48 protein-coding genes and 3 tRNA genes (2 of these 51 running past the window's edge) are annotated in these 57,671 nt (G+C 70.0%); 28 read left to right on the top strand and 23 right to left on the bottom strand.

Features of this window, described 5'->3' with window-relative positions:
- Both KLO01_RS06685 and KLO01_RS06680 read right to left on the bottom strand, forming a co-directional pair.
- A protein-coding gene (locus tag KLO01_RS06685; protein ID WP_147063422.1) for a DUF6603 domain-containing protein crosses the window boundary here: on the bottom strand, nt 1–3,018 show its start. Its footprint begins 7,002 nt before the window's first position; 3,018 of the gene's 10,020 nt are visible here — the first part of the coding sequence; its start codon is at nt 3,016–3,018; its stop codon lies beyond the left edge, outside the window.
- A gap of 6 nt (nt 3,019–3,024) precedes the next feature.
- A complete protein-coding gene (locus KLO01_RS06680; RefSeq protein WP_147063420.1) occupies nt 3,025–3,654 on the bottom strand; it encodes a hypothetical protein in 630 nt (209 codons plus the stop codon).
- A gap of 322 nt (nt 3,655–3,976) precedes the next feature.
- Here KLO01_RS06680 and KLO01_RS06675 point away from each other — a divergent pair, with 322 nt between their 5' ends.
- Nucleotides 3,977–4,774, top strand: coding sequence for a hypothetical protein (locus tag KLO01_RS06675; RefSeq protein WP_147063418.1), 798 nt, complete (start codon nt 3,977–3,979; stop codon nt 4,772–4,774).
- A 48-nt stretch (nt 4,775–4,822) separates the two neighbouring features.
- A complete protein-coding gene (locus tag KLO01_RS06670) occupies nt 4,823–5,062 on the top strand; it encodes a hypothetical protein (protein WP_147063416.1) in 240 nt (79 codons plus the stop codon).
- Nucleotides 5,063–5,134: 72 nt separating this feature from the next.
- On the opposite strand, the gene KLO01_RS06665 is transcribed toward KLO01_RS06670, so the two are convergent.
- A complete protein-coding gene (locus KLO01_RS06665; protein WP_186827944.1) occupies nt 5,135–6,790 on the bottom strand; it encodes a serine/threonine-protein kinase in 1,656 nt (551 codons plus the stop codon).
- A 171-nt stretch (nt 6,791–6,961) separates the two neighbouring features.
- A tRNA-Leu gene (locus tag KLO01_RS06660) sits at nt 6,962–7,044 on the bottom strand.
- A gap of 183 nt (nt 7,045–7,227) precedes the next feature.
- Here KLO01_RS06660 and KLO01_RS06655 point away from each other — a divergent pair.
- From KLO01_RS06655 to KLO01_RS06645, 3 genes are read left to right on the top strand one after another with little or no spacing between them, the layout of a single operon-like run.
- Entirely contained in the window at nt 7,228–8,019 is a 792-nt protein-coding gene (locus tag KLO01_RS06655; protein WP_186827943.1) for a LamB/YcsF family protein, read from the top strand.
- A 7-nt stretch (nt 8,020–8,026) separates the two neighbouring features.
- A complete protein-coding gene (locus tag KLO01_RS06650; protein WP_307725656.1) occupies nt 8,027–8,677 on the top strand; it encodes a 5-oxoprolinase subunit B family protein in 651 nt (216 codons plus the stop codon).
- Nucleotides 8,674–9,537, top strand: a complete 864-nt coding sequence (locus tag KLO01_RS06645; protein WP_147063410.1) for a 5-oxoprolinase subunit C family protein — start codon at nt 8,674–8,676, stop codon at nt 9,535–9,537. Before KLO01_RS06650 ends, KLO01_RS06645 begins: the two co-directional genes overlap by 4 nt.
- On the opposite strand, the gene KLO01_RS06640 is transcribed toward KLO01_RS06645, so the two are convergent.
- From KLO01_RS06640 to KLO01_RS06630, 3 genes are read right to left on the bottom strand one after another with little or no spacing between them, the layout of a single operon-like run.
- Entirely contained in the window at nt 9,467–10,765 is a 1,299-nt protein-coding gene (locus KLO01_RS06640) for a glycosyltransferase (RefSeq protein WP_147063408.1), read from the bottom strand. The two genes, KLO01_RS06645 and KLO01_RS06640, sit on opposite strands and share 71 nt — an antisense overlap.
- Nucleotides 10,762–11,871 (bottom strand): NYN domain-containing protein, encoded by a 1,110-nt coding sequence (locus KLO01_RS06635; protein WP_147063406.1) that lies wholly within the window; start codon nt 11,869–11,871, stop codon nt 10,762–10,764. Before KLO01_RS06635 ends, KLO01_RS06640 begins: the two co-directional genes overlap by 4 nt.
- Entirely contained in the window at nt 11,868–12,494 is a 627-nt protein-coding gene (locus tag KLO01_RS06630; RefSeq protein ID WP_147063404.1) for a MerR family transcriptional regulator, read from the bottom strand. The genes KLO01_RS06635 and KLO01_RS06630 overlap by 4 nt, the downstream gene beginning before the upstream one ends.
- A 103-nt stretch (nt 12,495–12,597) precedes the next feature.
- Here KLO01_RS06630 and KLO01_RS06625 point away from each other — a divergent pair, with 103 nt between their 5' ends.
- The 9 genes from KLO01_RS06625 (at nt 12,598) to pknB (ending at nt 24,185) form a co-directional block, all read left to right on the top strand.
- Nucleotides 12,598–13,137, top strand: a complete 540-nt coding sequence (locus tag KLO01_RS06625; RefSeq protein ID WP_147063402.1) for a DUF4188 domain-containing protein — start codon at nt 12,598–12,600, stop codon at nt 13,135–13,137.
- A 64-nt stretch (nt 13,138–13,201) separates the two neighbouring features.
- Nucleotides 13,202–15,703 carry a phosphoketolase family protein gene (locus tag KLO01_RS06620; RefSeq protein WP_147063400.1) on the top strand — a complete coding sequence of 834 codons (2,502 nt, stop codon included), beginning with the start codon at nt 13,202–13,204 and terminating at the stop codon, nt 15,701–15,703.
- A gap of 126 nt (nt 15,704–15,829) precedes the next feature.
- Nucleotides 15,830–16,426 carry a DoxX family protein gene (locus tag KLO01_RS06615; protein ID WP_222611940.1) on the top strand — a complete coding sequence of 199 codons (597 nt, stop codon included), beginning with the start codon at nt 15,830–15,832 and terminating at the stop codon, nt 16,424–16,426.
- Between the two features lie 191 nt (nt 16,427–16,617).
- On the top strand, nt 16,618–17,520 hold the full coding sequence (locus tag KLO01_RS06610) for an FHA domain-containing protein (RefSeq protein WP_147063399.1): 903 nt from the start codon (nt 16,618–16,620) through the stop codon (nt 17,518–17,520).
- A 12-nt stretch (nt 17,521–17,532) separates the two neighbouring features.
- Nucleotides 17,533–18,075, top strand: coding sequence for an FHA domain-containing protein FhaB/FipA (locus tag KLO01_RS06605; protein WP_147063397.1), 543 nt, complete (start codon nt 17,533–17,535; stop codon nt 18,073–18,075).
- Nucleotides 18,076–18,078: 3 nt separating this feature from the next.
- The gene (locus tag KLO01_RS06600) at nt 18,079–19,473 is read left to right on the top strand and encodes a PP2C family protein-serine/threonine phosphatase (protein WP_147063395.1); all 1,395 of its coding nucleotides are present in this window, start codon (nt 18,079–18,081) and stop codon (nt 19,471–19,473) included.
- A complete protein-coding gene (locus KLO01_RS06595) occupies nt 19,470–20,852 on the top strand; it encodes an FtsW/RodA/SpoVE family cell cycle protein (protein WP_147063393.1) in 1,383 nt (460 codons plus the stop codon). Before KLO01_RS06600 ends, KLO01_RS06595 begins: the two co-directional genes overlap by 4 nt.
- Nucleotides 20,849–22,306 (top strand): peptidoglycan D,D-transpeptidase FtsI family protein, encoded by a 1,458-nt coding sequence (locus KLO01_RS06590; protein WP_147063391.1) that lies wholly within the window; start codon nt 20,849–20,851, stop codon nt 22,304–22,306. The genes KLO01_RS06595 and KLO01_RS06590 overlap by 4 nt, the downstream gene beginning before the upstream one ends.
- A 7-nt stretch (nt 22,307–22,313) precedes the next feature.
- Nucleotides 22,314–24,185 carry a Stk1 family PASTA domain-containing Ser/Thr kinase gene (gene pknB / locus KLO01_RS06585; RefSeq protein WP_147063389.1) on the top strand — a complete coding sequence of 624 codons (1,872 nt, stop codon included), beginning with the start codon at nt 22,314–22,316 and terminating at the stop codon, nt 24,183–24,185.
- A gap of 125 nt (nt 24,186–24,310) precedes the next feature.
- On the opposite strand, the gene KLO01_RS06580 is transcribed toward pknB, so the two are convergent.
- From KLO01_RS06580 to KLO01_RS06565, 4 genes are read right to left on the bottom strand one after another with little or no spacing between them, the layout of a single operon-like run.
- A complete protein-coding gene (locus KLO01_RS06580) occupies nt 24,311–24,973 on the bottom strand; it encodes an aminodeoxychorismate/anthranilate synthase component II (RefSeq protein WP_147063387.1) in 663 nt (220 codons plus the stop codon).
- Nucleotides 24,966–25,208, bottom strand: coding sequence for a hypothetical protein (locus tag KLO01_RS06575; protein WP_147063385.1), 243 nt, complete (start codon nt 25,206–25,208; stop codon nt 24,966–24,968). Before KLO01_RS06575 ends, KLO01_RS06580 begins: the two co-directional genes overlap by 8 nt.
- On the bottom strand, nt 25,208–25,903 hold the full coding sequence (locus tag KLO01_RS06570; protein ID WP_246136092.1) for a class E sortase: 696 nt from the start codon (nt 25,901–25,903) through the stop codon (nt 25,208–25,210). The genes KLO01_RS06575 and KLO01_RS06570 overlap by 1 nt, the downstream gene beginning before the upstream one ends.
- Nucleotides 25,900–26,676, bottom strand: coding sequence for a DUF881 domain-containing protein (locus KLO01_RS06565; RefSeq protein WP_246136091.1), 777 nt, complete (start codon nt 26,674–26,676; stop codon nt 25,900–25,902). Before KLO01_RS06565 ends, KLO01_RS06570 begins: the two co-directional genes overlap by 4 nt.
- A gap of 49 nt (nt 26,677–26,725) precedes the next feature.
- On the opposite strand from KLO01_RS06565, the gene KLO01_RS06560 reads away from it, so the two are divergent.
- Nucleotides 26,726–26,980, top strand: coding sequence for a cell division protein CrgA (locus KLO01_RS06560; RefSeq protein ID WP_147063382.1), 255 nt, complete (start codon nt 26,726–26,728; stop codon nt 26,978–26,980).
- A gap of 368 nt (nt 26,981–27,348) precedes the next feature.
- Here the strand turns inward: KLO01_RS06560 and KLO01_RS06555 are convergent, their stop codons facing one another.
- Nucleotides 27,349–28,278, bottom strand: coding sequence for a rhomboid family intramembrane serine protease (locus tag KLO01_RS06555; RefSeq protein WP_186827942.1), 930 nt, complete (start codon nt 28,276–28,278; stop codon nt 27,349–27,351).
- A gap of 62 nt (nt 28,279–28,340) precedes the next feature.
- Nucleotides 28,341–28,859 (bottom strand): peptidylprolyl isomerase, encoded by a 519-nt coding sequence (locus KLO01_RS06550; RefSeq protein ID WP_147063380.1) that lies wholly within the window; start codon nt 28,857–28,859, stop codon nt 28,341–28,343.
- Between the two features lie 155 nt (nt 28,860–29,014).
- Here KLO01_RS06550 and KLO01_RS06545 point away from each other — a divergent pair, with 155 nt between their 5' ends.
- The 3 genes from KLO01_RS06545 to KLO01_RS06535 all read left to right on the top strand — a co-directional run bounded on the left by KLO01_RS06545 (nt 29,015) and on the right by KLO01_RS06535 (nt 34,441).
- The gene (locus tag KLO01_RS06545) at nt 29,015–29,881 is read left to right on the top strand and encodes a hypothetical protein (protein ID WP_147063378.1); all 867 of its coding nucleotides are present in this window, start codon (nt 29,015–29,017) and stop codon (nt 29,879–29,881) included.
- A gap of 112 nt (nt 29,882–29,993) precedes the next feature.
- Nucleotides 29,994–31,112: a PLP-dependent cysteine synthase family protein gene (locus tag KLO01_RS06540; protein WP_275938371.1), complete on the top strand. Its 1,119-nt coding sequence runs from the start codon at nt 29,994–29,996 to the stop codon at nt 31,110–31,112.
- 287 nt (nt 31,113–31,399) lie between these two features.
- The gene (locus KLO01_RS06535; protein WP_147063376.1) at nt 31,400–34,441 is read left to right on the top strand and encodes a carboxypeptidase regulatory-like domain-containing protein; all 3,042 of its coding nucleotides are present in this window, start codon (nt 31,400–31,402) and stop codon (nt 34,439–34,441) included.
- A gap of 89 nt (nt 34,442–34,530) precedes the next feature.
- On the opposite strand, the gene KLO01_RS06530 is transcribed toward KLO01_RS06535, so the two are convergent.
- On the bottom strand, nt 34,531–35,397 hold the full coding sequence (locus KLO01_RS06530) for a LysR family transcriptional regulator ArgP (protein WP_147063374.1): 867 nt from the start codon (nt 35,395–35,397) through the stop codon (nt 34,531–34,533).
- Between the two features lie 86 nt (nt 35,398–35,483).
- Between KLO01_RS06530 and KLO01_RS06525 the strand changes: the two genes are divergently transcribed.
- The 7 genes from KLO01_RS06525 to KLO01_RS06490 all read left to right on the top strand — a co-directional run bounded on the left by KLO01_RS06525 (nt 35,484) and on the right by KLO01_RS06490 (nt 40,101).
- Entirely contained in the window at nt 35,484–36,095 is a 612-nt protein-coding gene (locus tag KLO01_RS06525; protein ID WP_147063372.1) for a LysE/ArgO family amino acid transporter, read from the top strand.
- A gap of 125 nt (nt 36,096–36,220) precedes the next feature.
- Nucleotides 36,221–36,604, top strand: coding sequence for a PPOX class F420-dependent oxidoreductase (locus tag KLO01_RS06520; RefSeq protein ID WP_147063703.1), 384 nt, complete (start codon nt 36,221–36,223; stop codon nt 36,602–36,604).
- Nucleotides 36,605–36,681: 77 nt separating this feature from the next.
- Nucleotides 36,682–36,870, top strand: coding sequence for a hypothetical protein (locus KLO01_RS06515; RefSeq protein ID WP_147063370.1), 189 nt, complete (start codon nt 36,682–36,684; stop codon nt 36,868–36,870).
- A 27-nt stretch (nt 36,871–36,897) separates the two neighbouring features.
- A complete protein-coding gene (locus KLO01_RS17285) occupies nt 36,898–37,506 on the top strand; it encodes a hypothetical protein (RefSeq protein WP_222611939.1) in 609 nt (202 codons plus the stop codon).
- A 160-nt stretch (nt 37,507–37,666) separates the two neighbouring features.
- Complete coding sequence (locus tag KLO01_RS06500) at nt 37,667–38,269, top strand: hypothetical protein (protein WP_147063367.1); 603 nt, start codon at nt 37,667–37,669, stop codon at nt 38,267–38,269.
- Nucleotides 38,270–38,380: 111 nt separating this feature from the next.
- Complete coding sequence (locus KLO01_RS06495) at nt 38,381–38,743, top strand: YciI family protein (RefSeq protein WP_246136090.1); 363 nt, start codon at nt 38,381–38,383, stop codon at nt 38,741–38,743.
- 23 nt (nt 38,744–38,766) lie between these two features.
- Nucleotides 38,767–40,101 carry an RNA polymerase sigma factor gene (locus KLO01_RS06490; RefSeq protein WP_147063362.1) on the top strand — a complete coding sequence of 445 codons (1,335 nt, stop codon included), beginning with the start codon at nt 38,767–38,769 and terminating at the stop codon, nt 40,099–40,101.
- On the opposite strand, the gene KLO01_RS06485 is transcribed toward KLO01_RS06490, so the two are convergent.
- The gene (locus KLO01_RS06485) at nt 40,062–40,646 is read right to left on the bottom strand and encodes a dihydrofolate reductase family protein (RefSeq protein WP_147063360.1); all 585 of its coding nucleotides are present in this window, start codon (nt 40,644–40,646) and stop codon (nt 40,062–40,064) included. The genes KLO01_RS06490 and KLO01_RS06485 overlap by 40 nt on opposite strands.
- 56 nt (nt 40,647–40,702) lie before the next feature.
- Between KLO01_RS06485 and KLO01_RS17565 the strand changes: the two genes are divergently transcribed.
- From KLO01_RS17565 to KLO01_RS06470, 3 genes are all read left to right on the top strand, one after another.
- Nucleotides 40,703–41,158, top strand: coding sequence for a very short patch repair endonuclease (locus KLO01_RS17565; RefSeq protein ID WP_222611938.1), 456 nt, complete (start codon nt 40,703–40,705; stop codon nt 41,156–41,158).
- A gap of 87 nt (nt 41,159–41,245) precedes the next feature.
- Nucleotides 41,246–42,739, top strand: coding sequence for a DNA (cytosine-5-)-methyltransferase (gene dcm / locus KLO01_RS06475; protein WP_246136089.1), 1,494 nt, complete (start codon nt 41,246–41,248; stop codon nt 42,737–42,739).
- A gap of 62 nt (nt 42,740–42,801) precedes the next feature.
- Complete coding sequence (locus KLO01_RS06470; RefSeq protein ID WP_147063358.1) at nt 42,802–44,304, top strand: hypothetical protein; 1,503 nt, start codon at nt 42,802–42,804, stop codon at nt 44,302–44,304.
- Here KLO01_RS06470 and KLO01_RS06465 read toward each other — a convergent pair.
- The 8 genes from KLO01_RS06465 to gyrA form a co-directional block, all read right to left on the bottom strand.
- On the bottom strand, nt 44,301–45,383 hold the full coding sequence (locus tag KLO01_RS06465) for a PD-(D/E)XK nuclease family protein (RefSeq protein WP_147063355.1): 1,083 nt from the start codon (nt 45,381–45,383) through the stop codon (nt 44,301–44,303). The genes KLO01_RS06470 and KLO01_RS06465 overlap by 4 nt on opposite strands.
- Nucleotides 45,383–50,725, bottom strand: coding sequence for a DEAD/DEAH box helicase (locus KLO01_RS06460; RefSeq protein WP_147063353.1), 5,343 nt, complete (start codon nt 50,723–50,725; stop codon nt 45,383–45,385). The genes KLO01_RS06465 and KLO01_RS06460 overlap by 1 nt, the downstream gene beginning before the upstream one ends.
- A gap of 11 nt (nt 50,726–50,736) precedes the next feature.
- Nucleotides 50,737–53,790: a hypothetical protein gene (locus tag KLO01_RS06455; RefSeq protein WP_147063351.1), complete on the bottom strand. Its 3,054-nt coding sequence runs from the start codon at nt 53,788–53,790 to the stop codon at nt 50,737–50,739.
- Between the two features lie 442 nt (nt 53,791–54,232).
- Nucleotides 54,233–54,308, bottom strand: a tRNA-Ala gene (locus KLO01_RS06450).
- A 28-nt stretch (nt 54,309–54,336) separates the two neighbouring features.
- Entirely contained in the window at nt 54,337–54,477 is a 141-nt protein-coding gene (locus KLO01_RS17100) for a DLW-39 family protein (RefSeq protein WP_186827941.1), read from the bottom strand.
- 31 nt (nt 54,478–54,508) lie between these two features.
- A tRNA-Ile gene (locus tag KLO01_RS06445) sits at nt 54,509–54,585 on the bottom strand.
- 222 nt (nt 54,586–54,807) lie between these two features.
- Nucleotides 54,808–55,314 (bottom strand): DUF3566 domain-containing protein, encoded by a 507-nt coding sequence (locus KLO01_RS06440; protein WP_147063349.1) that lies wholly within the window; start codon nt 55,312–55,314, stop codon nt 54,808–54,810.
- Nucleotides 55,311–57,671, bottom strand: partial view of a DNA gyrase subunit A gene (gene gyrA, locus KLO01_RS06435; protein WP_147063699.1) — the 3' portion only. It continues 345 nt past the right edge of the window; 2,361 of the gene's 2,706 nt are visible here — the last part of the coding sequence; its start codon lies off the right edge, out of view — the gene reads right to left on this strand; its stop codon occupies nt 55,311–55,313. Before gyrA ends, KLO01_RS06440 begins: the two co-directional genes overlap by 4 nt.

The following is a 57,671-nucleotide window of genomic DNA, read 5'->3' as shown; positions in this document are numbered from 1 at the left end:
GACATCGGGCACGAGAACGAACCACGGCCCGTCGCCGGTGGCCGGGACGGCCGCGGGGCTGGGACCGGTGGCGTCGATCCGTTGGGGTGCCGGGACGAGATCGAGCCAGTCCTGGTCGTGGACGCCGACGCAGCCGACGTGCACGACGGCGGCCGGCACTCCGTCCTGACCGGGCGCGACCGGCAGGCCCGCGCCGCTGCGCACGGAGGCGACGAGGCCGGCATACGTGAGGCCGGCCGCAGTCCTGACGCGCACCCCCGCGTCACCCGCGAGCACCTCGTGCCCGTCGACCTCGACGGTCGCGGGTGCGGCGACGAGGCCGTCGGTGCCCGACCAGCGGGTGACGAGTCCGGTCAGACCGGTGGCGAGACCCGTGCGCCCGTGCAGCAGGTCGGCGAGCTCGGGCACACTCGGCGCGACCGAGAGGAGGACGCTCGCGGTCGTCGCCGCGCTCGGGATGCTCGTGCCGGTGAGCAGGTCGAGGGCCTCGGCGGGGCCGCGGCGGGCCGTCTCGGGCCGGCAGCCGGGGACGGTCCACACCGCGAGCCCGGGAGCGCCGGCCGCGCCACCGACAGGGAGCCGCCACGGACGCTCGGGGCGGCCGTCGCCGAGAGGTGCGCCCAGGGACCCGGCGGAGAGGAGCCAGGCGAGCGGGCGCAGCGCCGAGCCGAGCATGCGGCAGTCGAGGGTGAGGTCGAGCAGCCACTGCTCGATCGCCCCCGCGGGGTCGGTGAGGAGCACGTCGAGGGCCAGCCGCGCGCGTACCGTCGGCGGGGCACCGAAGCGGGCTTCGGCCTCGCCCCACCCGACGAGGTCCGCGAGCGCGTCGAGGACGTCGCTGCCGACCCTGCGGAGCAGGTGGCCGAGGACCCGCTCGAGGGCGGCCCAGTCCGGTGCCCAGTCGGGGCTCCAGCTGCCGTGCTCGTCGAGGTGGGGCAGCGGGACGGGCAGCCGGTCGGGGGCGCGGGACCCGAGGCCACTGACGAGGAGCGCGACTCCCTCACCGCTCGGTGCGACCCGCACCCCCGAGCGCGGTGTCCACGTGACGTCGACCCCGAGCCGGGGGGCCTCGATGGCGAGGTCGTCCCCGATCCGCAGGACCGCCGGGTCGGTGCCGCGGGGGCCGATCCCGGCACGTCCGACGACGTCCTCGAGGAAGGACGCCGCACCGGTCGAGAGGTCGAGGCTGAGTAGCGAGAGCCGGGCGGACGCGTCGACCCGGAGGTCGTCGAGGACGTCGAGGTCGGCCACCGCGGAGACGGCGACCCGCAACCTCGTGCCGTCACGCCAGAGGTCGAGCCCCACGGTGTCGTCGTCGCCGAGGACGATCCGCCACGGGTCGTCCACGCGGCCGGTCCCGGGGACGATCGGGCCGGCGGAGCCGAGCAGGAGGTGCCGCACGGCGCCGAGGGCCTGCGTCATCGCGTCCTGGTCGTCGGTGATGGCGAGCCAGTAGTCGCGCATCGTCGCGACCGGGTCGCGCACGAGGTCGAGGATGTCCGGGCTGTCGATCGTCCCCGGTGGGTCGACCCCGAGGAGGACCTTGAGGAGGCCACCGGCGTCACCGAGCGCGTCGAGGGCGTCGGAGAGGACGCCGTCGAGCACGTCGTCGGCCGCGTCGAGGGCCGCGTCAGGGCTGGAGAGGTCGAGCACGTCGCGGTGCGGCTGTCCGGGGAGGTCGACGTCGTGGAGCGTGAGGACGAAGGCCGGACGCCTCGCCTCGTCGAGGCGCAGGCCGACGTGCACCGACCCGAGTCGCGGTTGTCCGGCACCTCCCGCGAAGAGCCGGGTGCCACCGGCGTCGGCGCCGAACACGGCCTCGGCCCGCAGCGCCGGGATCGCCGTGGCCGCACCCGTCCCGGTGTCGGCGACGAGCAGGTCGACGTGGGCGAGGGCCTGCGCACCCGACCGGGTGCCGAGTGCCAGCTCGACCCACGGCGTGAGGGTCGGGTGCCCACCGGTGCCGGCGGCGACGACGAGCCCGACGGTGACGGTGCACGGGCCGACCGTGAGGGTCACCGCGTTGCGGGCTGCGTCGGGGGTCCCACCGGTGAGGGCGGCGAGCTCGGCGAGCCACGCGTCGAGGTGGGTCTCGGTCTCGAGGATGTCCTCGAGCCAGTCGACGAGGGCCGGCAGTCCGCGCTGGACGATGTCCTCGAGCGGCAGCGGCGGCAGGTCGGCCACCCCGTCGCGCAGGCCGAGCATGCCCGCGAGAGCCCAGACCCTGGCGAGCGCCGGGCTGCTCGTCGGGAGGGCGGCGACCTGCGCGCGCACCAGACCGGCGATGAACTGCATCAGGTCCGGCCCGACGGTGGCGAGGTCGTCCAGGGTCAACGTCTGCGTCGTCGGGGACGCCGCACCCGGCAGCTGGAGGTCGGTGAGCGAGAGCCGGAACTCGACGGGTTCGTTGCCGGTCGGGATCCCGATCGACGCGGAGAGCCCTCGCAGGAACGACTCGCCGGGCACGGGGGGTGCGTCGGTGAAGGTCGCCTCCACCTCGACGCCGATCCGCCCGCCCTCCCGGCCGAGGAGCAGCCAGCTCGGGTTCGGCCCGTCGGCCGGGCGGGTGTCGCTGCCTCTGGCGACGTGGGCGATCGGGACGTGGAGCCGGGTCGTCACGCGGGGCGCGGCGGACGGGTCACCGGCGAGCCCCGTTCGGTGCTCGACCCCCACCCCGATGCGCACCGTCCCTGCAGTGGCGGACCCGGTCGGTTCGAGGACGGCATACACCGTGACCGCAGGGTCCACGTTGGCGAACAGCGGCACCCATCGGGACGTCGCGTCGTCGTGACCGGTGGGCGGCCCGAGGACCTCGTCGACGAACTCGATGAGGGCGTCCCGCTGGTCGTCGTCGGAGAGGAGGGTCGCGAACCCGTTGGCGTTGGTGTGCGGCGGCGCCGCGCCGCCGACCGGGTCGCCGAACCAGTCGGGGTTGCTGTCACCGTTCGTCCCGCGGGTGAGACCGATGGCGCGCGTGAGTGACCCGAACCCCCCGAGGTCGTCCTCACCGAACGCCATGACTGCTCACCCCCTCATCGCCGCCGTCCGTGACATGGGCTGCACGAGCAGGACGCCCTTCTCCGCGGCGATCCCGCCCGGGATGAGGGCCCGCGCCCGGGTGTCACGACCGAGCTGGGCGCACACCCGGCGGGTCAGCTCGACGAGCGACTCCCACGCGAAGGCGGTGATGGCGTCCGACCACGCGTCGGTGACGACCGGTGGCCCGGACAGACGGGTGAAGGTCGACATGACCAGACCGGTCGGGGCCTCGACGGTGCCCACCGCGAACGGCACCGACACCGCGGTGGGCTCCCGCAGCTGGTCGCAGTCGACCCGGACGCCGACGGTGACCAGGCCGTGGTCGCAGTCGAGGGTCGTCGCCGACGTGTCGACCTCGAGCTCGGCCGCTCCCTGCTGCCAGACGAGGACCGGCGTCGTGTCCTTCGGCAGGTCGGCGACGAGACGCACGACGTCGACGAGGAGCCGCTGGGCGTCGCGGACCGGGATCCGGACCTGGTCCTTGCTCGTCTGACCGGGTGGCACGCGCTTGGTCAGCGGCGTGAACCACGTCGCCCTGTCGAGCACCGTGACGAGGCGTGGCAGGTCCGCGTTGTCGGCGAGGCTGCTCGCCGCGACTCGCGATTTCCCTGCCATGACCGGCCTCCGACAAAGAGGGCACCGGACGTCTGTGTCGTGTCACCGCTGCGGAGGTCGAGGTCGTCGACGCGCGGTGGAGAACCGGCTGTGGCATCCGACTCAATGACACGAGTGTGGTGACCCCTCAGGGGCCCCGACATGGCCAATCCGGGCTAGTCACTGCCGACGTGTGCCGTCATCCGGATCGAGACGAGCAGGGTGGTCGGCCCCGGCAGTCGCGGTCTTTTCGCCGTTCGGCAGCGGGACCGCGGTCGCGTCCAGCAGGATGACCCGCGGGTCCCGGGACGTCGGGTCGGATCGGGAGAGGGAGGGCAGTCTCGTGCGTCGAGTCGTCCGGGGCGTCATGGGAGTCCTCGTCGGAGCGGCCCTGCTCGCCGGGTGCGGCCCGGATGCGGGCACGACCTCGGGTTCCGCCGGCACACCGTCGTCGAGCACCACCCCCGGCCCCACCGCCGGCGAGAGCGCGACCACGTCACCGCCACCCACCGGCATGGTCGACGTCCAGCTCGCCCTCGACCGGATCGCCGAGGCGCAGTCGTGCGAGGCGCTGACGGCGACAGAGGAGGTCAACGCACGCGAATACGGTTCTCCCGAACAGGTCGCGGCCGTCCAGCCCGCCGACCTCGCCCGTCGCGAGGCCCTGCACTGCGAGGTCTGGACCGACCCCGTCACGGGCCTGCCGGCGCTGCGCGAGGCCGCCGACACCCAGGACACCCCGGACTCCGAGGTCCGGCTGTCGGCGGTCCAGCCCCTCAAGCCCGTCGCCGTCAGCACTCACGACAAGCCGACGATCGGCCCCTTCGACTGCGTGCCGGTGCCCGACCAGAACACGGCTCAGTGCTCGGCCACCAACATGGTCACCTTCACCCTCTACGAGTCGATCGTCGACGGCGCCACGATGGAGGCGCGCTTCCCTGACCTCCTGTCGTCGGCCACCGCCACGTCCACGCCGGCGGTGCTGTGCAACGGTCCGACGTACGGCGACGCCGGGGGCGGCATGGCGTGCTTCGAGAAGGTCGGCCCCGACGTCTACGTCATGGGCTTCACGACGTACCTGCCGTCGCTGGGTGCCGACACGGTCGCCTACCTGACCCACGACGTCGCGCTGGGGCAGTAGCCCGCCCGCACACCTCCGTGGGGGCCGAGCCGCCGCCAGGTTGAGGCGATGCCAGAGTTCCTCGAGAGCGACCGCGTCACCCTGACCCTCGCCGAGGGCGTGCCCACAGTCGAGCTGACCGATGTCGAGGTCTCCGGCGCGCAGTGGTGGTCCTTGCTCAACAAGGCCACCATGCTCGTGGTCGACGGACCCGGCGACGAGGGCTTCTCGTGCGGCGGACGGAGCGCGACGGTGCCGACCTCGCGCCCGACGGCTGGGACGAGGCGGTCACCTCACACGGGTCCGTGACCGTGCTCGCGTCGGGGACCCGGATCGACGCCGCCGTCATCGACGGATGAGGACGCCGTCAGCCGTCAGCCGTCAGCCGCGTCGGCTGCTCAGCACCTCGGAGGCCGCGATCTTGAGGACGCCGCCCTCGTCGACGAGCCGGTAGCGGGTGCTCTCGACGACGGTGCGACCGTCCTTGTAGGAGTAGGTGATCGTGGCGGTGACCCGGTCCGGTGAGGTGGCGCGGACGTTGCTCACCGTGACGTCGCGGACGGGTGACCAGAAGCGCTCGAAGCCCTGGCGACCGCCGCTGGGGCTGCGCTGGTAGCCCGCGGTCAACAGCGGCCAGGCCGAGTCCGTGTCGCCGGGGAGCAACCCGTAGTACGTGGTGATCGCCGTGCCGAGCCGGGCCGACGAGCTCGACGGGGTCGAGGCGCTCGGCGACGGCGTCGTGGCACTGGGGGTGGGCGTGGCCGACGGCGATGAGGTCGTGGGCGTGGCCGAGGGCGTTGGGGTCGTGGGAGTGGCGGAGGGCGTCGGTGACGCGCTCCCCGGGGTGGTCTGGGTCGTGGCGCCCGAGTCCGCCGTGGACGGGTCGCCACCGTTGTCGTCGTTCAGTGCGGACACGAGCCCCCACACCAGCCCTGCCACGACCATGGCGGCGACGAGCAGGAGCAGTGGCGAGAGCCGTCGACGGCGTCCCGTCTCCGCGACGTCACCCGCCGGGGTAGGCGCCGGGGGCTGTTCCCGGGCCCGGTCGTGCTGCGGGAGCAGGTCGTCGAGGAGGTCCGGCTCACGCTCCACCGGCTCACGCTCCACCGGCTCACGCTCCACCGGCGCGGGGTCGGCCTCCGCCGCGTGGTCGGCCACCGCTGGGGCGCCGGCCACCGCGGCCATGGGTGCCGTCGTGTGCACCTCATGGGCCCCGTCGTCAGCGCGGAGGTCTGCCAGCGTGACCGCGACGGCCTCCATCGAGGGGCGGTCGCCCGGCTCCGAGGCCAGCATCTCGAGCAGGAACGGCGTGAGGCTCCCCGCCCGGGTCGGCGGTGAGACGTTCGCCGCGGCCACCTTGTGCAGCAGGGCGAGCGAGTTGCCGTCCGAGCCGAAGGGAGGCGAACCCTCGAGAGCGGCATACAGGGTCGAGCCGAGCGAGAAGACGTCCGCCGGGAACGACGCGTCCTCCCCGCGAGCCACCTCCGGCGCAAGGTACGCAGGGGTGCCGTGGATCATCCCGGTGCGCGTGAGCGTGGCATCGCCCATCGCGTGTGAGATGCCGAAGTCGCTGATGTGCGCGCCACCGTCGGGCGTGATGAGGATGTTGCCCGGCTTGACGTCGCGGTGGACGATGCCCAGCGCGTGGGCCGCCGTGAGTGCGGAGGCGACCTCGGCACCGACCGTCGCGACCCGGGCCAGGGGCAGCGGTCCGCTGTCGCGGATCACCGTCGACAGCGGGGTCGACGGCAGCAGCTGCATGATGAGGCACGGCTGGCCGTCGTGCTCCACGGCATCGAAGACCGGCACGGCGTGGGCGTGGTGCAGCCGAGCGGTGATGCGCGCCTCGCGCATGGCGCGGTCCTTGGCCTCCTCGGCCTCGGCCTGCGGGACGCCGCGAAGCGCGTGCAGCTGCTTGACGGCCACCGCCCGCTCCAGACGCTCGTCCCAGGCCTCCCACACGACGCCCATCCCCCCGGCCGCGATGACCTTGACGAGACGGTAGCGCCCGGCGATCAGGGCATCCTGGTCGTTCACGCGCAGCCTCCTCCTGTGGTCATCGATCGAGCCTAAGGGCCGCTTCGCCCGTGCGACGCCGGGGGACGGACCCGATGTCGCCCCGTGCACCCTGAGTGCAGCGGAGAAGCAGAAGGCCCCGAACCGACGGGGTTCGGGGCCTTCCGGGATGTCCGCGGACATCTCCACACGTGCGCAAGGGGGGATTTGAACCCCCACGCCCTTTCGGACACTGCGACCTGAACGCAGCGCGTCTGCCGTTCCGCCACTTGCGCGTGAGCCGTCCCAGTGTGCCGCACGCACCCCACGTCCTCCAAACCGGATCCGGTATGCCGTCGGCCCACCACCGTGGGACCGCCGTTGCGTCACGTGGTGGAGCGAAGACACTCCTCCACCCGACACACCTCCTCAGCGGCGACGGACGACGACCGGCCTCGCGTCACGGGCAGACTGGCCCCATGACGGGAGCCACGACCGGCGCCAGCACCACGAGGCGGGTCGACCTCAATGCGGACCTCGGCGAGTCGCTCGGCACGTGGCGGCTCGGCGACGACGACGCGATGCTCGACGTCGTCACGAGCGCCAACGTCGCGTGCGGCTTCCACGCCGGCGACAGCCTCACCCTCCAGCGGACCTGCGCCCGCGCTGTCGAGCGGAGCGTCGTCATCGGCGCCCAGGTGGGCTACCGCGACCTCGTCGGCTTCGGGCGGCGCTTCGTCGACATGGACCCCGACGAGCTCACCGCCGACGTCATCTACCAGGTCGGCGCCCTCGAGATGCTGGCCCGGGTGGCCGGCGGCCACGTCGCCTACGTCAAGCCGCACGGCGCCCTCTACAACGCCATCGCGCACCACGAGGAGCAGGCGGAGGCCGTCGTCCGGGCGGTCGTCGCCATCGACCCGGACCTGCCCGTCCTCGGCCTGCCCGGCTCGGTGTTCCTGCGCCGTGCCGAGGCCGCCGGTCTGCGCACGGTGGTCGAGGCGTTCGCCGACCGTGCCTACACACCCGAGGGCACGCTCGTGCCCCGCGGCGCACCCGGTGCCGTCCTCCACGACCCCACGGAGGTCGCAGCCCGGATGGTCCGGCTCGTGACCGAGCAGCGGGTCACCGCCGTGGACGGCACCGACATCGAGGTGCAGGCCGAGTCGATCTGCACCCACGGCGACTCGCCGGGCGCCGTCGAGATGGCGCGCGCGGTCCGGGCGGCCCTCACCGGCGCCGGCGTCGAGATCGCACCCTTCACGGCCTGAGCCCGCCGTGCCCGTCGACGTCCGCCTCCTCCCCATGGGCGAGTGCGCCTGGCTCGTCGAGACCGACGACCTCGAGTCGGTGCTCGCGCTCGAGTCCACCCTCGGAGGGCTCGTCGAGGACGGCGACGGCCCGTGGGGCGAGGTGGACGACCTCGTCCCCGCCGCCCGCACCCTCCTCGTCGTCGCCCGGGCCACCACCGACCTCACCGCCCTCGCGCACGCGATCCGCGCCGCCGCAACCGACGCCGACGCCACGACCCCGCGGCCTGCCTCCCGCGTCGTCGAGGTGCCCGTCCGCTACGACGGCCCCGACCTCGACGCCGTCGCGGCCCAGACCGGGCTGACTGCCGCCGAGGTCGTCTCCGCCCACACCGGCACCCCGTGGCGGGTCGCGTTCGGCGGCTTCGCACCCGGCTTCGCCTACCTCGTCGGCGGCGACCCACGGCTCGTCGTGCCCCGACACACCGAGCCCCGCACCCGCGTCCCGGCAGGTGCGGTGGGGCTCGCGGGTGAGTTCAGCGGCATCTATCCGCGCGAGTCGCCGGGCGGCTGGCAGCTCCTCGGCACGACCGACCTCGTCCTCTGGGACCCCGACCGCGACCCTCCCGCGCTCCTCACCCCGGGCACCACCGTCCGCTTCGTCGAGGTCCCGAGATGACACCGGCCGTCGAGGTCCTCGACCCCGGACCGCTCACCCTCGTCGAGGACCTGGGCCGCGTCGGCCACCTCGCCGTCGGCGTCGGGCGGGCCGGTGCCGCGGACGTCGGGTCCTACCTCCTCGGCAACCGCCTGCTCGGCAACGCCACGGGGACGCCCTCGCTCGAGGTCACCTTCGGCGGCCTGCGCCTGCGCGCGGTCGGCGAGCTCCTCGTGTGCCTCACCGGGGCGCCCGCTCCGGCCGAGCTCGACGGGCGGGCCGCGCCCCACAACGCCCTCGTCCGGGTCCGGGACGGCCAGGTCCTCTCTCTCGGTATGCCGTCCGCAGGCCTGCGCACCTACGTCGCGGTCCGCGGTGGGTTCGACGTCCCGCCCGTGCTCGGGTCGGCGTCGAGCGACACGATGTCCGGGCTCGGCCCGGCACCCCTCGCCGCCGGTCAGGTGCTCGAGGTGGGCACCCGCACCGAGTCCTTCCCGGTGCTCGACGCCGCCGGCGTCGCCGACCCGCGCAGCGGCACCGTCGTCCTCGACGTCACCCCCGGGCCGCGCCACGACTGGTTCGCCGACCCCGCGGCGCTCGCGAGCACGACGTGGACGACCTCCTCGCGCAGCGACCGGCGGGGGATCCGCCTGGACGGCACCCCCGTCGAGCGTCTCCTCGACCGGCGCGACGCCGAGCTCGCGAGCGAGGCTCTGGTGCGTGGCGCCATCCAGGTCCCACCGGGCGGGCTGCCGGTGCTCTGCCTCAACGACTCCCCGGTCACCGGCGGCTACCCGGTCATCGGCGTCGTCACTGCGGCGTGCGTCGACCGGGCCGCGCAGCTCCAGCCGGGCCAACCGGTCCGCTTCGCCTGGCGCTGAGCAGCTCGACCGCGCGGGCCACCCCGTCCTCACGCCGAATCTCCGCTCCCACCACCGCCGCTCGCGACCTGCGCTCGCCGCGGGCGAACCCACGCAGCACCGCCGTGAGCCACTCCTGCGACAGGGCGTGCCGCCGGACAGGACGGGCGCCGACACCCAGCTCCCACACCCGGCGTCCCCAGTACGGCTGGTCACCGATATGGGCCACCACCGCCTGCGGCACCCCGGCACGCAGCGCGGCCCCGGTCGTCCCCGCCCCGCCGTGGTGGACGACCCCGGCCATCCGCGGGAACAGCCACCCGTGCGGCACGGGACCCACCGCGTGCACCCACTCGTCGTCGTGCGACTCGAGCCCCGCCGAGCCCGAGTGCAGCACGACCCGCACCTCGGCGGCCCGAGCGGCCCGGGCGACGACCTCGCCGAGCGCCCGCGCCTCGCGGGTCGACATCGACCCGAACCCGACGTAGGCCGTGGGCCCGTCAGCGAGCCAGGACGCCAGCCGTGGGTCCGGCACGAACCCGGGGTCCTCGTCGAGGAACCAATAGCCCGTCACCGCCGGGTTCCCCTTCCAGTCCGGCGCCGGCGGCACGACCACCGGCGAGGCGGCGAGCAGTGCCGGGGTGCGACGGACCGCCTCCAGCACGCCCCGCCGCCCCGTGCGTGCCAGGCCCATCTCGGCACGGGCCTCGTCGCCGGCGATGCCGACCACGGACGCGACCGTGTGCAGGAGCGCCTGTCCCGCGAGGCGATTCACGAGCGAGCCACGACGGGGGAGCCGCGGCTGGAGACCGGCCCACCCCTCCCGCGACGGGCGCATCGGCGCGAACTCCGTCGTCACGTGCCGGCCGCCACCGACGGCCACCATGGCGTCGACGGCGTGGACCGTGAGGAACCCGCTGACCCACAGGTCGGCCGAGCCGACGAGCGGGACCCACGCGCCGGCATACTCCTGCACGGTCGAGCGCACGAGCCGGCGCATGGCCGCGAGCTCGTGCCACGGGCTGCGGCTCGACTCACCGAGCCAGGCGACGCCCAGCGGTGAGGCGATGAGCTCGTCGATCCGCAGTCCGGCCGGGACGAACCCCACCCCGTGGCCGGTGACGAGCCCCTCGAAGTCGTCGCCCGCGCAGATCGTCACCGTGTGGCCGGCCCGTTGCAGGCCCACCCCGAGCGCGACCATCGGCTGGACGTCGCCCCGGGACCCGGCGGCGATGATGTTGACCCTCACGTGAGGCGGATCCGCCCGACGTGGTGCCAGAAGCGGTCGCGGACACCGTGCCGGGCCGCGTCGTCGATGTCGTAGGCCCCGGACCGGCTCGACAGGTCGAGCAGCAGCGCCCGGTCGAGCTCACCGGGCACGGTCGGGTGCGCACCCCGCAGCTCCGCGAGCGATCCGGGAGTCGCGGTGCGGCACCACGACGAGACCACGGCATACGCGACGGCGTCCCAGAGGCCGGGGCCCGCCTCGGTGGCCGCTGCCGCCACGGGGGTGAGCGGCTCCGGGAGCACGACCTCGCTCGCTCGCAGACGCCCGAAGACGGCCGGCGAAGGACCCGGTATGCCGTCCGGTCGGCTCCGGGGGACCGTCTCACCCGTCTCCGGGGCTGCCACGTCGGGCTCGGGGAGGCCGGGCTCGTCCGTCGAGGGCTCGGCCGTCGCCGACGGGTCGACGGTCGGGTCCGGGTCGACCGGGTTGAGGACGACCACCGAGTCGTCGGCGGCCACCAGCTCGTCCGCCGCGTCGTCGGACTCGCCCGGAGCGGGAACGAGTCCGGGGGCCAGGGCCCGCGAGCGCACGCACAGGTCGATGGTCTCGGCGTCGACGAGCAGCTCGTCGTCGGCCGCGCGCCGCAGGTGCTTGGACACCGCGTGCGAGGTGCCGGTGACGCCGGGGACCGAGAGCAGGCGGACCTGCACACCGGCGCCCTGCGCCTCCTCGACCGCCTCGGTGAGGTCGTCGTCGCCGGAGACGAGATAGACGACGTCGGCGACGCGGGCCCGGCCCTGGAGGGCGAGGTCGAGCCCGAGGCGGACGTCGACGCCCTTCTGCTCGCCGGCGTACGAGAGGCGGCCGAGGCGGAGCTTGACCCGGGGGAGCAGCCCGATGAGGTCCTGCTGGTGGTCGGGCTGCCCGCCCGGGCGCGACCCCGAGTCGTACCAGTTGACGCGCAGGACCGGCAGCCCCGAGTCGGTCTCGACCTGCTCGACGAGCCGTCGCACGAGGGCCGGGTAGTCGACCTCGACGCTGCTGCGCAGGGACGACCCCGTGACGCGGGTGGCCGCCGAGGCGAGGAGGTAGCCGACGTCGACGTAGACCGCGCACCAGGAGCTCATGGCCCCACCCTCTCAGCCCGACGGGAGACGTGCTGCTGCGCGAGTCGACGCAGTGCGACGAGCACCGGGTCGACGAGCAGGGTCCCGAGGACGACGTGTCGCACCGCCGCCTCCGGGTCCTCCGGGACGGTGGAGACGTCGACCGTGGCGATGCCCTCGACGTGCTCGGCGTAGCGGTCCATCCGGTCCTCGTCGAGGCCGAGCGCGGCGTGGTCGCACGCCTCCCAGGCGCGGGCGAGGTCGTCGATGAACGGGTCCATCGGGTCGATCTCCCAGCCGTGGCGCTCGATCCAGTCACGCACCCGCTGGGTCGAGCCGCCGTCGGCGCCGTCAGGGGTTCGCGCCCCCGCCCGGACCAGGGTGCGCTGGGCTGCCTCGAGCACGTGGAGGCGGTCGGTGCCGGGTTCGGTGATGACCTCGAGCACCTGCTCGATGGTCGCCAGCGAGAGGCCGCCGACCTCGCTCAGCGCCCGCACCAGGCGGACCCTGTCGACGTGCGACTCGTCGTAGTCGGCCGAGGTCCGCGACAGGGTCCGGCCCGGGTGGAGCAGCCCCTCACGCAGGTAGTACTTGAGCGTCGCGACCGCGACACCACTCTCGGCGGACAGCTCGGCGAGCCGCACGGCATACCTCCTTCGGAAGAAAACTCTTGACTTTGGATAGTAGTCGTCTCCAAGATGGTTGCTAGTGAGATAGTTCCACTATCCAAGATGCAGGGAGCCCGTCATGCCCGACCAGACCGCACCGGCCGACGCACCCGCCGTCGTCCGCACGACCCACACGTGGGACGACTCCCTCGTCGTGTTCCACATCGGGATGACCTTCCGGAAGCCGCACCGCCCGGACCTCTGGCTGCCCGTGTTCCTCGCGATGCCCAAGATGCTCGCCGAGCTCGAGCGCAACAAGGCCGCGGCCGCGCGCGGCGAGGCCGAGGACCTCGGCTTCCTCGGGGCGACGACCCTCATCGGTGCCAAGGGCCCGTGGGTCGTGCAGTGGTGGCGCAGCACCGAGCACCTCTACGCGTACTCGAGGATGAGCACGAAGGCGCACCTGCCCGCGTGGCGCGCCTTCAACACGGCCGCGCGTCGCTCGCCCGGCGCCGTGGGCATCTGGCACGAGACGTATGCCGTCCCCGCCGGTGCCGTCGAGACGATCTACGGCAACGGCTCGACGGTGGGCCTCGGCGCCGTCACCGGGACCGTCCCCGTGATGCGCCGGGGACGCACCGCCCGCGAGCGCCTCGGGACCTCGCTCAACCCCGAGTGAGCGCGCGCCCGCGTCACTAGGGTGAGGAGGGCAGTCGCAGCCACCCTCTCGAGAGGACCGCACGATGTCGACCTCAGCCCCGGGCACGCCCTGGCAGTCCCGCTCCGACGCCGGGGTCCCGGCGCTCGACGACGGCACGCTGGACCGCATCCACCGGTGGTGGCGGGCGGCGAACTACCTCTCGGTCGGGCAGATCTACCTGCTCGACAACCCGCTGCTGCGCGAGCAGCTGCACAAGGACCACGTGAAGCCGCGGCTCCTCGGCCACTGGGGCACGACGCCCGGGCTGAACTTCCTCTACGCGCACCTCAACCGGGCGATCGACGAGCGTCGGCAGTCGACGATCTACGTCACCGGGCCCGGGCACGGCGGGCCGGGCCTCGTCGCCAACACCTACCTCGAGGGCACCTACACCGAGACCTACCACGACATCACCCAGGACGTGGCCGGGCTGCAGCGGCTGTTCAAGCAGTTCAGCTTCCCCGGCGGGATCCCCTCGCACGTCGCGCCCGAGACCCCGGGGTCGATCCACGAGGGCGGCGAGCTCGGCTACGCCCTCTCGCACGCCTACGGCGCCGCCCTCGACAACCCCGACCTCCTCGTCTTCGCCGTCGTCGGCGACGGCGAGGCCGAGACCGGCCCGCTCGCCACGAGCTGGCACGCCAACAAGTTCGCCAACCCCGCGACCGACGGCGTCGTCCTGCCGGTGCTCCACCTCAACGGCTACAAGATCGCCAACCCGACGGTGCTCGCCCGGATCGGCCACGACGAGCTCGAGTCGCTCATGGTCGGCTACGGCCACACACCGCACTTCTTCAAGGCGGGGTTCGACGACGAGGCCCCGGAGAGCTACCACCGGCGCTTCGCCGAGCTGCTCGACGACGTGCTCGACGAGATCGCCGCGATCAAGGCCGAGGCGGCCCGGGTCGGCGCCGACGACGTCGAGCGCCCGCGCTGGCCGATGATCGTCTTCGAGCACCCCAAGGGCTGGACCGGCCCGAAGCAGATCGACGGCAAGCCCACCGAGGGCCACTGGCGCAGCCACCAGGTGCCGCTCGCGAGTGCGCGTGACACCGACGAGCACCTCAAGAACCTCGAGGACTGGCTCCAGTCGTATGCCGTGGACGAGCTCTTCGACGAGTCCGGCCGGCTGCACGAGGACGTCGCCGCGCTCGCCCCCGAGGGCCACCTGCGGATGGGTGCCAACCCCCACACCAACGGCGGCCTCCTGCGGACCCCGTTGCGCCTGCCCGACTTCCGCGACTTCGCCGTCGAGGTCGACGAGGAGGCCCGCGGCGCCGCCGTCGCCGAGGCCACTCGCGTCCTGGGCAACTGGCTCGCCGAGGTCATGCGCGCCAACCCCGAGAACTTCCGGATCTTCGGCCCGGACGAGACCGCCTCGAACCGACTGGGCGGGGTCTTCGACGTCACCGCGAAGCAGTGGAACGCGGCATACGAGCCGTTCGACGAGGCCGACCCCATGCGCAAGGTGGGCAAGGTCCTCGAGATGCTGTCGGAGCACCAGTGCCAGGGCTGGCTCGAGGGCTACCTGCTCACCGGGCGCCACGGGATGATGAGCAGCTACGAGGCGTTCATCCACATCGTCGACTCGATGTTCAACCAGCACGCCAAGTGGCTCAAGGTCACCAACCACATCGAGTGGCGGCGCCCGATCTCGTCGCTCAACTACCTGCTCAGCTCGCACGTGTGGCGACAGGACCACAACGGCTTCAGCCACCAGGACCCCGGGTTCATCGACCACGTCGTCAACAAGAAGGCCGACATCATCCGGGTCTACCTGCCGCCGGACGCCAACACGCTGCTCTCGACCTGGGACCACCTGCTGCGCACCGACCAGTGCGTCAACGTCGTCGTCGCGGGCAAGCAGCCGGGCCCGACGTGGCTGACGATGCAGGAGGCCATCCACCACTGCACCCGCGGCCTGGGCATCTGGGAGTGGGCCGGCTCGGAAGGGTCGGGCTCGGAGTGCGACGTCGTCCTCGCCTGCGCCGGTGACGTGCCGACCGTCGAGGTCATGGCCGCCGCCCAGCTGTTGCGCGAGAACCTGCCCGACCTCAAGGTGCGCGTCGTCAACGTCGTCGACCTCATGCGCCTGCAGGACGAGGTCGAGCACCCGCACGGGCTGAGCAACCGCGACTTCGACACGATCTTCACCCCGGACAAGCCGGTGATCTTCGCGTACCACGGCTACCCGTGGCTCATCCACCGGTTGACCTACCGCCGGACCGGCCACGAGAACCTCCACGTGCGCGGCTACAAGGAGGAGGGCACGACGACGACGCCGTTCGACATGGTCATGCTCAACGACCTCGACCGCTTCCACCTCGTCATCGACGTCATCGACCGCGTGCCCGGCCTCGGGTCGAAGGCGGCCGGGCTGCGACAGCGGATGCAGGACAAGCGCTTCGAGGCGCGGGCCTGGGCGACGACGCACGGTGAGGACCTGCCCGAGGTGCGCGACTGGGTGTGGGCCGACGCCGGCGACACCGGGACCGGGCAGGGCGGCCCCAACGCCACCCAGCTGACGGGCGGCGACAACGACTAGGGCTCGACCCCTTTTCTGCCACAAGTCAGGACTTTGGGCCCATCTCGCGCAGGCCGCGTCTTCCTAGCGTTGTAGGTGCCGGAGGGACCGTCCCACCGGACCACCTACCAACTGGAGGTAGACATCATGACCACCAAGCACCCCGAGGCGGTCCGGGCCGGCAGCACGACCCGCCACCACGATGCCGACGGCATCACCCACATGGAGGACGTGGTCCGCAACCCCGTCGCCCAGTGGGCCATGGTCGCCCTGCGCATCGTCCTCGGCTTCACCTTCCTCTGGCCCTTCCTCGACAAGCTCTTCGGCCTCGGCTACAGCACGCCGGCCAAGAACGCCTGGATCGACGGCGGGTCGCCCACCACCGGGTTCCTCACCAAGAACCCCGCCGTCGTCGACGGCCCGTTCGGTGACTTCTTCGCGAACTTCGCCGGTGGGTTCTGGGACTGGCTGTTCATGTTCGGACTGCTCGGCATCGGCGTGGCCTTCCTCGCCGGCGCGGGCATGAAGATCGCCGCCTGGGGCGGCACCCTGCTCCTCGCCCTCATGTACTTCGCCGAGTTCCCCATCGGCCGTAGCGGCGAGGACTTCACCAACCCGATCTTCGACAGCCACTGGATCGAGGCGCTGGGCCTCATCGCCCTCGCCTACACGTTCAGCGGCGACAAGCTCGGGCTCGGCCGCTGGTGGAGCAGGATCGTCGGCAACGACAGCATCCTGCGCTGACCACCCCGATCGTCGGCCGCCGCATCCCCTCCGGTGCGGCGGTCGACTCCTGTTGTCCCCGCCCCCTCGCCGTGCCGACGCTCACACCGTCTCCAGAGATCGCCCACGCACGCCTCACGAGCCACCACAGTCGCGCCAGATAGCATCGCTACGGCAACCCGCCACGACGACGCCGCGCCAGGAGGTGTGCCATGGGCCTGTTCGACCGCATGGAGGGCAAGCTCGAGCGTGCCGTCAACGGCGTGTTCGCCAAGGCCTTCCGCTCCGAGGTGCAGCCCGTCGAGATCGCGAGCGCGATCCGCCGGGCCATGGACGACCGCGCCGCCTCGGCCGGCTCGGGCCGCAGCCTCGTGCCCAACGTCTTCACGATCGAGCTGAGCGAGACCGACTACGAGCGGCTCACCGACCACGGGGTCGAGCTCGAGAACGAGCTGGTCGCCGCCGCCGAGGAGCACGCCTCCAGCCAGCACTACCAGCCCGGCGGCCCGATCGACATCCTCTTCGACGAGGACACCGAGCTCGAGACCGGCGTCTTCCGCATCCGTCCCAGCACGGCCAAGCGTCCGCGCGCCACCGGGATGACCGGCCAGCACCAGTCCGTGCGCCCGTCCCGGCAGAACGACCCGTATGCCGGCGGCTCGCCCGCCGCTGCCTCCGCGCCACCCGTGGCCGCGCCGGTCCCCGCCCGCCCCGGCCGGCCCGACCCCCGCTACAGCGCGCCTGAGGTCGACGACCTCGGTGAGACCGCGGCATACCGGCCGGCGAAGCCCGCACCCAGGACGCGGCGGACCAACCCGGCCGACCGGCCCTGGCTCGACGTCGACGGCGAGCGCTACCCGCTCATGGGCGCGATCACCGTCCTCGGCCGCGACGACAGCGCCGACATCATCCTCGACGACCCCGGGATCTCGCGGCGGCACAGCGAGATCCGCGTGACCCAGGACGGCCCCAACACGGTGGCGACGATCCGCGACCTCGGGTCGACCAACGGGACGTTCGTCAACGGCGAGCAGGTCACCAACGAGCACCTCGAGGGCGGCGACCGCATCACCGTCGGCCGCACCTCCGTCACCTACCGCGCCGGCCGGAAGTAGCGCGAGGCACCCATGAGCGAGATCACCATCACCGTCATGCGCCTCGGGCTCCTCGTGGCCCTCTGGGCGTTCGTCGTCGCCGTCGTCGGCGTGCTGCGCGGCGACCTCTACGGCACCCAGGTCACGCCCCGCAAGACCCCGACGGCACGCGGCAACACCCCGCGTCCGGTGGCCCGCAGCGCCAGCCCGGCCGCCGTCCCCGCGGAGCAGCGACCGGTGGGCCGGCCCGCCGGTCGCCGCGTCGCCGCCCGTGCCGCGAACCGCGACCCCAACCACCTGCGCGTCATGAGCGGACCGCTCTCGGGCACGAGCCTGCCGCTGCGCGAGGCCGGCATCCTCATCGGCCGCAGCCCGGAGTCCGCCCTCGTCCTCGAGGACGACTTCGCGTCGGGCCGCCACGCCCGCATCTTCAAGGGCCCCGAGGGCTGGATGGTCGAGGACCTCGGTTCGACCAACGGCACCTTCATCGGCCCGCAGCGGCTCACCACCCCCACCCCGGTGACGGCCGGCACCGAGATCCGCTTCGGGACGACCGTCGTCGAGCTCCGGAGGTAGCCCGTGGGTATCGCCTTCCACTTCGCTGCCCGCTCCGACGTCGGGATGGTGCGAACCAACAACGAGGACAGCGGGTATGCCGGCCCGCACCTCCTCGCGATGGCCGACGGCATGGGCGGTCACGCCGGTGGCGACGTCGCCTCATCGATGATCCTCGGGGCCCTCGTCGGCCTCGACGGCGAGTCGTTCTCCGGTGTCGACGCGACCCAGGCCCTGCTGCGACGGATCACCTCGGCCAACGCCGAGCTAGGCCAGATGGCGCAGGACGACCCCGAGCTCGACGGCATGGGCACGACGCTCATCGCCATCCTGCGGGCCCGCGACAAGCTCGTCCTCGCGCACATCGGCGACTCGCGCGCGTTCGTCGTGCGTGACGGCGAGGTCAGCCAGATCACCAAGGACCACAGCTTCGTCCAGTCGCTCGTCGACGAGGGTCGGATCACCTCCGAGGAGGCGTCGACCCACCCGCAGCGCTCGCTCGTGACCCGCGTCCTCACCGGTGCCGAGGGTGAGGAGCCCGACGTCATCGTGCGCCGCGCGATCGTGGGCGACCGCTACCTCATCTGCTCCGACGGGCTCTCCGACTACGTCACCCGCGACACCATCGACGAGGTCCTCACGACCGAGCGCAAGCCCGGCGACTGCGCCGAGCGGCTCGTCCAGCTCGCGCTGCGCGCCGGCGCCCCCGACAACGTCACCGTGGTCGTGGGCGACGTCGTCGACCTCACCAAGGGTCCCGTCCCGAGCGACTCACCCCAAGTGGTCGGCGCCGCCGCGGCGTTCCGCCGGCACACCCGTCCGATCCCCACGACCCCCGCCGCCAAGGCAGCCGCCCTGTCCCAGGAGGCCAGCGGCGGCAGCGACGACGACGAGCTCCAGCTCGCCGACGAGGGTCCTCGTGGCCGGGGTGCGACCGTCCTGCGGGCCCTCGGCGCCACCCTGCTCGCGCTCGTGCTGCTCGTCGGCGGTGGCTACGCCGCCTACGCGTGGACCCAGTCGCAGTTCTACGTCGGCGTCAACGACGGCCGCGTCACGGTGTTCAAGGGGGTCGACCAGACCTTCGGGCCCGTCGACCTCTCGAGCCCCGAGACCATGAGCGGCATCGTCATCGAGGACCTGCCCGACTTCTACCGCGCGCAGCTCGCCCGGGGCATCACGATGAAGACCCGGGCCGACGCCGCCGCCCTTGTCCGCAACCTCGAGGTCCAGGCCGGCGCCTGCCGCTACGCCAAGTCCCAGGGCCGCGACTGCACGACGGTCCCGTCGAACTGGACCACGCCCACCCCGACGCCGACCCCGACCCCTTCGACGTCGCCCTCGCCGAGCGTGCCCCTCACCACCGCCCCGTCGCCCACCGCCACGGTCGGCCCGACTCCGAGCGTCAGTCCCAACGCATGACCACCGTCTCCGCCCTCTCGTCCCGCAAGGGCCGCAACGTCGAGCTCGGGCTCCTCGTCTTCGCGGTCGCGATCGTCGCGCTCGCCTACATCAACGTCGGCATCGCGGTCGAGGGCGCGATCCCGCCCAGCCTCGTCGCCGTCGGCACCGGCTTCGTCGTCATCACCGCCGCGTTCCACATCACGATGCGGCTGCGCGCCCCCTACGCCGACCCGCTCATCCTGCCGATCGCCACGCTGCTCAACGGTCTCGGGCTCGTGATGATCAACCGGCTGGACCTCGCCAACGGCCGCGACCTCGCCGAAGGCATGGCGCTGCGCCAGCTCATGTGGAGCGCCCTCGCGGCGGGTCTGGCGATCGCCGCGCTCATCATCCTGCGCGACCACCGGATCCTGCGCCGCTACACCTACCTCGCCGGTGCCATCGGCTTCGGCCTGCTGCTGCTGCCGCTCGTGCCCGGGCTCGGTGTCGAGAACTACGGGTCCCGCATCTGGATCAACCTGGGGCCGTTCTCGTTCCAGCCCGGTGAGATCGCCAAGATCGTCCTCGCCGTGTTCTTCGCCGGCTACCTCGTCCAGACCCGCGACGCGCTGTCCGTCGCCGGCCGCCGGATCCTCGGGCTCACCCTGCCGCGGGCCCGTGACCTCGGGCCGATCCTCGTCGCGTGGATGCTGTCCGTCGGGGTGCTCGTCCTCGAGAAGGACCTCGGCTCCTCGCTCCTGTTCTTCGGGCTGTTCGTGGCGATGCTCTACGTCGCCACCGAGCGGACGTCGTGGGTGGCCATCGGCCTGCTCCTGTTCTGCGTCGGCTGCTGGGTCGCCAACCTGCTCTTCAGCCACGTGCAGCGCCGCGTCCTGCTCTGGCTCGACACGTTCAGCCGTGAGGCGCTCGACACCTCCGACCAGCTGGCCCGTGGCCTCATGGGCATGGCATCCGGCGGCATGGTCGGCACAGGTCTCGGCCGCGGCCGCCCCGACCTCACCTACTTCGCCGAGAGCGACTTCATCATCCCGAGCTTCGGCGAGGAGATCGGCCTCATCGGCCTCTTCGCGCTGCTCATCCTCTACGTGCTCCTCGTCGAGCGCGGCCTGCGCACCGCGATCGGCGCCCGTGACGGCTTCGGCAAGCTGCTCGCCTCCGGGCTCGCCTTCTCGGTCGCCCTCCAGTGCTTCGTCGTCGTCGGCGGTGTCACCCGGGTCATCCCGCTCACCGGCCTGACGATGCCGTTCCTCTCGCAGGGTGGCTCCTCCCTGCTCGCGAACTGGACCCTCGTCGCGCTCCTGCTCCGGATCAGCGACCACGCACGCCGTCCCGTCCCCGACCCGGAGGCCCCCAACCCCGTGGCCAACGAACCGACCCAGGTGGTGAAGCTGCGATGAACCAGCCGATCCGCCGCCTCTCCTTCGTCGTGGCCCTGCTCTTCGCGTCGCTGCTCGTCTCGACGACCCTCATCCAGTTCGTCTGGGCCAAGGACCTCAACGCCCGTCCCGACAACCGCCGCACGCTGCTCAGCACCTACGCCCGCGAGCGCGGCCAGATCCTCGTCGGTGACACGGCCATCGCGAAGTCGGTCCCGGCCGACAACGAGTACAAGTGGCTGCGCACCTACCCCCAGGGCACGGCATACGCGCACATCACCGGCTACTACTCCTTCTACGGCGCCGGCGGTGGTCTCGAGCAGGCCGAGAACGGCCTGCTGTCCGGCAGCAGCGACAAGCTCGCGTTCCGCCGGGTGTCCGACTTCTTCACCGGCCGCAAGACGGTCGGCGCCAGCCTCGAGCTGACCATCGACTCCGCCGTGCAGGCGGCGGCGGTCAAGGCCCTCGACGGTCGCAAGGGCGCCGCGGTGGCGCTCAACCCGTCGACCGGCGAGATCCTCGCGATGGTGAGCAACCCGACCTACGACCCGTCGGGGCTCGCGGGCCACGACCTCTCGAAGGTCGACGCCGCATACAAGGCTCTCAACGGCAACGCCAACAAGCCGCTCGTCAACCGCGCCATCGGAGGCGATCTCTACCCGCCGGGCTCGACGTTCAAGATCGTCACGGCCGCGGCCGCGCTCGAGAGTGGCCGGTTCGCGCCCGACACCGAGCTGCCCGGCCCGGCCGTCCTCGACCTGCCGCAGACCACCGTCGGCCTGCCCAACATCGGCAAGCGCTCGTGCGGCGCCAACGACACGACGACGTTCCTGCACGCCATGGAGATCTCCTGCAACAGCGCGTTCGGCTACCTCGGCCTCCAGCTCGGCGCCGACGCGCTGCGTGACCAGGCCGCGAAGTTCGGTGTGGGAGACCAGCTCTCGATCCCGATGCGGGTCACCCCGAGCACGGTCCCGGCAGACCTCAACCAGCCGCAGCTCGCGCAGGCCGCCGTCGGACAGTACGACGTGCGGGTCACGCCGCTCCAGGTCGCGATGCTCAGCGCCGGTGTCGCCAACCGCGGCATCGTCATGAAGCCGCACCTCGTCCGGTCGGTCCTGTCCAGCGACCTCAGCGTCATCGAGCGGGCCGAGCCCCAGGAGCTCTCCAAGGCCGTCAGCCCCGAGGTCGCCGCCCAGCTCACCGAGATGATGGAGGCCGTCGTCGAGAACGGCAGCGGCAAGCCCGCCCAGGTCGACGGCGTGCGCGTCGCCGGCAAGACCGGGACCGCCGAGACCGACCGCGTCTCGCGCGCCCACGCCTGGTTCACCGGCTTCGCGCCGGCCAACGACCCCCAGATCGCCGTCGCGGTCGTCGTCGAGAACGGCGGCGACCCCGACAGCGAGGCCCGTGGAGGTGGCGCCGTCGGCGGCCCCATCGCCAAGGCCATGATCGAGGCAGGGCTGAAGAAGTGAGGGCTCGATGAGCGCGGAGTCCCTGCTGCTCGGGGGGCGCTACGAGGTCGGCGAGCTCATCGGCCGCGGCGGCATGGCCGAGGTCCACCTCGGCCACGACACCCGTCTCGGGCGACCCGTCGCGATCAAGATGCTCCGCAGCGACCTCGCGCGCGACCAGTCCTTCCTCAAGCGCTTCCGCCGTGAGGCCCAGTCGTCGGCCGGGCTCAACCACTCCTCGATCGTCGCGGTCTACGACTCCGGCGAGGACCACAAGACCGAGTCCGGCGGTGCCAGCGTCGCCGTGCCCTACATGGTCATGGAGTTCGTCAAGGGCCGGACCCTGCGCGAGATCCTCACCGAACGCGGCAAGCTCCCCACCGAGGAGGCGCTGCGTGTCACCGAGGGTGTCCTCGACGCGCTCGGCTACAGCCACCGCATGGGCATCGTCCACCGTGACATCAAGCCCGCCAACGTCATGATCAGCGGCGACGGCTCGGTCAAGGTCATGGACTTCGGCATCGCCCGGGCCATCGCCGACACCGCCGCGACGATGACCCAGACACAGGCCGTCATCGGCACCGCGCAGTACCTCTCGCCCGAGCAGGCGCAGGGCCAGACGGTCGACGCGCGCTCGGACCTCTACTCGGCCGGCTGCATGCTCTACGAGCTCCTCACCGGACGCCCGCCGTTCGTCGGCGACAGCCCGGTCTCGATCGCCTACCAGCACGTCGGCGAGCAGCCGATCCCGCCGTCGGCCATCGAGGACTCGCTCCCCGAGGAGATCGACGCCGTCGTCCTGCACTCGCTGGCCAAGCCGCGCGAGGACCGCTACCAGGACGCCGCGTCGTTCCGCGGCGACCTCCAGAACATCCGCCTCGGACGCGCGATCAGCCCCGAGGCTGCTGCGTCCCTCGCCGCCCTGGCTGCGGGCGCGACCGCGACGCTGAGCAGCTCGGAACCCACCGAGGTGTATGCCGCACAGACCCGTCCCCGGGACGACGCACCTCCCGCTCCCGTCGGTGGTCACGCCACCTCGACGTTCCCGGCGGCGGTGAGCCGCGAGCCGCGGCGCGACGAGCACCGGGGTCGACGCCGGGCGATGATCACGGTCGCCGTGCTCACCGCACTCGCGATCCTCGGCTTCGGTGCCATGCAGTTCCGCGCGATGCAGGCCGAGGCGGCCAAGGTCGCGGTGCCGGCCGTCGAGGGCAAGCCGTTGCCCACGGCCATCGCCGACCTGCGCGGGTCGAAGCTCGTGACGGTGACCCAGCGTTCGGAACGCAGCGACCGCGTCCCCGAGGGCTCCGTCATCTCGCAGGACCCCAAGCCCGGCGTCCGGGTGGACCCCTCCGAGACGACCGTCGCACTCGTGGTCTCGTCCGGGCCCAGCTCGGTGGCCGTCCCCGAGCTCGCCGGCATGACCGTCCCCGAGGCGACCGCCGCCCTCGAGAAGCTCAAGCTCACCGTCGGCAAGACCGAGAAGGTCAACACCCACCTCCAGCCCAAGGACCGGGTCGTCTCCACCGTCCCCAAGGTCGGGGAGTCGCTCGAGCCGGGCGGCCTCGTCACCCTCAACGTCTCGACCGGACAGGTCGAGGTCCCCAAGCTGACGACGATGACCCAGGACGAGGCGTCGACGGCGCTGCTCGCCATCGGGCTCAAGCCCAAGACGACCTACCGGCAGACCGACCAGGCCAAGGAGGGCACCGTCATCGCGCAGGACCCCGACGAGGGCGAGCTCGTCCCGGCCGGGTCCGAGGTGACGATCCGCGTCGCCCAGAAGCTGCCGCCCAAGCCGTCGCCGACGCCCACCCCCACACCGAGCCCGACGGCGAGCCCGTCACCCTCGGTGACCCCGACCGGCGTGCCCCTGCCCACGATCACTCCACCCGGCTGACCCCCACTCCCAACTGATTGCCCCACCGCGAGGGGCCACCCATCAACTGATTGCCCCACCGCGAGGGCGGAGCGCAGCTCCCCCTCGCGGTGGGGCAATCAGTTGGTGAGTCGTGCGGGTGCTGGTCAGCCGGTGACCTTGGCGGCGACGTCGGCGCCGTCGTGCACCAGCGGGCTGAGGCCGTGCGAGCGCTCCACTGCGGTCGCGTCCCCGCAGACCTCGAGCCAGTTGGCGAGGAGCCGGTGGCCACCCTGCGTGAGGACCGACTCCGGGTGGAACTGCACCCCGTGCAGCGGCAGCTCGCGGTGCTGGACGGCCATGATGATGCCGCTCTCGGTCTGCCCGGTGCTCGTGAGCGCGTCGGGCAGGGTCGGCGGGTCGATCGTCAGCGAGTGGTAGCGCGTCGCCGTGAACGGTGTCGGCAGCCCGGCGAGCACGCCCTGGCCCGAGTGCTGCACGAGCGAGGTCTTGCCGTGGAGCAGCTCTGGCGCCCGGCCCACAGTGGCGCCGAAGACGACCCCGAGCGCCTGGTGGCCGAGGCAGACCCCGAGCATCGGCTGCGTGCGCTCGGCGCACGCCTCGATCATCGCCATCGAGACCCCGGCCTCCTCGGGGGTGCCGGGCCCGGGCGAGACGAGGACCCCGTCGTAGTCGGCGGCGTCGGCAGGCGTGACGGCGTCGTTGCGCACGACGGTGCACTCGGCGCCGAGCTGCTCGAGGTATCCGACGATCGTGAAGACGAACGAGTCGTAGTTGTCGACGACGAGGATGCGGGTGGGGTCAGCCATGGGAGGTCCTCACGGTGTGGAGCAGGTCGGGCAGGGCAGCGATGTCGGGCAGGGCGGCCACCGCGGTGGCCGCGTCGTCGGAGTCGACGGTCGTCTCGTCGTAGGGCAGCCACGACGCGACGAGCGGGAACAGCCACTCGAAGCACACCACGACCACCGCCGCGAGCAGCACGAGCACGAGCAGGAGCCGCAGCGCGACGGGACCGGGAAGCGCTCGCCAGAGACCGGCATACATCACAAGGCTCCCATCGCTGCAGTGTCTGGCACGGACACGTCCGAGGACGGCGGGCCCTCAGCTCGGGTCCGCTGCTCGACGAGGTCGGCGTGGACGACCCAGCGCTGCTTCGCGCTGAACTTCGGGTGGCACGACGTCATCGTGAGCACGGCCTTGGTCGGGGTCGCACCGACCTCGCCGGGCACGGGCGCGATGACCTCGCCCTGCCACGGGCGCACGATCTCGTGACCGGAGACGGCATACACGGTCCAGCCGGCAGCGGTCTCGACGACGACCCGGTCTCCCGTGCGCAGCGTGTCGATCGCCGACAGCGGCTTGCCGAAGGTGGTGCGGTGACCGGCGATCGCGAAGTTGCCGACCTCGCCGGGCATGGCGGTCCCGGTGTAGTGGCCCAGGCCCTGCGCGAGCTCCGTGGCCGAGGAGCCCTCGACGACGGGACGGGCGTAGTCCGCGCCGAACCGCGGGATCCGCACGATCGCGAACGCCCCCGACGGCAGGTTCGCGCCGGACGCCGCCGCGCCCGCACCCGAGGACCCCGCCGCGTCGCCGAACTGCCGCGACAGCGCCGACACCGTCTTGGCGTGCGCACGGTCCGAGGTGACGTCGGTCCACCAGACCTGCCAGACGACGAAGAGCAGGACGAGCACGCCGAGCGTCATGAGGAGCTCGCCGAGCACCCCCGCGGCGCGCCTCAAGATCGCTCGTCCACGACCGCGTGGTCGGGGGTGATCGAGCCGGCGTAGGCCGGGAACTCGAACCGGTCGGAGGAGCGCACGTCGTAGCCGAGCCCGACGGCGCGGACGTACTCCTGGTAGATCTGCACCTCGGGCGACTGCGACAACATCCCGCGCAGCTTCTTGGGCTCGCCGATGGCGCGGATCCGGTAGGGCGGTGAGTAGACGCGGCCCTGGAGGATGAGGGTGTTGCCGACGCAGCGGACGGCGCTCGTCGAGATGATCCGCTGGTCCTGGATCATCATCGCCTCGGCACCACCGGCCCAGAGCGCGTTGACGACGGCCTGCACGTCCTGCTGGTGCACGACGATGTCGTCGACGGAGAAGCCCTCGGGCAGCTTGTCGACGGCGAGCTTGGAGTCGGTGAGCTGGACCTCGACGCCGGGACCCTCGACGTCGGTGCGGCCGGCGGCGAAGGTGAGCCGGTCGCCCTTGTCCTTGATGGCGTCGACCTCGGCGTTGCCGGGTGCACCGTCGCGGGTGAGCTCGTCGACCTCGGTGTTGAGGCTCTCGAGCTCGTCGGTCATCCGCGTGTTGTTCTTGGTCTGCTCACGGATGATGTCGGGCAGTCCGGCGGCGTCCGAACGCAGGCTGCGCCCCTGGGCGACCGACCCGCTCGTCGCGAAGAGGACGCCCGCGAGGATGGCGACGACGGGCACGAGCAGCGACCACATGGTGGGGCGCGTCGTGAGGAACGTCGTGTGCCGGGCCATGGGGGTCACCGCCTCTCTCATCTCAAGGCTCTACGCTAGGCCACGACCCCGCTAGCCAAGGAGACAGTCCGTGCCAGAGTCCAAGGGCCGAGCCAAGCCCGCCTACACCCCGCCCCGCACGGCGCAGAGCAACAGCGTCAAGCCGAACCCGCGCTGGTTCGTCCCGGTGATGATCGGGCTCATGCTCATCGGTCTCGTCTGGGTCGTGACGTACTACATCTCGGGTCAGCACGAGTACCCCGTGCCGCAGATCGGCCGCTGGAACCTCGGCGCGGGCTTCGCGTTCATGATGGCCGGGTTCCTCATGACGACCCGCTGGCGCTGACGCACCACTCGCGCCTCGCCTTGACGCGAACGGCCCCCGACCGCTGTGGTCGGGGGCCGTCGTGCGTCGGTATGCCGTCCGGCCCGGAGAGTGCCCACCGGTGTGGACAGGCTGTGGACAAGTCACAGTTGTCCACAGGAGTTATCCCCACTGTGGAGAATGACACCGGTGTAATCCACACGGTGGAAGACCTGTGGACAACACACGGTGCGGGCTTGGAGTGGGGGTTGGGGAGCGCGCGGCGGCGTGCCAGCTGGGCCGTCGGCCCTGTGCACTGCTGCGCCGGAGCGCAGCACTGCACAGCGCGCGAGGGAAGACCCGCGGACGGACTGTGCACTGCTGCGCCGGGGCGCAGCAGTGCACAGCGCTCAGAAGGGTGAGGTCGTCACGGCGTACTTGACCACCGTGAGCACGAGCAGCAGCGCCGAGATGGCCGCGAGCCCGAGCCAGTGCACCCCGAAGTTCGCCCGCTGCGTCCCGCCGGTCTGGGGCCGGCGCCCGGTGTACGCGAAGACCGCGGCGCACGCGGCACCGACGACGAGCCCGCCGAGGTGGGCCTGCCAGGCGATGCCGGGGATGACGAACCCGAGCACGGCGTTGATGCCGATCGTCGCGACCATCGGACCCGCCGCGCGTCCGAGCCGGCGCTGGAGCACGAGGAAGGCGCCGAACAGCCCGAACACCGCACCCGAGGCACCCACGGCGGGCGTCGCCCACGCCCCGAAGTCACCGCGGTTCATCTGCTCGACCGACGTGGGGAAGGCGAGCAGGAGGTACATGACCGAGCCGCCGAACGCGCTGATGAGGTAGAGCGCGGCGAACCGGGCGCGGCCGAGCATCGGCTCGAGGTACTGGCCCATGACCCACAGCGCGTACATGTTGAACGCGATGTGCAGGACGTTGCGCGGCGAGTGCGCGAACGCCGAGGTGAGGAAGCGCCACGGCTCGGTGTCACCGAGGTAGGGCGCGAACGCCACCTCGTCGGTGAGCCGCGGGATCGCCATCTGGCCGAGGAAGACGGCGACGCAGATGCCGATGATCACCATGACGACGAGCGGCTTCTCGCCGACTCCGGCGAGGTCGCCGCCGAAGATCGTGCGGCCCTGGCGCGTGGACTGCTGGCCCTCGCGCACGCAGTCGACGCACTGCACGCCGACCGCGGCCGGGCGCTGGCACTCGGGGCAGACCGGCCGCCCGCAGCGCTGGCAGCGCACGTAGGAGACACGGTCGGGGTGACGCGGACAGACCGGCACCTCGTCGGGGGTGCCGGTCTGTCCGTATGCCGTGGGCTCGCTCACGCGGCGAGCCTATCTGCGCGTCCTGAGAGGTTTCTGGACCCTTCCCGGACGCACCGCGGGGCTCAGCCCTCGACGGTGAAGCTCTCGATGACGACGTCGTCCTTGGGACGGTCCTGCGCACCGGTCTGGACGGCGGCGATCTTGTCGACGACGTCGCGGCTCTCCTGGTCGGCGACCTCACCGAAGATCGTGTGCTTGCCGTTGAGCCACGGGGTGGCGCCGACGGTGATGAAGAACTGGCTGCCGTTGGTGCCCTTGCCCATGCGCTTGCCGGCGTTGGCCATGGCGAGCAGGTAGGGACGGTCGAACGTGAGCTCCGGGTGGATCTCGTCGTCGAAGGCGAAGCCGGGGCCGCCGAAGCCCTGACCCATGGGGTCGCCGCCCTGGATCATGAAGCCGGGGATGATGCGGTGGAAGATGAGGCCGTCGTAGAACTTGTCCGGGTTGGTGCGGCCGGAATCGTCCTTGTACTCGAGCTCACCCGTGGCGAGACCGGTGATGGTCTTCACGGTCTTGGGCGCCTGGTCGGCGAACAGCGTGAGGTTGATGGTGCCGTGGTTGGTCTTGAGGGTTGCCTTCATGCCTCCACTCTATGGGGCGCACCGCGGGAGGCCACGAGCACGTGGGGGGCCGCGACGGCATACGAAAGGTTCGTCCGACCCGACCCCTAGGTGTCGTGACGTGCGGAAACAGTGTTTGATGGAAGGAACCCGATCGTCCACTGACAGGAGAAATCGTGTTCCGCACGAAGAGCAAGACCGAGCAGGCACGCGACGCCGTCGCGGCCCGGGTCGAGACCGCTGCCTCCACCGCCTCGGACGTCGGCTCGAGTGCCCAGTCGCACGCTGCCGACCTTCGCTCCAAGGCCGCAGACCTCAAGGACAAGGCTGCCCCGCACGTCGAGCTCGCCCGCGAGACGGCCCGCGAGTACGCCGACCAGGCCGGACCCAAGGTCCACGACGCCAAGGACACGTTCGTCGAGGAGGTCGTGCCCAAGCTCGCCTCGGCGCTCGCGACCGTCATCGCCGGCGCCGCGGCCGCCAAGGGTGCCGCGACCGAGGCCGCCGACCGCGCGCCCGACGCCTACCACGTGCTCAAGGGCGACGCCGTCGTCAAGCAGAAGCGTGGCGGCAAGGGTGCCCTGCTCCTCCTCCTCGCCGCCGGCGCTGCCGCGTTCGCGTGGAAGAAGTCGACCGAGAAGAAGGACCCGTGGGCCAGCGCCGGCGCCTACACCCCGCCGTCGCACGGGCGTGACTCGTCCGTCGGCGACAAGGTGACCGACCTCGCCTCCGCCGCCAAGGACAAGGCCGCTGCGGCCGGTGCCGCGGCGAAGGACAAGGCCGCTGCTGCCGGCGCCGCCGCCAAGGACAAGGCCGTCGAGGCCAAGGACAAGGCGTCCGACAAGGCCGACGAGCTCGCCGACGAGGCCAAGGCCTCCGAGTTCGGTGGCGAGGCCACCACCGAGAAGGCCTCCGAGGGCAACGCTTGGACCGACGCCGGCGACTTCGCCGACGGCTCGGCCCCGTCCGTGTCCGGCACGTCCGAGGGCTCCGACCTCTCGACGCCGAACCTCGACAAGGGTCGCGACGACAGCAACACCTGACCCCCAGCGGGTCGCAGGACGAGAGGCGGTATGCCGGGTGCCCACCCGGCATACCGCCTCTCGCTTTGCCTCTCGCTTTGCCCGGCGAGAGGGCATCGCTACGGTGAGCGGCATGTCACCGACGACGCCGTCCGAGCCCGCGCCCCTCGTCGACACCGGGCTGCGGACCGAGCCGGACCGGGCGTGGGTGCGTGAGGCGATCCGCAAGCTGCGCGCCGACGCGATGCGCACGTCCGACACCCACCTCGTCAAGGTGCACCTGCCGGGATGCAACCGGATCGACCTCTACCTCAAGGACGAGTCGACCCACCCGACCGGCTCGCTCAAGCACCGGCTCGCGCGCTCGCTGTTCCTCTACGGGCTGTGCAACGGCATCATCGGTCCGCGCACGACCGTCGTCGAGGCGTCGTCGGGCTCGACCGCGGTGAGCGAGGCGCACTTCGCGCGGATGCTCGGCGTGCCCTTCGTCGCGGTCATGGCGCAGTCGACGTCGCCGGCGAAGATCGCGCTCATCGAGCGTGAGGGCGGGCGCTGCCACCTCGTGTCGGACCCGACGACCGTCTACGACGAGGCGCGCACGGTGGCCGAGGCCGCCGGTGGCATCTATCTCGACCAGTTCAGCAACGCCGAGCGGGCGACCGACTGGCGCGGCAACAACAACATCGCCGAGTCGATCTTTGAGCAGATGTCGCTCGAGGAGCACTCGGTGCCGGCGTGGATCGTCGTCGGAGCCGGCACCGGAGGGACGTCGGCGACGATCGGCCGGTTCGTGCGCTACCAGGCGCTCGACACCCGTGTCTGCGTCGTCGACCCGGAGCACTCGGCGTTCCTGCCGGCGTGGCAGGGCGACGGCGAGGCCCGGCTCGAGCCGTCGAAGATCGAGGGCATCGGGCGGGCGCGGCTGGAGCCGTCGTTCCTGCCGCTCGTCGTCGACCGGATGCTCGGCGTCCCGGACTGCGCGTCGATCGCGGCGATGCGGTTCCTGCGCGAGCGCACCGGGATCCACGCCGGTCCGTCGACCGGCACCAACATCTACGGGGCGCTCAGGCTCGCCGCCGAGATGCAGGCGGCGGGCGAGCGTGGGTCGATCGTGTCGCTGGTGTGCGACCGCGGCGACCGCTACGAGGACACCTACAACAACGACGCGTGGGTCGCCGAGCGCGGTCACGACATCGCGCCGTATGCCGCGGTGTTGGCCTCCGCGTGGGACGACGGGGTCTGGCTCGGGTGACTCGGGGGCCACTTTTTCGAGGTCCGGCTCCCGGTCCTCACAACCGCGGGAGATGTCCCTCCTTTGTGAGGACCCTGACGTGGACGCAGTGGCCGAAGTGACCGGCGCTCGAGGGTGGCGCCGTCCACAGATTCCGCGGAATCCGCGGACTTCCCGCGATCGGGTCTCCGGCGGCGCCGAGGCATGGCAGGCGCCACTAGCATTCCCGCGGGGAGTCACTCTTGGGTGTCGGCGGGGGTCGACGGGGTTGACGGCTCCCCGTCCGTCCTCACACTCAGGAGTCGTCCGTGCCCACACCTGTCCTTGCTGAACCACCGGCCACTCGCGCGAGCGGGGTGCGACGGCTGCTCGTCCTCGCGCTGACCGCTGTCGTCGGTGTCGTCCTCGGGCTCGCCTCTGCGACGCCCGCCCAGGCTGCACCCCAGGCCGTGGCTGCGGCCTCCGGCTACACGATCACCGGTGTCGTCACCGGACGGGACGCGTCCGGCGCGACCGTGCCGATGCCCGACGCCTACCTCTACGCACAGCCGAAGGACTGGAACGACGACCGCGACATCTTCGGCGACGTGGATGCCTCCGGCCGGTTCAGCATCGACGTGGGTACACCCGGCGAGTACACGCTCTACGCCAACTGCCTCCCGTCCGCCCCGTGCGCCGCCACGCACGCGAGCCAGTACTACGACATGGCCCCGGGTCTCGGCGAGGCCAAGACCATCGTCGTGAGCGCGACGACGCCGACGGTCACCGCCAACGTCCGCCTGCCGCGCTACGCCACGGTCAAGGGCAAGGTCACGAGCGACACCGGTGCCCCCATCGCCGGGATCACCGTCGAGAGCGTCCCCACGAGCGGTGGCTACCCGGCGACCGCGACGACCGACGCCACCGGCGCCTACACCCTCACCAAGGTCGAGCCCGGCAAGGTCGCCATCACCGCCCGCGAGGACTGGGACAAGCACAACTGGAACGCCGAGTACTGGAACGGCACCGCCACGAGCACCACCGAGTACCCCTACCCCGGCCCCGTCCTGCCCGAGGGCCCGACGGTCACGACCGCGAACTTCCAGCTCTCACCGACCCTCGGCTTCTACGGCGAGGCCGTCGACAGCGCCGGCGCCCCGATCCAGGGGGTCCGCTGGACCGTGTTCACCCACAACGAGGCCACCGGTGCCTGGGACACCCCGCAGTACGGCCCGCTCCTCACCGACGACGCTGGGAAGTTCTTCTGGGACACCGAGGTCGGAGGCCGCTACAAGGTCTGCTTCTACGACGACCAGTACGGCCCCGAGGCCCCCAACCGCACGACTCGCTACGCCTCCCGCTGCTGGGACAACGCCGCCACGAGTGACAGCGCGACGATCCTCACCCAGCCGACGAGCCCGCAGCAGCGCACCCTGCGCGTCATGCTCCCCGTCGCCGGCAAGTCGCTCACGGCGAGCGAGCCGTGGGTCAGCGGGCTCGCACAGGTCGGCTCGCCGCTCACCGTCCAGCCCGGCGCCTGGGGCCCCTCCGGCGTCGCCCTCACCTACCAGTGGGGGTGGTGGGACAGCTCCAACGGCTGGACCTACGTCCCGATCGCGGGTGCGACCGGCACGTCCTACACCCCGACCTCCGACGTCGCCGGCAAGGCCATCGCGGTTCGCGTGACCGGCACCCTGAGCGGCTACGTCACGACGTCGATGCACAGCATCGGGTATGCCGTGGGCTCCGGTGTCGCTCTCACCTCACCTCTCCAGCTCTCCGGCCAGCCGGTGGTCGGCCAGGTGCTCACCGCCAACCACGGCACCCCCGTGGGCGGCGCGGCCATCGACTACTCGGGCTACGAGTGGCGGGTCGACGGCGCACAGTCCTCGTGGGGCAACAAGACGTTCACGCTGACCAGCGACATGGTCGGCAAGAAGATCAGCGTCCGCTACTACATCCGCACGACGTCGCCCAACAGTGACACCAGCTACGTCGCGACGGTCGGCCCGGTCGCGGCGACCTTCGGGACCCTCACCGCACCGACCCCGACGATCACCGGCACGGCCACGGTCGGCTCCGTCCTCACCGCCACACCGGGCACGTGGGGCCCGGCACCGGTCACCCTCGCCTACCAGTGGAAGCGGGCCGGGGTCGCCATCCCCGGTGCCACCGCCAGCACCTACACGCTCACCGGCAGCGACTACGCCAAGGCGATCACCGTGACGGTCACGGGCACCAAGTCCGCCTACACGACGGTGGCCAAGACGTCCGCCGCCACCGCCGCGGTCGCCGCCGGCACGCTCACCGCACCGACCCCGACGATCTCCGGATCCCGGACGGTCGGTGTCACGCTCACCGCCGTCCCCGGTACGTGGGGCCCGGCACCGGTCACCCTCGCCTACCAGTGGTTCCGCTCCGGTGTCGCGATCACGGGTGCCACCGCGAGCACCTACAAGCTCACGACCACCGACCAGGGCAAGACCCTCACGGTCCGGGTCACGGGCACCAAGACCGGCTACAGCGCCGTCGCCAAGACCTCGGTCGCGACGACGACGGTCCTCGGTGCGCTCACGGCGCCGACACCGACGGTCACCGGGACGGCTCGCGTCGGCTCCACGCTGACCGGGACGGCCGGGACCTGGGGACCGGCACCGGTCACGCTGGCCTACCAGTGGTTCCGCTCCGGTGTCGCCATCACCGGTGCCACCGCCAGCACCTACAAGCTCACGACCACCGACATGGGCGCGACCCTGACCCTGCGGGTCACCGGCACGAAGTCCGGCTACACCACGGTCGCCAAGACCTCCACCGCCACGGCCACGGTCCTCGGTGTCCTCACGACGGCCACGCCGACGATCAGCGGCACGGTCAAGGCCGGCTCCACGCTCACCGCCACTGCCGGCACGTGGGGACCGGCACCGGTCACCCTCTCCTACCAGTGGAACCGAGCCGGAGTGGCGATCACCGGCGCGACCGCGAGCACCTACGTGCTCACGGGCTCCGACACCGGCAAGGCGATCACCGTGACCGTCACCGGCCGCAAGACCGGGTATGCCGCGGCCGCGAAGGTCTCGGCCGCCACGGCCGCCGTCGTCGCGGGCACGCTCACCGCACCGACCCCCACCATCAGCGGGACGAAGGCCGTGGGCTCCACGCTCACCGCCGTGCCCGGCACGTGGGGTCCGGCACCGGTCACGCTGGCCTACCAGTGGTACCGATCGGGTGTCGCCATCACCGGTGCCACCTCGAGCACCTTCGCCCTCACCACCACGGACAAGGGCAAGACGCTCACCGTCCGCGTCACGGGGAGCAAGACCGGCTACACCTCGGTCGCCAGGACGTCGGCGGCCACGACGGCGATCCCCTGACCGTCACCCGTTCCGACTGATTGCCCCTGTGGGACATCCGAGCGCCAGCGAGGGTGTCCCACAGGGGCAATCAGTCGTCAGGGGCCGTGTCAGCGGGCGGGTGCGTGCGCCCGGATCGTCTCGGTGAGGCGGTCGACGAGCGGTGAGCGCAGTCGCCACGCCTGCCAGTGCAGCGGCACGTCGACGTGCTCGCGAGCCGTGAGCCGCACGAGCCTGCCCCGCTCGAGGTCCGCCAGGCACTGGGCCTCGGGCAGCGCACCCCAGCCGAGGCCGGCACGCACCGCCTCGGCGAACGCCTCCGACGACGGGATGCGGTGGGTCGGTGGCGCCGCGTCGTCCGCGACACCGTGGGCACGCAGCACGCCACGCTGGACGTCGTCGTGCTCGTTGAACTGCAGGACCGGCATACGGGCCCAGTCCGCTCCCCGACCACGACCGAACCGGTCGCGCAGCCCCGGCGTCGCGACCGGGAGGTAGCGCATGCCGCCGATCCGCTCCACCGAGCAGCCCTGCACGGCAGCGGGGCTCGACGTCACCGCACCGAGGACGGTGCCGGCGCGGAGCAGCTCGTGGCTGTGCCCCTCGTCCTCAACGTGGAGCCGCAGGACCACCCCCTCCCACTCGGCCACCTCGTGGAGCACGGCGGGGAACCACGTGGCGAGCGAGTCGGCGTTGACGACGACCGGCAGCTCGCGCGGCGCGGCACTCTCGTCGAGGGCGGCGCGCGCCTCCTGCTCGAGCAGGTGCTGCTGCCGGGCCAGCCGCACGAGCACCTCCCCGGCATCGGTGGCCTCGCACGGGAAGCCGCGGCGCACGACGACGCGGCCCAGCCCGTGCTCGAGCGCCTTGATCCGTTGGCTCACCGCCGACGGGGTGAGGTGGAGTCGTCGGGCGGCAGCCTCGAAGGTCCCCTCGTCGACGACGGCGAGGAGCGCTCGGAGCTGGTCGGCCTGCACCACTCCAGCCTAGATGAAGCACTGCTAATGAACCTGAAGAATCCTTTGCTGGCCTTCACTCGCACCCAGCCCTAGCGTCGACCCCGATGAACACCACGATCCTCGCCGCCACCCTCAGCGGCCTCCTGTCCGGCTTCTCGCTCATCATCGCGATCGGCGCCCAGAACGCGTTCGTCCTGCGTCAGGGCATCGCCCGCGACCGGGTCGGGGTCGTCGTCGCGATCTGCGCGCTGAGCGACCTCGTCCTCATCGTCGCCGGGGTGCTCGGCGTCGGCGCCTTGGTTGAGAGCCGCCCGGGACTGCTGCGGGTCATCACGGGTGCGGGTGCGGCATACCTCGTCTGGTTCGGGATCCGGTCGCTCCTCTCGGCGCGGCACCCGCAGGCACTGAGCGCGAGCGCGGCCGGTCGCGGGTCAGCGGCACTGACCGCGGTGGCGCTCACGTGGCTCAACCCGCACGTCTACCTCGACACGGTGCTCCTCCTCGGCAACCTCAGTACCGCGCACGGGCCGACCGGTCGGTGGTGGTTCGGGGCGGGCGCCGGGGTCGCGAGCGTCGTGTGGTTCACCGCTCTGGGGTATGCCGCGCACCTCGCCTCGCGCTGGCTCGCGCGGCCGCGGGTCTGGCAGGTCATCGAGGTGCTCATCGGCGTGGTGATGTTCGCGCTGGCGGCGATGCTGCTGCGCGCGACGTTCTGAGCGCGGCCCGCCCGGAGTCATGCGGCTGGCCGGCTGGCCCTGGCGTCTGCGGATGTGGCGGCTCTAGCAACCGGAGGCGCAGACGCAAGAGCTCGGGGCAGCCGTGGCATCCTCACCACGTGGCCATGAACCCCAGCGAGCTGTCCGACGATGCCCTCGCCTTCCTCACCGACCGGCACCTCGCCACCCTGACGACGCTGCGCCGCGACGGCTCGCCGCACGTCGTCCCCGTCGGCTTCACCTGGGACGCAGCGACCGGGATCGCCCGGGTCATCACGAGCGGCACGTCGCAGAAGGCGCGCAACGCGGCCCGGACTGGTCGCGCCGTCGTCTGCCAGGTCGAGGGTCGCCACTGGCTCTCGCTCGAGGGTCCGTCGCGTGTCCTGTCCGATGCGCAGTCCGTTGCCGACGCCGTCGAGAGGTATGCCGTGCGCTACCGACAGCCGCGCGTCAACCCTGAGCGTGTGGTCATCGAGATCGCCGTCGACCGGGTGCTCGGCAACCTCTGAACCGGGCACTTCGGGCCACCGGCCAAATGGTCACCGGCCCCGCGTCTGGCCGCGCCCGATCGGGGCAGGGTCAAGAGGTGGACAGCATCGGCATGGAACAGCACCACTCGCACCTGCAACCCGACGGCACGACCTTCCCGCCGGTGACGCCGGACCCTCCGCCGCCCCCGGGGTGGGTCGACCCGCTCGCCGACCTGGACCTGACCACCGACGCTGCGGAGACAAAGAGTGACGGCGACGCCGGGACGAACGAGTCGGAGGACTGACCCGACCATCGTGCCTACACTCCGAGGATGAGGCTGCGGGCTTCGGGTGACGTCCGACCGTCGCCGCAGGAGAGGGCAGAACGCCGTCCGGGCGACGACCTCGTCCCCCATCCCGACGTCGTCATGGACACGGCCTTCACGGTCCCCGCACCCCCGCGCGACGTCTGGCCGTGGGTCGTCCAGCTCGGCAAGAAGCGGGCCGGCTGGTACCTCCCTCGCCGCGTCGAGCGGCTCGTCCCGCCTGGCCGGCGGGCCCTGCGCAGGGTGGACCAGCGCTGGCAGGCGCTCGCGGTCGGCGACGTCATCCCCGACTACGGCGGTCGCGACGAGACCTTCACGGTCGCGCTGCTGGCGCCGGAGCGGCACCTCGTCCACACGTCGACGCGCGGGTCGATGCGGATGACGTGGTCGATCGTCCTGCGCCCGACCGGGTCCGATGACGGAGCCGAAGCAGCCACCCGACTGCTGTTCCGGGTGCGGTTGGCGCCGGTGCGGCGCCAGTGGGTGGCGCGGACGGTCGGCGGCCTGTTCGACGAGCTGACCATCCGCGGACTCGCCGCCGGCCTCACCGAACGCCTCACGGAGTCCGCGCGGAATCGTCGACCCGGACCTGGGGAGCGCCGCCCGGACGAGTAGGCCGAGGCCCGGTCCTCACAACAACGTCACCGAGCGCGCCTTCCTGAGGACCCCAGCAACAGGATTCGCCGTTGGCCTCCCGTCCGCCCGTGCCAGGAGGACGATGGAACCCGCGGAACTGCGTGTTCGCGCGGTTCCGGACCGAGCTCGGGGAGGAACCATGGACCGGCTGAGGATCTGGCAGAGCGCGACCGCGGTCTTCCTCGTGATGTTCGTGTGGTTCTCGATCCTCGCGTTCCCGACGACGACGGGCCCCTTCCCGACGTGGGCCAAGCGGGCGACCGCCGCTCTGGCCATCGCGTTCATCGTCGCGGGTTGCCTGCTCTGGTACCGGACGCGGGGACAGAGCAGACGCGCACCGATGCACGCCATCGCGGCGGTGCTCATCATCATCGGTGCGATCGAGCTGCTCTTCGCGGTGGCCGCGCCTCAGGGCATGGTCATCGACGCGAAGACGAAGTTCGCCATGGGGGTGGGCGGCGCGGCCCTGTGCGGGTTCGCGTACGGGCTGACCCAGTTCGACACGATGCGGGCGGCCGCCTCCATCCCTGTCGTCGCCCTCCTCGTGGGTGTCGTCGTCTGGCCGGATGCCCGGTCGTTCGTCGAGTCCGACGTGCGCCAGGCCCTCATCACGTGGATGGGCGTCGTCCTCGGTGTGAACGGCGCGGCGGAGGCGGCCAAGCAGGTTGCCTCGGTGAGGTCGTCAGGGGCGGCAGCCGGCGCGGAGTCGACGTCGGGCGACCTTCCGAACCCTCAGGCATGATCCGAGAAAGAATCCTGGGACCGGATGTCGAAGACACCGGGAGCCGTTCGACGTACGTGCACGAAGCACCACACCGTCACGCAAACAGGAGGAACCACAATGCCGCGTTTCATGGGATTCGTGAGGATGGAAGAGGGCATCGGCACGCCGCCCCAGTCGCTGTTCGACGCGATGGACGCCCACATCGGTGAGCGCGCCGCCTCGGGGGTCTTCCTCGACGGAGGCGGCCTCTACGGCACCGAGGACGCGGTGAACTTCGTCGTCCGCAAGGGCGAGGTGAGCCGGGTCGACGGCCCGTACGCCGAGGCCAAGGAGGTCGTCGGCGGCTGGTCGATCCTGCAGTACGACAGCCTTGAGGACGCCGTGGCCGACCAGCAGAAGTTCGCCGAGCTCCACGCCGAGCACTGGCCCGAGGTCACGGTCATCTCGACCCTGCGCCAGATCTCCAACGGTCCGGACGCACCCGGCGACTGACCGGGACTGCCTACGCTGGCCGTGTGCCGGCACAGACCAGTTCGGAGAACCTCGACGAGGCCATCGTCACGACGTGGCGGGCCGAGTCGGCCCGCCTCGTCGGGGCTCTCACCCGGATGACCCGTGACCTCGACCTGGCCGAGGACCTCGCGCAGGACGCCCTCGTCGCCGCGCTGGAGCAGTGGCCGGTGGGTGGGGTGCCCGAGAACCCGGGTGCCTGGCTCATGGCCGTCGCGAAGCGTCGCGGCGTCGACCACTTCCGGCGGGCCGACACCCTGCGCCGCAAGACGGCCGAGCTCGAGCATGCCCGCGGTGGAGAGGAGGCGACCGTGCCGGACCTCGACGACCAGGTGGACTCCATCGAGGACGACGTCCTCCGGCTCATCTTCCTGTCCTGCCACCCCGCGCTCACGCCTGAGTCACGCGCCGCCCTGACGCTCCGCCTGGTCGGCGGTCTCACGACGTCGGAGATCGCCCGAGCGTTCCTCGTGAGCGAGTCGTCCATGGGTCAGCGGATCTCGCGCGCCAAGAAGACACTGGTGACGACCCGGGCGCAGTTCGAGCTGCCGACCGGGCCGGAGCGGACCGCGCGCCTCGGTGACGTCATGGCCGTGATCTACCTGATCTTCAACGAGGGCTACTCAGCCACCGCCGGCGAGGACTGGATGCGACCGGCCCTCGCGGACGAAGCGCTGCGGCTTGCGCGGATGCTCGTCGGCTTCGCTCCCGACGACGTCGAGGTGCTCGGCCTCCAGGCACTGCTCGAGATCCAAGCCTCCCGTATGCCGGCCCGCCTCGACTCGCGCGGCGAGCCGGTGCTGCTGGAGGCGCAGGATCGAAGCCGGTGGGACGCCTTGCTGGTCCGACGTGGGCTGGCCGTGCTGGGGCGTGCGGAGCAGCTGGCCTCTCAGGGAGCCGCGGTCGGGAAGTACTTCCTTCAGGCGTGCATCGCGGCCGAGCACGCCCGGGCGGGGCGGGCGGAGGACACGAACTGGCGCAGGATCGCGGCGTTGTACGACGTGCTGGCCTCGGCGGCGCCGGGGGCCGTCGTCGAGGTGAACCGGGCGGTGGCCCACGGGCGGGCGTTCGGGCCGGACTCGGGGTTGGCGGTGCTGTCGGGGCTCGACGCAGGCGCACTCAGCGACTCCCCACTCCTGCCCAGTGTGCGCGGCGACCTGTTGGAGCGTGCGGGTCTGCACGCGCAGGCAGCCGAGGCCTTCACCGAGGCGGCTGGGCTCACGAGCAATGAAGGCGAGCGAGCCGTCCTGCAACGCCGAGCACAGGAGAACCTGACGGCGTCACGCCACGGAGCCGCTGGTCAGGACTCCACGGGAGAGGGCGACCCCGGCCTGTCGTAGGTGAGGAGCAGGTTCCCCGTCGACGACGCCGCGGCGCTCACGAGCCGGTAGCGCTGGGGAGCCTTGAGGTTGTCGAAGAGTCGGCGTCCGGGTGCGCCGACCACGGGGGTGGCGATGAGGCGCAGCTCGTCGAGCAGGTCGGCCTCGATGAGGGACTGCACGAGCTGGATGCTCCCGTGCACCCCGACGTCACTGCCCGGCTTCGCTCTGAGCTCCTCGATGACGTCGGGGAGCGAACCCTGCACGGGCACCGAACCTGCCCACTCGGCATCGAGCGGACGCGACGTCAGGACGTACTTGTCGACACCGTTGATGAAGTCGGCGAAGGGGCCCGAGGCGCCCGGCCAGAACCGCTGCCACTCCTCCCACTGGTTGCGCCCGAGGAGGATGGCGTCCTGGGTCGCGATGACCTCAGCCTCGAAGGCCTCGGACTCCTCGTCGAAGGAGAACGGCTCGTCGGGCAGGTCGCTGGGAGGGAAGAGCAGGCTCGGATCCTCCACGGCACCGTCGATCCCCATCAGGGTGAACGCCACGATCTTCCGCATGACGTCGCAACCTACCGTCGAAAGCCGACCCACCGTTGGAGTCGTAAGTTTGACTCGTGGGACAACGTTGGGTGAGTACGAAAGAAGGCGCCCACCTGTCTGGGCGCCGAAAGGTAAACACGGCTCCCGAAGTCCTGCTCCGGCGCGCGGTCCACGCCGCAGGCGGACGTTTCCGGCTCCACCGTCGGATCGCCAAGGGATGCACGCCCGACTTCGTCATGCCTTCGAGTCACGTGGCCGTCTTCGTTGATGGCTGCTTCTGGCACGGATGTCCGGAGCACGGGCGCAAGACAGCCTGGACGGGCCCCAATGCGGACTTGTGGACCGAGAAGATGCGCCGAAACGCAGAGCGGGACGAACGCGCTTCACGGCTGGCCCAGCTGCACGGATGGTCAGTCCTCCGCGTGTGGGAGTGCGAGGTCCGTCAAGACTCCGCTGCCGTCGCCACCCGCGTGATGAGGGAGGTGCGCTCTGCCAGCACTGGGACCGGAAGGGATGTCAGTACGCCTTGATTGAGTAGGCGCGGGGGACCGAGGTGGTGCCCTGACAGCGCATCGGGTCGACCCTGAGGGATGCGCACTAGACGAGGACGCTCCGCCGTGAACAACAGCCTGCCGCTCCACTTCAACCAGTCCGCGCGGCAGCTTGACTTAGCTGATCAGGCAGCTAAGCTGGGGGGTATGGCGAACAGTTCTGCAGCATTCCGATACGCGGATCTCTTCGCCGGCATCGGGGGATTCCACTCGATGCTCGACCATGCTGGCGGTCGGTGTGTCTATGTCTCCGAGATCGACCGCGAAGCCCGCCAGACGTACGTCCACAACTGGGTCGAGCCGCTCCCCGAGGCCATGCGACCCGTCGTCAACACCGACATCACGCTGGCGACGCCCGACGACGGCCCTGTCGACGTGCCACCGCACGACGTCCTCGCGGCGGGCTTCCCCTGCCAGCCCTTCTCCAAGTCCGGATACCAGCGCGGCATGGACGAGGCCCGCGGGACCCTCTTCTGGAACATCGCGAGGATCCTCGAAGAACGCACACCTGCGGTCGTCCTCCTCGAGAACGTCCGCAACATTGCTGGACCACGTCACCGCCACGAGTGGGACGTCATCATCCAGACGCTCCGGGAGATCGGCTACCGCGTCTCGTCCACACCCTCGGTGTTCTCCCCCCACTTTCTTCCGCCCTCCATGGGTGGCACTCCGCAGGTTCGGGACCGGGTCTTCATCCTGGGCACCTTTGTGGGCCCGGAACGCGCACTTGCCGAGGTGGACGTGGCCCCGACGGTCGTTCGCGGCCCCGTCAACGAGTGGAACGTTCACGACTGGGATGCCGAATGGATCCTTGATGACGATGAAGACATCCCCAACATCGCCAGCTACCGCCTCACCGCTGATGAGACCCGATGGGTCGACGTCTGGGATGACCTCGTCCAGCGGATGTGGGCCGCACGCGGTGTGCGCCTGCCCGGGTTCCCCCTGTGGGCCGACGCGTGGGTGCCCGAGCGCGGGCTCGACCCCTTTGAGCTCGACGCGCTCCCGCGCTGGAAGGCGCAGATCCTCATCAAGAACGCGCGGTTCTTCGACGAGCACCGTGACGTGATCCGGGACTGGAAGCGCGCCAACCCTGACTTTGCGTCCTTCCCCGACTCACGCCGCAAGCTGGAGTGGCAGGCCCAGGACACGGCATCTCTGTGGGACACCGTGATGCACTTCCGGCCCTCAGGCATCCGCGCCAAGGCCCCTAGTTACCTGCCCGCGCTAGTGGCTATCACCCAGACGTCGATCATCGGCACCCGCCGACGTCGGCTGACCCCCCACGAGGCCGCGCGACTTCAGGGTTTCGGCCGTAGCTTCGGTTTTGGTGGCCAGCGTGACTCCGCTTCGTACAAGCAGGTAGGCAATGGCGTCGCTGTGGGAGCCGCCTGGCACGTCTTCCGCACGCACGTAGAGCGCGATGCATCAGACCTGCCTCGTCGATTGGTCAACTCAGTTCTCAATGCACCGGTCAAACCCACAGGTGATGCGCTGGCCAACAACGCGACAATTCACGAGGCGCAAAGCGGCGCGGTGACGCAAACGGTCGCCAGCTGAGCGAAGGCTCCGTCTAACAAGCGCCTTCTTGTGATTCGGATGGCACGCATCGCGTCGGGTTCGTGGACCCGAACGTGAGCAGACCAGTGGGGCGCTACGTTGAGCGAGTGTGCGCCACGCCAGCCGACCCGATGTTCTTCCTACCCGCCTCCACGATCGCGGAGGCTGTGACGCGAATCTTTTCGCTGACGGGTGCTGGCGAAGGTGGCACACGAGGGGAGAAGCGCGCCATCATCGCGCTACGGGACGCCCTCGGACTTGAAATCGAGGTGGCCCGCACGAATACACGAATGGCCCAAGAGATCGCTGAAGTCCTGCGAGTCCAGTGGCGGTCCGACTACCACGAACTCAACAGAGTCACCCTCGACGGTCTCAACGCACTGCTCGAGGGTGCAACCGAGGCCTACCACGAGAACTCCTTTCATCGGTTGGAGGGACAGAGACCCGCGAGGCTCAGCGGGCCCGAGTGGCGCGCATTCGAGCCAGCACAGTCGAAGATCGAGGCAGTCAACAGAATCAGCGCCTTGACCGGCTCTGGACCTGAGTGGCTCGGGCCCGGGAGCAAGGAGCACAAGCGCGTGCTCATCAACTTGGCGAGCGTGCTCGCGCCCAGACTTGACGCGCGGCTCACGAAGACGAAGCTCGCGTCAGCCCTCGCGGATGACTTCGGCGCTCCTTGGTCGGCGGAATGTGAGTCGACCGGAGAGACGATTTCGCTCGTCGGTCTCAACACCCTCCTCGCTGGAGCTGAGCGTCGCATGGGCAGGCTTGGATCCGACCGGGCGATGTTGTTGGGCACCCCCGAAGAGGAGGGCGCGGCTCTGGCGGCCGCTCTGCTCGACGCCTGGCGCGCCTCGCCTCAACCCAGTGGGAGCAAACGGGTCGTCTGGGACGCGCGTAAATCCATCCAGTGGATGGTGGAGCAGGGGGTCACGGAGGGACCCAACCAGAACGAATGGCAGGGCTTCTACTGGGAGTCACGAGGGAGAGCCGTCCTGAACGCGGCATTCACTCCCAACCCCAACCCGCCCAGAACCCGCTATGGCAACACCTCGTTCGACTACTCGTTGCGGTTCGTGTGGGACCTTAAGGCCCACACGGAAGCGTGGCGCTACCCGGGCTCAGAGCAAGTGGTGAAGGGGCAGGGCGCGGCGCCGCTGAACGACCAAGAATCGATGAATGCCTGCATCGAGGACCAAGGACTCGGTTTCCTGATGGTCGGTGGAGTCGCAGTGGCGGACGAGGATGAGACGTTCGTGGCGTGGCACCGGCAATTCAAGGCGGCGCAGGGTGTGAAGTCGAAGCCGTCGAACTCCGGTCGATCACGACAGCGCAAGGCAGCGTTCGAGCCCCACCACGTCGAGGCCTTCTACTTCCACAACTTGCCAGCGCTTGAGGCAGCGAAGGCGGCAGGCCAGGTTACCGGCTTTCAGCAGGGAAAGCAGGCGCCCGACGAGGAGGGCACCGAGGGGAGGGCACGCCGTCCTAAGTACAAATTGAGCGTGCCCAAAGCCAGGAGATCGCTGCTCGCGGTGGCGCGCTTCGACTGGCCATGGGAGCACTAGTCTGCTGCCCCCCTCCGTAGGCGTGAGTTCCAACGCATCCGCCCCGTGGAAGGTCCCGCCCGCTCGAGGTCGAGGGCGACGACTTCTTCGCCCATCAGGAGCTTGACACCCGGAGTCAGCAAGAGCCTAAACGTCGTCGAGCCCGGCAATCCGCTGGCAAGGTCTAGGCGAACGCTGTGCTGTCCGGTTCGTTCAGTGACGACGCCGCGAACATCGAGGCGCGGCCAGGCGTCGTCGCGGCTTTCCCAGTAGTCGTCGCAGACGACGCGAAAAGGGCACCACTGGCAGGCCTCAGGACCAGGACGGGCATCGACGGACCCGTCATCCAGCATCTGGTTGAAGGAGTCAATCGCCTCATTTGCCTGGGCGACGACCCGTTGGACCTCCTTGCCCTCGACCTCGCGTTTCTCCTCCCGTCCTCGCACGTCCTGGATGACCACGTCGTTCGGAAGGCTGCCGTAAGCCGTCAGGACCAAGTGGGCGTAGATCAGGAGTTGGCGTTGTTGGTCGTCAGAGATACCCGCTTGGCCCACGCCAGACTTGAGGTCGACCACTCGGATCCTCCCGTCCCGTCTTTCGACGCGATCGGGAGTACCGCATAGCCGCGTGCGCATGTCTTCGAGATACCGCTCTACCCAAGGCAGCGAGGGCTGTCCCGTCGATCCACGACTGATACCAGGAACCCGCGGGCCCTCCCTATCTGCTGGGAGATCCGCCAGCCGTCGGAGCAGGCGAACCCGGGTTGCGACGTAGCCTGGCCAGTCCCTTGGTGCAGGTACTTGCCGGTTAGGCCACGCCCCCTCGATCAGGAGGTTCTCCTGCTGGACCAACGCTTCCCATTGAGCCTCCAGCCACTCTCTGCGATCGGGAGGCAGGGGGGCCGTGCCCTGCGCGACCAGTTCCGTGAGGCGGTGAGCGACCCTCCCCAGCGCGGTCCGAGTCGACTGCGCGACCCAGTGCTTAGTCCGCAAGTCACGTTGAAAAGCAAGGCGTTTGGGACATCTAAGGAGCGCGGTGTAGGCCGACGGAGAGATCTGACTCAGCCGCTCTCCACTAGGTTCCGGCCAGGCCAGAGACATCACATGAGCCACCTCAGCAAGGAGAGAGGCTTCCGAAGCGCTTCGAACACGTCGCTCTGGGTTGTGCCGTGGGCGCCAAGCGAGTCTTCGAGTTCGTCGATGGCGATGATCTGTTCGTCAACGGCGTAGTCCTCATCGCGTTGCCAGAGCGGATGACCCAAGAGGACCGCCTTACCTCGGTCCCTGTGTGCGAGGTAAGGCACGCCACCTTCTGTCTGCCCAGCCTCAAGGCTCATGAGGCGCGTCGAGGCGATCCCTCGTGCGGTCTCGAGCCCGAGGTCGAACCACCGGGATGGGGCGAGAGCCTCTCCCGCTAGCAGGTCCAGCATGTCGAGGGCCAGCCGCCAGTCGAGGGCTCCATGGAGCCGGCGGTTGTCATAAGAGCGGAGGCAGTCGAGGCAAGAGGAGGCGCAGGCTGAGTGAGCCTTCTCGTTCCAGTCCCGCTCCAATGCCAGGCGGGTGGTGCTCAGCAGCTCTCTGAAGTTGTCCTCGCTGCCGAGTTCAGCCGCGTACCCCGCACCGTTGTCGAGCGCATCCGCGATAAACACGGTCATCGACCCCTGGCTCGTGGGGTAGAGGCCGAACTCGAGCTCCTGAGGGTCGATGTCGAGAAGGCGCTTGGCGCTTCGGCGAAGCACCTCCGCCAGCGACCAGTAGGCCGCCATTCCCGCGGGAAGCACCTTTGACGAGTACGGCACCAGACCACCCGGCAGGTGTGCGTTCTGAAGTCCCACGGTAAGAACGTCGGTCGTCCGCAGCTCGCCTATGGCGATCTCCTTGAGCGGCGTGAGCTTCGGAGGCCAGCCCTTGACGTCTGGGAACAGAGACGGGTCGGTCACGAGGTAACTGCCATCGCCGTCTTTGGCGACCGGAAAGAGCGTGCCGTTGTTGTCATTCACCTGCACCAGTTGCGCCTGGTCGTACGACAGGAGCGTGGAGCCGTCGATGGTTACTTCACGGTCGGGCGGCCCACTTACCGAGATGGAGGGCGCACCAGCGCTCGGTGACTCGTCGTTCTCGTCGTCGAAATCTTCCTGTCGATACGTGGTCCGGAAGCCTGAGGGTTGGTGCATGGGGATGAGTCGCAAGGTGGCGGTACAGATCGGACAGATCTCGGTCACTGGCTCGACGAAGCTTGCGCCGCAGGCGTCGCAGGCCCCAACCCGCACCTCCGGACCGATCGCATCGACCGGCGCCATTCCCTTCCAGGTGGGTGTCCAGTCCGCGAAGCCAGCGACGGTGTGGAGGGCGCCGTCGCGAACCACCCTCGCGCCCGGGGCGAACATGGAGACCGCCTGATCGAGGGGCCTGTCGGACACGGACACGGTGTCGAGCTCGCTGACTGCCTTGGGACGCTTCCTGACCAGCCGCCGGACGCGCGTCGGGAAGCCGAACATGGGGAGCACTCCATAGGTTGCAAGGAGTTCACTCAGCTCAGCCGTGGTCCCACCGTCACGCTGAATCGCCTCATCGATTTCTCCGATGAGTTCTCCGTTGGCGGCCCAATCGACGATCTCGTCACGCTGTGTCTGGTCCAGCCCGGTGTGGGCACAGAACCGCGTCACCGTTGGGCTGACGTTCCCTCGTTCGCGCAGCCATCCCTGAATTTCAGGTCGGCGGCCCGGCCAGTCTGCTGTTGTGCCGTAAGTGCCGTGGATGCTGCTGCGCGTCCATTTGGGGGGGTCTTGGAGCGATAGGAAGGCGCGGCGGAGCAGTTCGGCAGCTACAACTCGGCGGACGATTCGAGGGCGCTGGAGGTCGAGGAACGGCTGCGGCGGGTCGTCACCGGTCATTCTTTGCGGGTTGGCGTAGTAGTCGTCATCGTGCGTCCGGTCTCGACAGACCGTGACAGCGTAAGAGAACACCTGGCCGGCTCGGCCGACTCGACCGACGCGCTGTTGGTAGTTGAACCGCTGGGGCGGCATGTTGGCCATCAGGGTCGATCTGAGCGAGCCGATGTCGACGCCGACTTCCATCGTCGTGGTGACGCTGAGGACGTCCAAAGGAACGGTCAGGCTGTTCTCGACCGGATTCGGGAGAAGCACTTCCTTGAAGACCCTTGCACGACGACGCTGCTCACTGAGTGGCTTCGTCTGCCCAGTGAGTTCGGCAGTCGCCATACGGCGCGGTACCTGCCTCGCGAGCCAGCCGTAGTAGTCGGTGTCAAGGTCATCGTGACGCCTCGATCTGGCAACTACCTTGGGTCGGTAGCAGCCGTGGTTTGCACAAACACCCGCTGACGCATGGCCGTGGGAGAAGCTGCACACGCCGCAGACGAACTCCTCGCTGCTGCAGGGAACGAGCACAAGGGGGACTGCCAGCGACTTAAGGTCAAGAAGCCAGTCCTGGACGAGACCTGCCTTGACCAGCTCAGTCGAGACCCATTCCTGCAGATCGCCCATGTCGACCGAGTGGAACTCGGCGACGGCCTTGAGGTAACCATTCACCGCCGGGGGCGGCGAAGCAGTCGGCTTAGAGTCGCCTCCGACCCAACGCCGTCGTATGCCGAGGACCCTGATGACCGAGCTGAGCACTTGTGCGTCGAGGTCTGCGCTACTAAGGGGCCCTCGAGCCGTGGGCTTTCGTCCGCTGGCGAAGTAGGCGATGCCCATGGCCTCGAGATCCCGGCCGGCCCGACCGAAGAGCGCGGTTGCGAGCGCCGTCGCGAGCCGCTCTCGGTGCATCGCTGCCTGAGGTTCGCGGACACCAGGCGGGAGCGGAGTCCAGAGCCCTGGGCTCGGTGGGGTAAACGCTTCCCACCAGGGGCTGTCATCTTGGTTCTTGGCCGCCGAAGGTCCAGAGCCCGCTGGCGGAATACCCAAAGACACCAGGCGGTCTGTGAGTGCCTGTCGCAGTTCGCCCCACTGGACGCGCGAGTTCCCCCTGGCTGTGCGCAGCGCCTCGTCGACGATCGACTGCTCGCTCGGAGCGAGCGGCACGAAGGCGGCCTTGGCCGACAGTTGCGCCGCTTCTGGGTACCGCCCCTTGAAGTCCTCGAACATCAGCTGCTCGGCCGCGTCGAGGGGCTCCATGCGAGCAGCCCTGGCGACAAGTTCATCAATGTCCACCGGTCCCTCGGCAAGGATCTGCTGGGTCACCTGTCGGATCACGTCACGGTAGTGGTTCAGGCCGACGCCAGCCGCCGTCCTCGCAGCGTCGTCCCTGCTGTCCGTGAACACGATCGTCCGGCTTTCGACCGGTGTCTCACCCATGCTTCTGACCAGCTGCGAGAGGTACAGCTGGGTGGACTGTGCCGCCCCTGACGTGTGGGCACGGATGGGGCTCCGTACGGTGCCTGAGAAGTACTTATCTCCTGGGTTCCAGCCTTCGCTGTCGCAACGGGGGCACCGATCCGGTAGGGCAGGGATCTTGGCTCCGTCGTCATGGGCGTCCACCCTCAGCACCCAGCCGTTCCCGTCACCCAGAGCCGGACTGATGAGGCCGACGGCGGGGTCAAGGCGTGCTGGAGCAAACGAGAAGGCGACCGTCTTCTTCGACTCTGGCGTCGTCTTCGTCCACGAGGGGTCGGCCTCGATGGGCCTGTCTCCCGGCCAGAACCACACGTAGTCCCCGTACAGTCGCCTGAACACTGGAGGCGCCTCTGCGCTGACCACTCCGACGTTTGCCGAACCGATGACGACCCCCTCTCCCTCGCCCGCGTTGGGGTTGGCCCGGTCCACGACGAATCCCCCGAGACTCACATCACCGCAGGAGTAGCAGTAGAGCAGCTCAAGAACGCGCGACCCACACGCGTCGCACGCCAACGTGGGGATTCCGAAGACCTTCCCTACGTTCCGGGCTTCGCGCGCTGAGGCTTCAACGCCGCTGCACTCTTGGTTGCTACACGCCCACATGCCGCGCATCGTGCGAACGAACTGATGCGCACGAATTGGCACACCCGCCTGCGCGGTCTTGGCGTCAGCAAGCTCTGCGAGGACTCCCCCCAGTCCTTCCAGGTTGTCGTCGACAGTGCCGAAGAGCCGCTCGGCAACCACGGGAGCCTCGGTCGCCCGCGCACGCCCGCTGTCGGGGTCGACACAGGCGGCAGCCAGGGCCTGCGAGAGGGGTCCTGCCGCGGGCAGGCCAGACCGCCGTATGGAGTGGTGTCGGTCGAGAGTGTGCAGAGGCGGGAGGGTTAAGGGCTTACCTGCGGTCACGAAGAAGCTGGACGGGCTGCAGCCAAAGAATTGCTCCAGGTAGGTGAGGCCGGAAGAGTCCTCAGAGAGCGAGGCGCTGGTGGCGATCACTCGAAGCTGCGGCGAGTCGGGCGCCAGCCCAAGCCGGGCCAACAGGTTGCGGACCACCATCGCCACCTCGCTGCCCTGGGTGCCGCGGTACAGGTGAAGTTCGTCTACCACGAGGGTGAAGACGTTGGTGGTGGAGCTCGCCAGCCACGCCCGGGTCTTCTCGAAGACAGCCTCTTCGTGGTGGCGCATCAACATCGCGTTCAGCATCGAGTAGTTGGTGACCAGGATGTCCGGTGGGTCTTCCACCATCTCCCACCGCACGAGGAGCTCGTGGGCTGTCGGATCGGGGAACTGGGAGAGGTCTTCCTCGCTCACTGTTCCCTCGTCGCGAAGGCGTGAGAACTCAGCGGTCTGATCCCTCAGCTGGCCGAGTACCTCCTCGAAGGCGAAGCCGCCGCCGGAGGGGCGCTTCGTGCTCCCGAGGCTCACTCCGGTATAGCGGCCGAACCACAGAGGGCGCGACGGAAGCTCGTTGCCAATCCGGCGCACGGCTCGCCTGAGCCTTGTCATCTGATCCTCCACGAGCGCGTTCGTGGGGTACAGAATCAGAGTCCGCACGGCGGCCGGGCGCGTCTCCGGGGCGCGCATGGGACGCCACTTGGTGGGGCTCGGCTTCGCCTGCCACCAGACATCCGGTGCAGTCTGGGGGCTCCATGTGCGAGCCTCCTCGGTCAGCCGTAGGAGAGTCGGCAGGAGGAAGCTCTCCGTCTTGCCCGAGCCCGTTCCTGAGGTCACCACGACGTTCCGATGGTCCTCGACGCCGGGCTTGAAGTGGTGCAACACAGCCTCGGCCTGGTGCTCGCGTAACGTAATCGGCTCGCCTGGCTTGACGAAGGATCCGAACAGCGCCTTCCCGACAATCCGCGCCGCCTCATCCGAAATCCCAACCAGACGGGTGGCGTCTAGCAGGTCCTCCGTAGCGGGGTAGGGGAGCACCGGTTCCAGGAGGCACTCGCTGAGCAGCATGTCCTTTGACTGCAGGATGTGGCGGCGCTCTCGCATAAGCTGCTCATTGCGAAGCCAGAAGGCGGTGTCGACGTAGCGCAGGTAGGCAGACGCAAGGTCGTCACGAAGGGTAAGCGGGGTTGTCTTCACGACACCTCAGTTCAGGACGCGAGCAGTGAGTTGAGATCGTCGGCTACCCAACGGGGGACGTCTCGGTATCCGATGGAGCGCGTCTTGACCGAGACGACGGGTGCTCGCCCTGAACACAGCGCGGCGACGCGTCCGTACAGGCCGGGCAAGTCAGCGCCGATCGGGACGAGAAGCATGGACTGGCGTTCTAGGTAGCCGAGTAAGGGTCCGCGGGACGCCCGCGCGGCAAGGTGTTTGACGAGCTGAATGCTGCCTACGCGGCCACGGCGATCAAGGGCACCTCGGTGGTCGACCCACAGCGTTGTGGTTCGGAACGACTGCTCCAGGCGATAGGCGCCGGGAACACCAACTCCAGGTACGGGCCTCCATGCGGCATCGTGCACGTCGAAGAGCGCTGCCTTGGTGTAGTCAGGAATGGGTGCCTCCGTTAGCCCCGCCTCGACCTCGCTCAGCGGCGGAAGTGCAGCCATCATCTGCCTGACGGCGTCGGGAACCACGTACGCCTCGAGTGCGAGCTCGTTCACCAGCGCAGTCAAGGTCTCCGCATCAACCCCCCGTGCAAACCAGCTGGTGAGTTGGTCGTCCTGCCTCTCAGGGACCAGCTCACCGCCTTGATCCATCAAGGCCTTGCCCAGTGCGTCCCGAGATCCCGAGGACCACACGCCCGCGAGGACGAACCCGGCGTGCAGGGTCTCCGCCAGGTAGGCGGGATTCGCTTCCCAGTCCTTTGGCTGCAGAGCAGAGTCTCGGCGAACGTCGATCTGTCCCAGGGTCTCGAGAGTGCGGAGGAACCCGTCAACGAACAGGCTCGACCCCTCGGCTTGGGTCGCTACCCTCTCGAAGGAGCCGATGGTTCCTCCCCCTACATGGACGAGAGCATCCATGCACACGTCCCAACTTGCACCGAGTTCTGTATGGCTCGGCAACTGTGAGAAGTGGATGGTGGGGGCATCCTTGGCCTTGGTTCCGGGCTTCTTCCATCGAGGCGTCGCGGGGAGCGACTTCTTGAGGCCGCATGTCTTGCAGACGCCCTGGATCTGCCCCCGGACCCTTCCGCCATAGAAGGTTGGGAGCTCTAGGTAGTGGGCACCGGTCACTACGCAGGAATTCGGGTCGGCGACGCCCAGAACCACAACCGGCGCCGCCGACGACGACGACTGGCGAACGCTCCAGCTGGCGCCATCGCGGGCGGCCACGGTAGTAAGGGCGCCAGCACGCGCCCCGATTGTGTTGAGTCCGTCAACGACGATGCCGCTGTCCTCGCTTGCCTCCATGGCCGACAACGGGCCAAGTTGGCTTCGGTCAAGCTCATAGTTCAGTCGGGTACACGTCGACCAGTTGACAGCGTCGGGTGTGTCCCCTGACCGAAGGCGCAAAGTGCTGAGCGCGATGGCGCTGCCGTTGACGGCAAGCTCAATCTCGTAGTCGCCATCCATCAGACCCAAGCCAGTGAGCGGCACCACCATCGCGGAAACGGCCTCCGTCCAGTTTCGAACGTGCACACGCTCTTCGCCAAGCTCGGTCAACGTGAGGGACATTTCCTCCGCTTCCGCGACCGCCGCCCGGATCTCCGGCGGATGCAAGCTCGACCACTTGCGGATACGGCCGGGCATCTTCAGGCCACCAGACAGGTTCAGCTGCGCGGTGGTCAGTGGGACGAGCGCGTGAAGGTCGAGACGTTGGACGCCTTGGGGAATGGCGTAGAGCTGCACGTCGTCAATCAGGGCCCACCCCTCCGGTAGGCCGGCCAGCATCGCTTGTTCCGAGTCCCCGGATGATCGGTACACGGTGCCGTGATGTCCGTACTTACCGATTACCTGAAGTACCTCATCAAGCAGAGTCTTGTCGTCCTTGACCAGCAGCAGGGCATCGTCAGCCAGCTGCACCCGTTCGACCTCTACGAGGATGCCGAGCAGTTCATCCTTCCTAAGCGGGACAACTCGCCTGGGGCGCCGGGTGATGGTCTGACCGGAGCCAGGCTCCACGAAGGTGAGAATCGCCCCGGCCAGTGAGTTTGGGTCAAGCCTGCTCCCGGGGGTGGGGCGGAGACGTGCTCCGGCAGCCGGGATGACTCCAATCGAGGGCTTGCCCTCTGCGGATTCGATACGGAGGTAACCAACCGGCACCGGCGTCGGAAGCCGCGCCGCGAACGACAGCTCGAGACTTCTCGACCCGAACTGCTGGCGCAGTAGAGCCGTCAGCTGGACTTCCCCGGATGACTTGACGGCCGTGTCCGATGTGTCACGCACGGTGCCGTCCCAGTGTGCGAGTTCGACAGCGACGACGCCCGCAATGCGTTCCCGCGCCCTGCCGCCGTTCCACAGCCTCCGCAGGTTCGCGGTCACGGGCGATGGCGTCTGTCGGATCCAAAGATCCAGCAGCCTCTCGAGGTCGGCGGCGATCAGTTCAGACCCTGGCGCGAGCCCGAACTGCCTGAAGAATGTGGGGAGTCTGCCCCGATCAGTCGCTCGCACCAGTGCTTGTGACTGGGGGATGCCCACGTATCGATGTCCGAGTGCGTAGGCCGTCGGAAGCCCACGACGACCCTCCTGCGCTTCGAGGTATTCGTTCAAGCCGCGCCACAACGACTCCGTGACTGGGAACTTCGACACGAGCCGCCTCACGTCCTTGGAATCAAGGTCGAAGAGCTGGCCCAGCCGCGGGTAGTAGGCGTTGGCCGCAAGGCTGGCATCGGAGCCCATCTTCTCTGCTGCCATCACCAAGGTGGTGAGGAGCGCGATGACCGGCGGCGGCGGGATGTCCTGCGTCAGGCGCTTGCCCCGCGGCCCGGAAGAGCGCAGGAACCTCCGCCGCCAGTCGTTGTATCGGTGGACGTGAGTCGCGAGCACGAAGTCACCTTCACCGAGACCAAGGGTGGGGCGAACCGCGGCCACGAGGGCATCGGTTGCTTCCTTGACCGACAGCCCCATCCCCTTTGCGCAGTCCTCAAGGAGGGAACTGTCGACGTCGATGTATGCCGGGAGATCGGCCTGGGAACCCCCAAAGAACTGCGCCGTCAGCGCATCGTTCCATTGCGCGTATTGCGCCCAAACGCCCTTGTCCACAGCGATCCCTCGAACTTCCCGTTGCGCTCTGCTCGACGAGTGAGTGCCGCGACCGGCCCCCTGCCACACCTCTCCGAGTGATCCGTGCCAAATCCGGTTCAGCAGTGTCAGAAAGCAATGAATCTACGGGGATTGCGGCAAAGTTATCCATTTCTCGGTGTGGGTGCGTGGGATTGGTGAAATTCATACCCGTGGTCGCTATGGCATCTCAAGTACCCAGCGCCACGGATCTTGACTCCGGCCGTTATGCGAGGGCTCCAGGTCGCTACGCGCTGACCCGAAGTATCCGCGAGCCCCGTCACATCGCAGACCCGCAAGAAAGAGCGCTACAACTTCTCTATTGGTGCAGCCGTTGCGACTAGTACCCCACGCGCCCAGGTCTATGTAAGCCCCAAGTGCGGCAAAAGGCCCCTCCCGGCATACGGGAAGGGCCTTCGAGATGTGGTGGAGCCAAGGGGACTCGAACCCCTAACCCCCTGCTTGCAAAGCAGGTGCGCTACCAATTGCGCCATGGCCCCCAGGCGGTGACGGGCACCGCCGGGTGTTTCAGTTCTTCGGGAGCTGCGAGGCCGAACCGGTGTCGGTGGCCTCGGCCCAGAGCCGCTGGTCGGCGCCCTGTGCGTCGAGCTTCTTCTTGACCACACCTGCCGTGACAGCGGTCAGGACGACGAGGAGGAGCTTCTTCACGGGTGCACCACCTGGCAGGTCGAGGATCGGATGGTGGGCCTAAGAGGACTTGAACCTCTGGCCTCTTCCTTATCAGGGAAGCGCTCTAACCGTCTGAGCTATAGGCCCGTCGCCAATCCGGCGGCGCCACCTGCACAGGCGGCGCGAGAGACGAGGTTACCCCACCCACCGGGTGCCCACCAAAACGGTATGCCGGCCGCTCACGGGAGCGGCCGGCATACCGGATGTCTGTGCTCACTCCACCCCGGAAACGGGCACTGGGCACGGCCGCGGCGGCCGTGCCCAGTGCACCGAACCCACTTCGGGCGGGAATGGTGTGACAGGCGAGGGTCAGTCGTCGGTGAGGGTGAGCTGGAGGCCGCCGACGAGGCTGCTCGACACGTTGTAGAGGAACGCGGCGAGGGTCGCGAGCGCCGTCATGAGGATGACGTCGATGACGCCGACGACGATGGCCAGGGACACCACCCGGCCGAAGCCGAGGAAGTCCATGATGTCGAAGGTGTTCTCGCCGTCCTGGATGATCTGGCCGACGAGGCCGTTGACCTGGTCGAAGACGCCCATCCCGGCGAGGATCATCCACAGCACGGCGACCATGACGACGCCGGCGATGCCCAGGGCGACCGACAGCAGGAACGACATCTTCATCGCCGACCACGGGTCGACTCGCGAGACGGTGAGGCGGACCCGGCGGCCCGAGGCGCGGGCGGCGGACGCCGGCTGGGCCGGCGCGGCCGATCGGGCCGAGCTGTCGGAGGGACGGCTCATCGAGCGCGTCGGCTCAGGCGTGGATCCCGATGCCGAGCGCATCGAGGTGCCGGCCTGGTCTGCGGTGCTCACTCGTCGTCTCCTTCATCCGCTGCCTCGGCGTCAGCGTCGTCCTTGTCCACCGACGGTACGCCATCGGTCACCGGGTGGTCACCCTCCGCACCTGTGGGTGCGGACGTGTCGTCACCGGCGACATCGGGGCTTCCGTCGGTAGCCTGGGCGTCCCTCACGGCCGCCGCCTCCTCGGCGCTCAGCGGCTCGCCGTCGACCGGGGAGACCCCCTCGGCGTCGGCCTCGGCGACCTCCTCCTCGACGGCCTTCTCGGCGTTGCGGGCGACACCGACGATGGCGTCGTTGCGGCCGGGCTTGGCGAACCAGACGCCACCGGTGTTGCGACCGGTGAGGCGGACCTCGTCGACGCGCGAGCGGACGATGTTGCCGCGCTCGAAGACGACCATGACCTCGTCGTCCTCGTCGACCGTGAGGGCACCGACGAGGTCGCCGCCCTTCTCGGTCTGCTTGGCGACGGTGACACCGAGGATCGCGCGGCCCTTGACGTTCCACTGCGAGGCCTTGGAGCGCTTGGCCAGGCCCGACTCGAAGACGACGAAGACGTCGGGGTCGGTGCCCTCCTCGATGACCGACATCGAGAGCAGCGAGTCCTCGCCGCGGAACTTCATGCCGGTGACGCCGGACGTCGAGCGACCCATGGGGCGCAGCGTCGCGTCGTCGGCGTGGAAGCGGACCGACTGGCCCTTCTTGGAGACGAGCAGCAGGTCGTCGGACGAGCTGGTCAGCCCGGCGCCCACGAGCTCGTCGCCGTCGCGCAGGTTGACGGCGATGAGGCCGCCCGAGCGCGGGGAGTCGTACTCGGCCAGGCGGGTCTTCTTGACGAGACCGTTCTGGGTGGCGAGGACGAGGTAGGGCGAGGTGCCGTAGTCACGCAGCGCGAGCACCTGGGCGATGTGCTCGTCGGGCTGGAACGCCATGATGTTGGCGACGTGCTGGCCCTTGCTGTCACGGCTCGCGTCGGGCAGCTCGTAGGCCTTGGCGCGGTAGACCCGGCCGAGGTTGGTGAAGAAGAGCAGCCAGTGGTGCGAGGTCGTCGTGAAGAAGTGCGCCACGACGTCCTCGCCGCGCAGCTGCGCACCCTTGACGCCCTTGCCGCCGCGCTTCTGCGAGCGGTAGGCGTCGACCTTGGTGCGCTTGGCGTAGCCACCCCGGGTGATCGTCACGACGACGTCCTCCTCGGGGATGAGGTCCTCCATCGACATGTCGCCGTCGAAGCCGTGGATCACGGTGCGGCGCTCGTCGCCGTACTTCTCGACGATGCCGGCGAGCTCGTCGGACACGATCGTCCGCTGGCGCTCGGGCTTGGCGAGGATGTCCTGGTAGTCCTCGATCTCGCGCTGGATGGCGTCGTGCTCGTCGATGATCTTCTGGCGCTCGAGGGCCGCGAGACGACGCAGCTGGAGCTCGAGGATCGCGCGGGCCTGGATCTCGTCGATCTCGAGGAGCTCGATGAGACCGTCGCGCGCGGCCTCGGCCGTGGACGAGCGACGGATGAGCGCGATGACCTCGTCGAGCAGGTCGAGCGCCTTGAGCAGCCCGCGCAGGATGTGGATCCGGTCCTCGGCCTCCTTGAGGAGGTAGGCCGTGCGGCGCTGGATGACGTCGATCTGGTGGTCGACCCAGTGCCGGATGAACGCGTCGATCGGCAGGGTGCGCGGCACGCCGTCGACGAGCGCGAGCATGTTGGCGCCGAAGTTCGTCTGGAGCTGCGTGTGCTTGTAGAGGTTGTTGAGCACGACCTTGGCGACCGCGTCGCGCTTGAGCACGATGACGAGGCGCTGGCCGGTGCGACCGGACGTCTCGTCGCGGATGTCGGCGATGCCCTGGAGGCGGCCCTCCTTGACGTGCTCGGCGATCTTCTGCGCGAGGCTGTCGGGGTTGACCTGGTAGGGCAGCTCGGTGATGACGAGGCACTGCCGGTTCTGGATCTCCTCGACCTCGACGACCGCGCGCATGATGACCGAGCCACGGCCGGTGCGGTAGGCGTCGTCGATGCCCTTGCGGCCCATGATGAGGGCGCCCGTGGGGAAGTCCGGCCCGGTGATCCGCGCCATGACGGCCTCGAGGGCCTCCTCGCGCGACGCCTTGGGGTTCTCGAGCACCCACTGGGCGGCGGCGGCGACCTCGCGCAGGTTGTGCGGCGGGATCTGGGTGGCCATGCCGACGGCGATGCCGGACGAGCCGTTGACGAGCAGGTTGGGGAAGCGCGCGGGGAGCACGGTCGGCTCGAGCGTCTTGCCGTCGTAGTTCGGGGCGAAGTCGACGGTCTTCTTGTCGATGTCGCGCACGAGCTCCATCGACAGCGGCGCCATCCGGCACTCGGTGTAGCGCGGGGCCGCGGCCGGGTCGTCGCCCGG

Origin of the sequence: Knoellia locipacati (genome assembly GCF_007992835.1) — a bacterium.
GTDB classification, from domain to species: Bacteria; Actinomycetota; Actinomycetes; order Actinomycetales; family Dermatophilaceae; genus Knoellia; species Knoellia locipacati.
Note: the sequence above shows the minus strand (reverse complement) of the source record. Positions and strands in the feature narration are given on the sequence as shown.

What these genes read in the sequence shown, in the direction of transcription:
- KLO01_RS06680 (WP_147063420.1), bottom strand. Translation starts at nt 3,654, where the DNA reads ATGGCAGGGAAATCGCGAGTCGCGGCGAGCAGCCTCGCCGACAACGCG.
- KLO01_RS06670 (WP_147063416.1), top strand. Translation starts at nt 4,823, where the DNA reads ATGCCAGAGTTCCTCGAGAGCGACCGCGTCACCCTGACCCTCGCCGAG.
- KLO01_RS06655 (WP_186827943.1), top strand. Translation starts at nt 7,228, where the DNA reads ATGACGGGAGCCACGACCGGCGCCAGCACCACGAGGCGGGTCGACCTC.
- KLO01_RS06645 (WP_147063410.1), top strand. Translation starts at nt 8,674, where the DNA reads ATGACACCGGCCGTCGAGGTCCTCGACCCCGGACCGCTCACCCTCGTC.
- KLO01_RS06635 (WP_147063406.1), bottom strand. Translation starts at nt 11,871, where the DNA reads ATGAGCTCCTGGTGCGCGGTCTACGTCGACGTCGGCTACCTCCTCGCC.
- KLO01_RS06625 (WP_147063402.1), top strand. Translation starts at nt 12,598, where the DNA reads ATGCCCGACCAGACCGCACCGGCCGACGCACCCGCCGTCGTCCGCACG.
- KLO01_RS06620 (WP_147063400.1), top strand. Translation starts at nt 13,202, where the DNA reads ATGTCGACCTCAGCCCCGGGCACGCCCTGGCAGTCCCGCTCCGACGCC.
- KLO01_RS06615 (WP_222611940.1), top strand. Translation starts at nt 15,830, where the DNA reads ATGACCACCAAGCACCCCGAGGCGGTCCGGGCCGGCAGCACGACCCGC.
- KLO01_RS06610 (WP_147063399.1), top strand. Translation starts at nt 16,618, where the DNA reads ATGGGCCTGTTCGACCGCATGGAGGGCAAGCTCGAGCGTGCCGTCAAC.
- KLO01_RS06605 (WP_147063397.1), top strand. Translation starts at nt 17,533, where the DNA reads ATGAGCGAGATCACCATCACCGTCATGCGCCTCGGGCTCCTCGTGGCC.
- KLO01_RS06595 (WP_147063393.1), top strand. Translation starts at nt 19,470, where the DNA reads ATGACCACCGTCTCCGCCCTCTCGTCCCGCAAGGGCCGCAACGTCGAG.
- KLO01_RS06590 (WP_147063391.1), top strand. Translation starts at nt 20,849, where the DNA reads ATGAACCAGCCGATCCGCCGCCTCTCCTTCGTCGTGGCCCTGCTCTTC.
- pknB (WP_147063389.1), top strand. Translation starts at nt 22,314, where the DNA reads ATGAGCGCGGAGTCCCTGCTGCTCGGGGGGCGCTACGAGGTCGGCGAG.
- KLO01_RS06580 (WP_147063387.1), bottom strand. Translation starts at nt 24,973, where the DNA reads ATGGCTGACCCCACCCGCATCCTCGTCGTCGACAACTACGACTCGTTC.
- KLO01_RS06575 (WP_147063385.1), bottom strand. Translation starts at nt 25,208, where the DNA reads ATGTATGCCGGTCTCTGGCGAGCGCTTCCCGGTCCCGTCGCGCTGCGG.
- KLO01_RS06565 (WP_246136091.1), bottom strand. Translation starts at nt 26,676, where the DNA reads ATGAGAGAGGCGGTGACCCCCATGGCCCGGCACACGACGTTCCTCACG.
- KLO01_RS06550 (WP_147063380.1), bottom strand. Translation starts at nt 28,859, where the DNA reads ATGAAGGCAACCCTCAAGACCAACCACGGCACCATCAACCTCACGCTG.
- KLO01_RS06540 (WP_275938371.1), top strand. Translation starts at nt 29,994, where the DNA reads ATGTCACCGACGACGCCGTCCGAGCCCGCGCCCCTCGTCGACACCGGG.
- KLO01_RS06525 (WP_147063372.1), top strand. Translation starts at nt 35,484, where the DNA reads ATGAACACCACGATCCTCGCCGCCACCCTCAGCGGCCTCCTGTCCGGC.
- KLO01_RS06520 (WP_147063703.1), top strand. Translation starts at nt 36,221, where the DNA reads ATGAACCCCAGCGAGCTGTCCGACGATGCCCTCGCCTTCCTCACCGAC.
- KLO01_RS17285 (WP_222611939.1), top strand. Translation starts at nt 36,898, where the DNA reads ATGAGGCTGCGGGCTTCGGGTGACGTCCGACCGTCGCCGCAGGAGAGG.
- KLO01_RS06500 (WP_147063367.1), top strand. Translation starts at nt 37,667, where the DNA reads ATGGACCGGCTGAGGATCTGGCAGAGCGCGACCGCGGTCTTCCTCGTG.
- KLO01_RS06495 (WP_246136090.1), top strand. Translation starts at nt 38,381, where the DNA reads ATGGGATTCGTGAGGATGGAAGAGGGCATCGGCACGCCGCCCCAGTCG.
- KLO01_RS06485 (WP_147063360.1), bottom strand. Translation starts at nt 40,646, where the DNA reads ATGCGGAAGATCGTGGCGTTCACCCTGATGGGGATCGACGGTGCCGTG.
- KLO01_RS06465 (WP_147063355.1), bottom strand. Translation starts at nt 45,383, where the DNA reads ATGTCTCTGGCCTGGCCGGAACCTAGTGGAGAGCGGCTGAGTCAGATC.